At 37.8% G+C, this 55,984-nt stretch carries 64 protein-coding genes and 5 tRNA genes; 27 read left to right on the top strand and 42 right to left on the bottom strand.

The features are described 5' to 3' along the window. Positions 1–6: 6 nt before the first annotated feature. From BS85_RS0108300 to BS85_RS10580, 4 genes are all read left to right on the top strand, one after another. Positions 7–825 (top strand): CsgG/HfaB family protein, encoded by an 819-nt coding sequence (locus tag BS85_RS0108300; RefSeq protein WP_026944373.1) that lies wholly within the window; start codon positions 7–9, stop codon positions 823–825. Continuing rightward, positions 825–1,121, top strand: coding sequence for a hypothetical protein (locus tag BS85_RS11745; RefSeq protein WP_051604755.1), 297 nt, complete (start codon positions 825–827; stop codon positions 1,119–1,121). Before BS85_RS0108300 ends, BS85_RS11745 begins: the two co-directional genes overlap by 1 nt. Further along, positions 1,024–1,386: a hypothetical protein gene (locus tag BS85_RS11610; RefSeq protein WP_169734703.1), complete on the top strand. Its 363-nt coding sequence runs from the start codon at positions 1,024–1,026 to the stop codon at positions 1,384–1,386. The genes BS85_RS11745 and BS85_RS11610 overlap by 98 nt, the downstream gene beginning before the upstream one ends. Positions 1,387–1,510: 124 nt before the next feature. Further along, positions 1,511–2,278, top strand: a complete 768-nt coding sequence (locus BS85_RS10580; protein WP_084310253.1) for a 4Fe-4S cluster-binding domain-containing protein — start codon at positions 1,511–1,513, stop codon at positions 2,276–2,278. Between the two features lie 334 nt (positions 2,279–2,612). Here the strand turns inward: BS85_RS10580 and BS85_RS0108280 are convergent, their stop codons facing one another. From BS85_RS0108280 to BS85_RS0108255, 6 genes are all read right to left on the bottom strand, one after another. Further along, a complete protein-coding gene (locus BS85_RS0108280) occupies positions 2,613–3,833 on the bottom strand; it encodes an aminoacetone oxidase family FAD-binding enzyme (RefSeq protein WP_026944371.1) in 1,221 nt (406 codons plus the stop codon). A gap of 28 nt (positions 3,834–3,861) precedes the next feature. After that, complete coding sequence (accA, locus tag BS85_RS0108275) at positions 3,862–4,788, bottom strand: acetyl-CoA carboxylase carboxyl transferase subunit alpha (protein ID WP_026944370.1); 927 nt, start codon at positions 4,786–4,788, stop codon at positions 3,862–3,864. 3 nt (positions 4,789–4,791) lie between these two features. Further along, positions 4,792–6,027 carry a beta-ketoacyl-ACP synthase II gene (locus BS85_RS0108270; RefSeq protein ID WP_026944369.1) on the bottom strand — a complete coding sequence of 412 codons (1,236 nt, stop codon included), beginning with the start codon at positions 6,025–6,027 and terminating at the stop codon, positions 4,792–4,794. A gap of 76 nt (positions 6,028–6,103) precedes the next feature. Then, positions 6,104–6,337, bottom strand: coding sequence for an acyl carrier protein (gene acpP / locus BS85_RS0108265; RefSeq protein ID WP_026944368.1), 234 nt, complete (start codon positions 6,335–6,337; stop codon positions 6,104–6,106). Positions 6,338–6,407: 70 nt separating this feature from the next. Further along, a complete protein-coding gene (gene fabG, locus BS85_RS0108260; protein WP_026944367.1) occupies positions 6,408–7,151 on the bottom strand; it encodes a 3-oxoacyl-ACP reductase FabG in 744 nt (247 codons plus the stop codon). Between the two features lie 47 nt (positions 7,152–7,198). Next, positions 7,199–8,017: a YaaA family protein gene (locus tag BS85_RS0108255; protein WP_026944366.1), complete on the bottom strand. Its 819-nt coding sequence runs from the start codon at positions 8,015–8,017 to the stop codon at positions 7,199–7,201. Positions 8,018–8,111: 94 nt separating this feature from the next. On the opposite strand from BS85_RS0108255, the gene BS85_RS0108250 reads away from it, so the two are divergent. Together BS85_RS0108250 and BS85_RS0108245 are read left to right on the top strand one after the other, a co-directional pair. Further along, positions 8,112–8,558, top strand: coding sequence for a hypothetical protein (locus tag BS85_RS0108250; protein WP_245596322.1), 447 nt, complete (start codon positions 8,112–8,114; stop codon positions 8,556–8,558). Further along, positions 8,558–9,220 (top strand): 16S rRNA (uracil(1498)-N(3))-methyltransferase, encoded by a 663-nt coding sequence (locus tag BS85_RS0108245; protein WP_026944364.1) that lies wholly within the window; start codon positions 8,558–8,560, stop codon positions 9,218–9,220. Before BS85_RS0108250 ends, BS85_RS0108245 begins: the two co-directional genes overlap by 1 nt. Positions 9,221–9,250: 30 nt before the next feature. Here BS85_RS0108245 and BS85_RS0108240 read toward each other — a convergent pair whose 3' ends face one another. From BS85_RS0108240 to BS85_RS11740, 3 genes are all read right to left on the bottom strand, one after another. Beyond that, complete coding sequence (locus tag BS85_RS0108240; RefSeq protein ID WP_156938110.1) at positions 9,251–9,538, bottom strand: hypothetical protein; 288 nt, start codon at positions 9,536–9,538, stop codon at positions 9,251–9,253. 20 nt (positions 9,539–9,558) lie between these two features. Beyond that, positions 9,559–9,714 carry a hypothetical protein gene (locus BS85_RS11605; RefSeq protein WP_156938109.1) on the bottom strand — a complete coding sequence of 52 codons (156 nt, stop codon included), beginning with the start codon at positions 9,712–9,714 and terminating at the stop codon, positions 9,559–9,561. Between the two features lie 267 nt (positions 9,715–9,981). Continuing rightward, complete coding sequence (locus BS85_RS11740; RefSeq protein WP_169734702.1) at positions 9,982–10,146, bottom strand: hypothetical protein; 165 nt, start codon at positions 10,144–10,146, stop codon at positions 9,982–9,984. A 318-nt stretch (positions 10,147–10,464) separates the two neighbouring features. Between BS85_RS11740 and BS85_RS11595 the strand changes: the two genes are divergently transcribed. From BS85_RS11595 to BS85_RS0108215, 3 genes are read left to right on the top strand one after another with little or no spacing between them, the layout of a single operon-like run. Further along, entirely contained in the window at positions 10,465–10,611 is a 147-nt protein-coding gene (locus BS85_RS11595; RefSeq protein ID WP_156938108.1) for a hypothetical protein, read from the top strand. Between the two features lie 44 nt (positions 10,612–10,655). After that, positions 10,656–11,126 (top strand): type II secretion system protein, encoded by a 471-nt coding sequence (locus BS85_RS0108220; protein WP_026944362.1) that lies wholly within the window; start codon positions 10,656–10,658, stop codon positions 11,124–11,126. Position 11,127: 1 nt separating this feature from the next. Next, entirely contained in the window at positions 11,128–11,511 is a 384-nt protein-coding gene (locus BS85_RS0108215) for a prepilin-type N-terminal cleavage/methylation domain-containing protein (protein WP_026944361.1), read from the top strand. 10 nt (positions 11,512–11,521) lie between these two features. Here the strand turns inward: BS85_RS0108215 and BS85_RS0108210 are convergent, their stop codons facing one another. The 3 genes from BS85_RS0108210 to BS85_RS0108200 are packed head-to-tail and all read right to left on the bottom strand — an operon-like array spanning position 11,522 to position 15,152. Beyond that, on the bottom strand, positions 11,522–12,115 hold the full coding sequence (locus BS85_RS0108210; protein WP_026944360.1) for a UbiX family flavin prenyltransferase: 594 nt from the start codon (positions 12,113–12,115) through the stop codon (positions 11,522–11,524). Then, complete coding sequence (flgA, locus tag BS85_RS0108205; protein WP_051604753.1) at positions 12,112–13,020, bottom strand: flagellar basal body P-ring formation chaperone FlgA; 909 nt, start codon at positions 13,018–13,020, stop codon at positions 12,112–12,114. The genes BS85_RS0108210 and flgA overlap by 4 nt, the downstream gene beginning before the upstream one ends. Next, on the bottom strand, positions 13,011–15,152 hold the full coding sequence (locus tag BS85_RS0108200; protein WP_026944358.1) for a heavy metal translocating P-type ATPase: 2,142 nt from the start codon (positions 15,150–15,152) through the stop codon (positions 13,011–13,013). Before BS85_RS0108200 ends, flgA begins: the two co-directional genes overlap by 10 nt. Before the next feature lie 115 nt (positions 15,153–15,267). Here BS85_RS0108200 and BS85_RS0108195 point away from each other — a divergent pair, with 115 nt between their 5' ends. From BS85_RS0108195 to BS85_RS0108185, 3 genes are read left to right on the top strand one after another with little or no spacing between them, the layout of a single operon-like run. After that, positions 15,268–16,293 (top strand): ribonucleotide-diphosphate reductase subunit beta, encoded by a 1,026-nt coding sequence (locus BS85_RS0108195; RefSeq protein WP_026944357.1) that lies wholly within the window; start codon positions 15,268–15,270, stop codon positions 16,291–16,293. Beyond that, on the top strand, positions 16,283–17,008 hold the full coding sequence (locus BS85_RS0108190) for a carbon-nitrogen hydrolase family protein (protein WP_026944356.1): 726 nt from the start codon (positions 16,283–16,285) through the stop codon (positions 17,006–17,008). The genes BS85_RS0108195 and BS85_RS0108190 overlap by 11 nt, the downstream gene beginning before the upstream one ends. A 2-nt stretch (positions 17,009–17,010) precedes the next feature. Then, the gene (locus BS85_RS0108185; RefSeq protein ID WP_026944355.1) at positions 17,011–17,649 is read left to right on the top strand and encodes a protein-L-isoaspartate(D-aspartate) O-methyltransferase; all 639 of its coding nucleotides are present in this window, start codon (positions 17,011–17,013) and stop codon (positions 17,647–17,649) included. Between the two features lie 2 nt (positions 17,650–17,651). Here BS85_RS0108185 and BS85_RS0108180 read toward each other — a convergent pair whose 3' ends face one another. The 4 genes from BS85_RS0108180 to BS85_RS0108165 are packed head-to-tail and all read right to left on the bottom strand — an operon-like array spanning position 17,652 to position 20,962. Then, positions 17,652–18,596 (bottom strand): Ppx/GppA phosphatase family protein, encoded by a 945-nt coding sequence (locus BS85_RS0108180; protein WP_211246907.1) that lies wholly within the window; start codon positions 18,594–18,596, stop codon positions 17,652–17,654. Beyond that, positions 18,596–19,945 carry a histidine kinase dimerization/phospho-acceptor domain-containing protein gene (locus BS85_RS10575; RefSeq protein ID WP_156938107.1) on the bottom strand — a complete coding sequence of 450 codons (1,350 nt, stop codon included), beginning with the start codon at positions 19,943–19,945 and terminating at the stop codon, positions 18,596–18,598. The genes BS85_RS0108180 and BS85_RS10575 overlap by 1 nt, the downstream gene beginning before the upstream one ends. A gap of 28 nt (positions 19,946–19,973) precedes the next feature. Continuing rightward, positions 19,974–20,642: a response regulator transcription factor gene (locus BS85_RS0108170; protein WP_026944353.1), complete on the bottom strand. Its 669-nt coding sequence runs from the start codon at positions 20,640–20,642 to the stop codon at positions 19,974–19,976. Next, positions 20,642–20,962, bottom strand: coding sequence for a hypothetical protein (locus tag BS85_RS0108165; protein ID WP_026944352.1), 321 nt, complete (start codon positions 20,960–20,962; stop codon positions 20,642–20,644). Before BS85_RS0108165 ends, BS85_RS0108170 begins: the two co-directional genes overlap by 1 nt. A 198-nt stretch (positions 20,963–21,160) precedes the next feature. Between BS85_RS0108165 and BS85_RS0108160 the strand changes: the two genes are divergently transcribed. Both BS85_RS0108160 and BS85_RS0108155 read left to right on the top strand, forming a co-directional pair. Beyond that, on the top strand, positions 21,161–22,159 hold the full coding sequence (locus BS85_RS0108160) for a TerC/Alx family metal homeostasis membrane protein (protein ID WP_026944351.1): 999 nt from the start codon (positions 21,161–21,163) through the stop codon (positions 22,157–22,159). 434 nt (positions 22,160–22,593) lie between these two features. Further along, on the top strand, positions 22,594–22,842 hold the full coding sequence (locus BS85_RS0108155) for a hypothetical protein (protein WP_026944350.1): 249 nt from the start codon (positions 22,594–22,596) through the stop codon (positions 22,840–22,842). Positions 22,843–22,976: 134 nt separating this feature from the next. Here BS85_RS0108155 and BS85_RS0108150 read toward each other — a convergent pair whose 3' ends face one another. The 3 genes from BS85_RS0108150 to BS85_RS11585 form a co-directional block, all read right to left on the bottom strand. After that, entirely contained in the window at positions 22,977–24,503 is a 1,527-nt protein-coding gene (locus BS85_RS0108150; protein ID WP_026944349.1) for a major outer membrane protein, read from the bottom strand. 363 nt (positions 24,504–24,866) lie between these two features. Continuing rightward, positions 24,867–25,004, bottom strand: coding sequence for a hypothetical protein (locus BS85_RS11590; RefSeq protein WP_156938106.1), 138 nt, complete (start codon positions 25,002–25,004; stop codon positions 24,867–24,869). Between the two features lie 30 nt (positions 25,005–25,034). Beyond that, complete coding sequence (locus tag BS85_RS11585) at positions 25,035–25,202, bottom strand: hypothetical protein (RefSeq protein ID WP_156938105.1); 168 nt, start codon at positions 25,200–25,202, stop codon at positions 25,035–25,037. A 199-nt stretch (positions 25,203–25,401) separates the two neighbouring features. Between BS85_RS11585 and BS85_RS11580 the strand changes: the two genes are divergently transcribed. Then, complete coding sequence (locus tag BS85_RS11580) at positions 25,402–25,542, top strand: hypothetical protein (protein ID WP_156938104.1); 141 nt, start codon at positions 25,402–25,404, stop codon at positions 25,540–25,542. Here the strand turns inward: BS85_RS11580 and BS85_RS11575 are convergent. The 9 genes from BS85_RS11575 to rplU form a co-directional block, all read right to left on the bottom strand. Then, positions 25,534–25,716, bottom strand: a complete 183-nt coding sequence (locus BS85_RS11575) for a hypothetical protein (protein WP_156938103.1) — start codon at positions 25,714–25,716, stop codon at positions 25,534–25,536. The genes BS85_RS11580 and BS85_RS11575 overlap by 9 nt on opposite strands. A gap of 66 nt (positions 25,717–25,782) precedes the next feature. Beyond that, complete coding sequence (gene ychF / locus BS85_RS0108140) at positions 25,783–26,889, bottom strand: redox-regulated ATPase YchF (RefSeq protein WP_026944348.1); 1,107 nt, start codon at positions 26,887–26,889, stop codon at positions 25,783–25,785. A 9-nt stretch (positions 26,890–26,898) separates the two neighbouring features. Next, positions 26,899–28,323, bottom strand: a complete 1,425-nt coding sequence (locus BS85_RS0108135; protein WP_026944347.1) for a leucyl aminopeptidase — start codon at positions 28,321–28,323, stop codon at positions 26,899–26,901. Between the two features lies 1 nt (position 28,324). Further along, the gene (locus BS85_RS0108130) at positions 28,325–28,909 is read right to left on the bottom strand and encodes a DedA family protein (RefSeq protein WP_026944346.1); all 585 of its coding nucleotides are present in this window, start codon (positions 28,907–28,909) and stop codon (positions 28,325–28,327) included. Next, positions 28,833–29,084: a hypothetical protein gene (locus BS85_RS11570; RefSeq protein ID WP_156938102.1), complete on the bottom strand. Its 252-nt coding sequence runs from the start codon at positions 29,082–29,084 to the stop codon at positions 28,833–28,835. Before BS85_RS11570 ends, BS85_RS0108130 begins: the two co-directional genes overlap by 77 nt. 109 nt (positions 29,085–29,193) lie before the next feature. Continuing rightward, a complete protein-coding gene (proB, locus tag BS85_RS0108120) occupies positions 29,194–29,973 on the bottom strand; it encodes a glutamate 5-kinase (protein WP_026944345.1) in 780 nt (259 codons plus the stop codon). Then, a complete protein-coding gene (gene obgE / locus BS85_RS0108115; protein ID WP_026944344.1) occupies positions 29,966–31,081 on the bottom strand; it encodes a GTPase ObgE in 1,116 nt (371 codons plus the stop codon). Before obgE ends, proB begins: the two co-directional genes overlap by 8 nt. Positions 31,082–31,236: 155 nt before the next feature. Then, positions 31,237–31,494 carry a 50S ribosomal protein L27 gene (gene rpmA, locus BS85_RS0108110; protein WP_026944343.1) on the bottom strand — a complete coding sequence of 86 codons (258 nt, stop codon included), beginning with the start codon at positions 31,492–31,494 and terminating at the stop codon, positions 31,237–31,239. An 18-nt stretch (positions 31,495–31,512) separates the two neighbouring features. Continuing rightward, the gene (rplU, locus tag BS85_RS0108105; protein WP_026944342.1) at positions 31,513–31,827 is read right to left on the bottom strand and encodes a 50S ribosomal protein L21; all 315 of its coding nucleotides are present in this window, start codon (positions 31,825–31,827) and stop codon (positions 31,513–31,515) included. Between the two features lie 560 nt (positions 31,828–32,387). On the opposite strand from rplU, the gene BS85_RS0108100 reads away from it, so the two are divergent. The 3 genes from BS85_RS0108100 to polA are packed head-to-tail and all read left to right on the top strand — an operon-like array spanning position 32,388 to position 36,076. Continuing rightward, entirely contained in the window at positions 32,388–33,128 is a 741-nt protein-coding gene (locus BS85_RS0108100) for a TerC family protein (protein WP_026944341.1), read from the top strand. Positions 33,129–33,137: 9 nt separating this feature from the next. Next, positions 33,138–33,362, top strand: coding sequence for a 2-hydroxymuconate tautomerase family protein (locus tag BS85_RS0108095; RefSeq protein ID WP_026944340.1), 225 nt, complete (start codon positions 33,138–33,140; stop codon positions 33,360–33,362). Beyond that, on the top strand, positions 33,359–36,076 hold the full coding sequence (gene polA, locus BS85_RS0108090; RefSeq protein ID WP_026944339.1) for a DNA polymerase I: 2,718 nt from the start codon (positions 33,359–33,361) through the stop codon (positions 36,074–36,076). The genes BS85_RS0108095 and polA overlap by 4 nt, the downstream gene beginning before the upstream one ends. A 444-nt stretch (positions 36,077–36,520) precedes the next feature. Here polA and BS85_RS10570 read toward each other — a convergent pair whose 3' ends face one another. From BS85_RS10570 to BS85_RS0108065, 5 genes are all read right to left on the bottom strand, one after another. Then, complete coding sequence (locus tag BS85_RS10570; RefSeq protein ID WP_051604752.1) at positions 36,521–36,994, bottom strand: DUF1104 domain-containing protein; 474 nt, start codon at positions 36,992–36,994, stop codon at positions 36,521–36,523. A gap of 73 nt (positions 36,995–37,067) precedes the next feature. Next, entirely contained in the window at positions 37,068–38,396 is a 1,329-nt protein-coding gene (locus BS85_RS0108080) for an RNA polymerase factor sigma-54 (RefSeq protein WP_026944338.1), read from the bottom strand. Beyond that, on the bottom strand, positions 38,393–39,115 hold the full coding sequence (gene lptB, locus BS85_RS0108075; protein ID WP_026944337.1) for an LPS export ABC transporter ATP-binding protein: 723 nt from the start codon (positions 39,113–39,115) through the stop codon (positions 38,393–38,395). Before lptB ends, BS85_RS0108080 begins: the two co-directional genes overlap by 4 nt. Continuing rightward, positions 39,116–39,523 carry a tRNA (adenosine(37)-N6)-threonylcarbamoyltransferase complex ATPase subunit type 1 TsaE gene (tsaE, locus tag BS85_RS0108070; protein ID WP_026944336.1) on the bottom strand — a complete coding sequence of 136 codons (408 nt, stop codon included), beginning with the start codon at positions 39,521–39,523 and terminating at the stop codon, positions 39,116–39,118. It lies immediately after the preceding gene. Positions 39,524–39,526: 3 nt separating this feature from the next. After that, on the bottom strand, positions 39,527–41,218 hold the full coding sequence (locus BS85_RS0108065; protein WP_026944335.1) for a DNA polymerase III subunit gamma/tau: 1,692 nt from the start codon (positions 41,216–41,218) through the stop codon (positions 39,527–39,529). Positions 41,219–41,344: 126 nt separating this feature from the next. Here BS85_RS0108065 and BS85_RS0108060 point away from each other — a divergent pair, with 126 nt between their 5' ends. Together BS85_RS0108060 and BS85_RS0108055 are read left to right on the top strand one after the other, a co-directional pair. After that, on the top strand, positions 41,345–42,604 hold the full coding sequence (locus tag BS85_RS0108060; RefSeq protein WP_026944334.1) for an aromatic amino acid transport family protein: 1,260 nt from the start codon (positions 41,345–41,347) through the stop codon (positions 42,602–42,604). 8 nt (positions 42,605–42,612) lie between these two features. Next, positions 42,613–44,307 carry an N-6 DNA methylase gene (locus tag BS85_RS0108055; RefSeq protein ID WP_034551483.1) on the top strand — a complete coding sequence of 565 codons (1,695 nt, stop codon included), beginning with the start codon at positions 42,613–42,615 and terminating at the stop codon, positions 44,305–44,307. A gap of 208 nt (positions 44,308–44,515) precedes the next feature. Here BS85_RS0108055 and BS85_RS11565 read toward each other — a convergent pair whose 3' ends face one another. From BS85_RS11565 to BS85_RS0108050, 4 genes are read right to left on the bottom strand one after another with little or no spacing between them, the layout of a single operon-like run. After that, positions 44,516–44,656 carry a hypothetical protein gene (locus tag BS85_RS11565; protein ID WP_156938101.1) on the bottom strand — a complete coding sequence of 47 codons (141 nt, stop codon included), beginning with the start codon at positions 44,654–44,656 and terminating at the stop codon, positions 44,516–44,518. Positions 44,657–44,665: 9 nt separating this feature from the next. After that, positions 44,666–44,800: a hypothetical protein gene (locus tag BS85_RS12100; protein ID WP_281173580.1), complete on the bottom strand. Its 135-nt coding sequence runs from the start codon at positions 44,798–44,800 to the stop codon at positions 44,666–44,668. Positions 44,801–44,847: 47 nt separating this feature from the next. Next, on the bottom strand, positions 44,848–45,039 hold the full coding sequence (locus BS85_RS11560; RefSeq protein ID WP_156938100.1) for a hypothetical protein: 192 nt from the start codon (positions 45,037–45,039) through the stop codon (positions 44,848–44,850). After that, on the bottom strand, positions 45,036–45,881 hold the full coding sequence (locus BS85_RS0108050) for a metal ABC transporter solute-binding protein, Zn/Mn family (protein ID WP_034551481.1): 846 nt from the start codon (positions 45,879–45,881) through the stop codon (positions 45,036–45,038). The genes BS85_RS11560 and BS85_RS0108050 overlap by 4 nt, the downstream gene beginning before the upstream one ends. A gap of 68 nt (positions 45,882–45,949) precedes the next feature. Between BS85_RS0108050 and BS85_RS0108045 the strand changes: the two genes are divergently transcribed. Next, positions 45,950–46,026 (top strand) — tRNA-Arg (locus BS85_RS0108045). Positions 46,027–46,316: 290 nt separating this feature from the next. On the opposite strand, the gene gatB is transcribed toward BS85_RS0108045, so the two are convergent. The 5 genes from gatB to BS85_RS0108015 form a co-directional block, all read right to left on the bottom strand. Further along, on the bottom strand, positions 46,317–47,744 hold the full coding sequence (gatB, locus tag BS85_RS0108035) for an Asp-tRNA(Asn)/Glu-tRNA(Gln) amidotransferase subunit GatB (RefSeq protein WP_026944331.1): 1,428 nt from the start codon (positions 47,742–47,744) through the stop codon (positions 46,317–46,319). Between the two features lie 588 nt (positions 47,745–48,332). Next, positions 48,333–48,420, bottom strand: a tRNA-Ser gene (locus BS85_RS0108030). A 23-nt stretch (positions 48,421–48,443) separates the two neighbouring features. Further along, positions 48,444–48,518, bottom strand: a tRNA-Cys gene (locus BS85_RS0108025). A 6-nt stretch (positions 48,519–48,524) separates the two neighbouring features. Next, a tRNA-Leu gene (locus BS85_RS0108020) sits at positions 48,525–48,611 on the bottom strand. Between the two features lie 36 nt (positions 48,612–48,647). After that, positions 48,648–48,722: transfer RNA gene (locus BS85_RS0108015), tRNA-Gly, on the bottom strand. Positions 48,723–48,839: 117 nt separating this feature from the next. On the opposite strand from BS85_RS0108015, the gene BS85_RS10565 reads away from it, so the two are divergent. The 6 genes from BS85_RS10565 to BS85_RS0107975 form a co-directional block, all read left to right on the top strand. After that, on the top strand, positions 48,840–49,913 hold the full coding sequence (locus BS85_RS10565; protein ID WP_051604751.1) for a DUF3298 and DUF4163 domain-containing protein: 1,074 nt from the start codon (positions 48,840–48,842) through the stop codon (positions 49,911–49,913). Between the two features lie 48 nt (positions 49,914–49,961). After that, positions 49,962–50,597, top strand: a complete 636-nt coding sequence (locus BS85_RS0108005) for a TlpA family protein disulfide reductase (protein ID WP_084310251.1) — start codon at positions 49,962–49,964, stop codon at positions 50,595–50,597. Beyond that, positions 50,597–51,484 (top strand): signal recognition particle-docking protein FtsY, encoded by an 888-nt coding sequence (ftsY, locus tag BS85_RS0108000; protein ID WP_026944329.1) that lies wholly within the window; start codon positions 50,597–50,599, stop codon positions 51,482–51,484. The genes BS85_RS0108005 and ftsY overlap by 1 nt, the downstream gene beginning before the upstream one ends. 8 nt (positions 51,485–51,492) lie before the next feature. Then, complete coding sequence (radA, locus tag BS85_RS0107995) at positions 51,493–52,845, top strand: DNA repair protein RadA (RefSeq protein ID WP_026944328.1); 1,353 nt, start codon at positions 51,493–51,495, stop codon at positions 52,843–52,845. A 1,155-nt stretch (positions 52,846–54,000) separates the two neighbouring features. Continuing rightward, positions 54,001–54,393 (top strand): hypothetical protein, encoded by a 393-nt coding sequence (locus tag BS85_RS0107980; protein ID WP_026944326.1) that lies wholly within the window; start codon positions 54,001–54,003, stop codon positions 54,391–54,393. Between the two features lie 251 nt (positions 54,394–54,644). After that, on the top strand, positions 54,645–55,984 hold a 1,340-nt coding region (locus tag BS85_RS0107975; RefSeq protein WP_026944325.1), incomplete at its 3' end, for a Cache 3/Cache 2 fusion domain-containing protein.

Raw genomic sequence — 55,984 nt, 5'->3', positions numbered from 1 at the left:
AAAACGATGAGGAAAAATATCTTATCCCATTCAAAATTTACCGCATTCATTGTGGCTTTAGGACTTTTTATGCTTACAGGTTGTGTTGCTAATCAAAGCAGCAATGCAGGTGGTGTTAGTGGAAGTGCAGCCGGAAGCAACGCAAGTGGCACACAAGTAGAAAAATGCTCTAAGCCATTAGGAACTCTCGCATTTTACGAAGATCAGCACACAGATTGGTATTCTTACTTGACAAGAAACTACAAACTCACTTCTACTTTGCCTGTGTTAAGATTACTAGCGCAACAAACAAATTGTTTTGTAATCGTAGAACGGGGAAAAATGATGGATAATATGATGCAAGAAAGAGCCTTAGCTAGAAGCGGAGAAAGCAGAAGTGGCTCCGGATTCGGCAAGGGGAAAATGGTAGCGGCGGATTACACAATTTCTCCAGAGATTTTCTTTAGCGGAGAAAATGTCGCGGGTGGAGCTGGTGGAGTAGCGGCAAGCACCGGGGGTTGGCTTGGAGTTGTTGGAGCACTTGCGGGTGGGTTTAACAAGAAAGAAACCCAAACAACATTAATTTTAATTGAGAATCGCTCCGGTGTTCAACTCGCTGCTGCGGTGGGAGTCGCTTCACACACTGACTTTTTTGGGCTTGGTGGAGCAGGCGGAAGCAATGTTGGAGGTGCTTTAGGAGGATATTCCAGAACTCCAGAGGGCAAAACGCTTGTCAATGCCTTTTTGGATTCTATGAATCAGCTTGTGATAGCACTCAAAGACTATAAAGCGCAAGAAGTGAAAGGTGGATTAGGAAAAGGCGGAACTCTTAAAGTGGGTCAGTAATGCTAAAACTTTGCATTTGCTTGATAATTCCCTCTTTCCTCTTTGGCTTTAATGCCTATGAGGATAGGAATTTTAGTAGCCTTTGCAACCTTTATAGACAAAAAGAAAGGGCAATGTATTACGGAGATTATGGTGGCGCAAGAAGCATACAAGAAAGGATTGAAAGCTACAAAATGCGCTTTGGGATTGAAAAATTTGATGAGACAGAATGCAATATTCCAGAATGGAACGACTGGATTCCTTATCATCATTACCGCCACCATTACAACCATCATTACCGCTATTTGCCGCGCTAATAAGCATTTTAAGAACAATTTGGATTGCTTGGGATTCTTGATTGTTGTCATTGTGAGATTCTGCATTAGCGGAATCTTAGTGTGCGTTGCATTAAGCAACTCACCTGCTTTGAGCTGCAAATCCATAATCAAGAACCACTATCCTTACACTCCTTGCTTGAAAAATAATATATTTTTCCCTATGATTGCAAAAAATAAATTCACAAAGGCGCACCAAATGAAACAAGCCATTCAGCAATTAATCGGGGGGGGGGGGGCAAAATAAGCTAAATTTTCCTTTTATTTTGAAATTAAAACAACAATTTCAAAGATTTAGGCGTAAAAAAGATTAAATTCTAGGTTATTACATTATGTAGAAAAGCTAACGCCACCCACATACCTAACAAAAAATTGATATTCATCTAGCCGACCATTGCAATCTAAACTGCTTTGGTTGCTCTCATTTCTCACAAGTGGCACAACCAAAATTTCCAACACTACAAACTTACGAAAAAGACATAAAAGCCTCAAGCGCAATTACGCAAGGGTTTATAGGCAAAATTCAATTAATGGGAGGAGAACCGCTACTGAATCCAAATTGCAAAGATTTTTTTGCCCTTACGCGCAAATACTTCCCCAATGTGCCAATTTGGCTTGTAACCAATGGCGTTTTACTTCTTAAGCAAAATCAAGAGTTTTGGCAATCTTGTAGAGAAAATGCAATAGAAATACACCCAACAAAGTATCCTATAAATATAGATTGGGGCGCAATACAAAGAATCTGCAAAGAGCAAGGAGTGGTTTTAAAGTTTTTTATGAATTCTGATAAAAAACAAAAGGTAATGACTAAAATGATTTTGAACCCTAAGGGTAACTCTAATCCTTTTTACAGCTTCATTGGTTGCACGCTCAATCAATGCGCACAGCTTTATGATGGAAAACTTTATCCTTGCACTTTCACCGCTTATATTGAACATTTTAACAAGCACTTCTCACAAAATTTGCAAATCACGCCTTTGGATTTTATAGACATTCACAAGCCCAATCTTACTTATCAAGAGATTCTAAGCTTTATGGCAAAGCCACTGCCCTTTTGTCGTTATTGCGATACAATGAAATGGCAACACATTGGAGAATGGAAGACTTCTAAAAAAGATATTACGGAGTATTTGGAATAGTGCTTAATGTGAGGATTGATAAGACGATGGATTTGCGCTAAAGCAGGTGAGTTGCTTAATACAAATCTATAATTCAACATACAGAAGCCTTTATAATAGAATCTTTAATGGCGAGATTCTACATTATAGATTGCCACGAAAATTTTTCAAATTTTCTCACAATGACACAAAGCAAACCACTTCGTCATTGCGAACGAAGTGAAGCAATCCATAATCTAACAACAATTAACTTTCACAATGGAATCTTTAATGGCAAGATTCTGTATTATGGATTACTTTATTGCTTTGCACCTCGCAATGACAAGTGGAAACATAGACAGAGCGGTGGGATTCGTCATTTCAGACACTTCTTCCTTATTGCCCCCGCGCACACCCACGCACTCGCAAAAGCAAAGGCTAGATTATATCCTCCGCGATTCCCAACAATATCAAGCATTTCGCCGATGATATAGAGATTTTGGCATTTTTTGGATTCCATTGTTTTGGGATTGATTTCCTTTCCGCTTATGCCTCCACCGCTTACTTCCGCGTTCTCAAAGCCCCTTGTTGTTGGATTTTTAAGCTCAAAATTTTTCAGTCTATACGCTAATTGCTTCAACTGCTTCGTATTTTTGGGATTCCAAGAAAAGTTTTGCGCAAAGGCTTTGGCAATTTTAGGGTGCAAGAATCCGCTAAGAAGCGCGATAAGATTCCGATTCGGATAGGCTTTTATAAGGTTTGCAAGTTGGTTTTCTAAAACTCTCTCCTCCAAACTTGGCAAAAAATCTAAAATGATTTTGAGATTCTGCTTTGATTGCACAAAAGAGGAAATATCTAGCACCCCAAAGCCCGAGATTCCATAATCCGTAAAAAGCACATCGCCTAGCAGAGTTTTAAGGATTTGATTCTCTTGTTTTAAGGTAATGTTAGCGGTTATTTTCACGCCACTTAGGCTACTAAGCCATTGGGATTCCACATTTAAGGGGACTAAAGAAGGATAAGTTTGCAGAACTCTTAAGCCCAAACCCCTTGCTAACTGCAACCCCTTATCACTGCCACCAAGCCTCAAAGACGCCTCACTTCCACAAGCAAGAACCACATAGGGATAAATCCTCTCCTCTTGCGCATTTCTTAATCCAAATCCCCCTTGCATTTGGTGCAAATCCATAATCTCTGTCTCCAAATGTATTGTAACATGCTTAGAATTTTGCAAAAAATCAGTAAAAATCTCTAGCACGGATTTTGCCGAGTTGCTAAGGGGATAAACCCTGCCATCCTCTTGAATCGCTAATGCGATTCCAAGTTTTTGACAAAATTTATGGAATGCTTGAAAGTTAAATTTTTCTAAAATGCTTTGAATCTCTTGTGTGCTAAAACTTGAAGTTTGATATTGCTTTGCACTTGTGTATTGGTTGTGGATATTACAGCGTCCGTTCCCTGTAGCTAGGAGCTTCTTGCCTAAAGTCTTGTTTTTTTCAAACAAAACCACCGGAATCCCAAAAGACAAAAGACTAATCGCGCAAAAAATTCCACTTGCTCCCCCGCCAATGATTGCAACCTTTGGAATCTCTTGCAAAACTTATCCCCACACTTCTAGCTTAGAATTACTGGAAGCTCCCATAAGCCATTAGTTTATTGTAGCGGTTTTGGAGATAATTAGAATCGGATTGTATTTCTTTTAACGCATTTAAAAAATAATCTTTAATTGCTCCTGCTGCGGCTTCTTTATCACGATGTGCGCCGATTCCGGGTTCTTGAATGATTGCGTCAATCAAGTTAGCTTCCTTCAAACCCTCTGGCGTGATTTTTAATGCTTGTGTAGCACTTTCAATTTTCGCAGGGTCGTTCCATAAAATCGCCGCACAACCCTCTGGAGAAATCACGCTAAAGACGGAATACTGCATCATTGCGAGGCGGTCTGCCACGCCAATGGCAAGTGCGCCACCGCTTCCACCCTCTCCAATCACAATAGAAATAGTTGGAATCTTAAGCTTACTAAACTCTTGCAAATTCTTAGCAATTGCTTCACTCTGCCCACGCTCCTCTGCGCTGATTCCGGGATACGCTCCGGGAGTATCTACAAACATTAAAAGTGGAATCCTAAACTTCTCCGCCATTTTTGCTGCGCGTAATGCCTTGCGATAGCCCTCTGGATTGGGCATACCAAAATTTCTATGCAATTTGTTTTTTGTCCCGCGTCCCTTTTCCTCTCCAATCACCATTACCTTTTGCCCCTCAATCTTACCAAGAAAGCAGACAATGGCATTATCGTCCCTAAAGTGCCTATCCCCGTGAATCTCCAATGGCTCTTTTAAAAGCAGAGTAATATAATCCATAGCGTAAGGGCGGTCTGGGTGGCGCGCTAGTTGGAGTTTTTGATAATCTGAAAGATTGGAATACACTTTTTTAACTTCCTTATCCAAGTCTTTTTGTAAAATTTCAATCGCGTGTGTATCGCCTTTTAATCTCGCTGTTGCGATATTTTCTTGAATATTTTTGATTTTCACTTCAAAATCTAAATAAGTTGCCACGATTTACACTCTTTTAAAAATCACAACACCATTTGTTCCGCCAAAACCAAAGGAATTGCTCATTACCGCATTAATTTTTGCTTCTCTTGCACGATTGGGAATATAATCCAAATCACAATCGGGATCTTTTTGAATCTGATTAATGGTTGGTGGCAGGATTCCTTTTTGCATCGCCATAATAGAAACCACTGCTTCAATGCCTCCTGCTGCGCCTAAACAATGCCCAATCTGTCCTTTGGTAGAACTCACAGGTGGCACAGCACCATTGAAGACTTTTTTAAGAGCTAAAGTCTCGTAATAGTCATTGTATTTCGTGCTTGTTCCGTGCGCATTAACATAATCAATCGGAATCCCTGCCATTTGCAACGCCATTTTCATTGCGCGATACGCTCCCTCGCCCTCTGGGGCTGGTGTTGTGATATGGTTTGCGTCTCCACTCTCACCAAAACCAACCAATTCTGCATAAATTGTCGCTCCTCTAGCTTTTGCCATTTCGTATTCCTCAAGCACCAATGCCGCTGCACCCTCGCCCATTACAAAGCCGTTGCGCTCATTATCAAAGGGGCGACTTGCGTGTTGTGGGTCATCGTTTCTATCCGATAATGCTTTCATTGCTGCAAAACCGCCGATTCCAACACCACAAATTGCGGATTCCGCCGCGACAACTAACATTCTATCCGCACAATTTAGCATAATGGTTTTACCCGCTTCGCTGATTCCGTGTGTTCCCGCCGCACACGCAGTAACACTTGCTAGATTGGGTCCTTTAATAGAATAATCAATAGAGATGAATCCTCCAAGCATATTTACAAGCGCAGAGGGGATAAAAAAGGGCGAAATGCGTTTAGGTCCGCGCTCAAAGTTAATCACAGAGTTTTTCTCAATATTTCCTAATCCTCCAATTCCTGAAGCAGAGCTAATGCCAAATCTCTCGGCATTAATGGAATCTAGCAATTCACCCGCATTATTTAGCAAACCGCTATCCTCCATCGCCTCTTTTGCAGCTTTGATTCCAAGCTGGATAAAGCGATCTGCCTTTTTGACTTCTTTAGCGTCCATTACAGAGCTTGGGTCAAAGTCTGTAATTTCAGCGGCAATTTTTACAGGAAATTCCGAGACATCAAAAGAGGAGATTGTTTTAACTCCACATCTTCCATCTACAATAGCTTTAAAAGAATCTTCTCTGTTTAATCCAAGAGCATTAATCATTCCTATCCCGGTAACTACTACGCGTCTCATATTTCTCCTTATTTTTGCTAAGGCATACCCTGCCTTTGCAGGTATGCTAAAATTTGATGGTTATGTCTTATAGAAATTAAGCTTTTGCCTTTTCAATATATGCCACAACATCGCCAACAGTTTGGATTTTTTCCGCTTCCTCATCTGGAATCTCAATTTCAAACTTTTCCTCTAATGCCATTACAAGTTCTACAACATCTAAAGAATCTGCACCCAAATCATCTACAAACTTAGATTCTGGCTTTACCTCGCCCTCATTTACATTGAGTTGTTCAACAACAACTGCCTTTACATCATCAAACATTGCCATTATTTTCTCCTTAAAAATTCAATAAGTTTAGTATTGTAGCTAAGTTTTTCTTAAAAAACTTCTTAGTTTGCTACATATACAATCCGCCATTTACTTTTAATACCTCGCCGGTAATGTAATTTGCGCTATTTGAAAGCAAAAATGCCACTGCACTAGCGACTTCCTCTCCTGTGCCAAATCTTCCCAATGGAATATTTTGCGCATAAGCTTCTTTGATTTCCTCTTTCAAACTTTTTGTCATATCACTTTCTATAAATCCCGGCGTTATGCAGTTAAAGCGGATTCCTTTGCTTCCGCCCTCTTTTGCAAAGGATTTTGTCATTGCAATCATTCCGCCTTTACTTGCTGCATAATTGCATTGCCCAAGATTCCCAATTTCTCCGATGATTGAAGCAATATTTACCACCGCTCCATAGCCTTGTTTGCGCATAACCTTTAATGCTTCCCTGCAACCAATAAAGCTTGAAGTGAGGTTTGCATTCAGCACAGAGGTAAAATCCTCTACTTTCATTCGCATAGAGAGCTTATCGTTTGTGATTCCTGCATTATTGACTAAAAACGCTAATTCTCCATCGCTACTAATAATCGCATTAATCCCTGCGATAAACTCCTCTTCTTTTGTCGCGTCAAAACACACAACAGCGGCGTTTCCGCCATTATCTTGAATTTCTTTTTGTAAAGTATCGGCAAGTTCTGGCTTGGAGCGGTAATTAATCCACACTTTCAAGCCCTCTTTTGCTAAGACTTTGGCAATTTCCGCACCGATTCCCTTACTTGCCCCTGTGATTAAAACATTTTTTCCACAAAATTGCATTTTTGAATCCTTAAAATTAAAAAAGGTAACGCATATTATACACTATTTCATTTGCTTTTTATTGCATAAGTTAAAACAATGCGCTTTATCTTTTTGTCCTGAATTGTTTGCATAGATTCCAACTCCAAACCCTCCACATAAAGACTACTCAAATCTTGTAAGCATTTCAACTCTTCTTTTGCACACATTCTAAGTAGTATGCCACGATAATGCTTGGCATAATGACTGACCACTTTACCATTTTTTATAAAATTTGGTTCATATACCAATAATTCATTTATCTTTAAAGTAATTGGAATCTTACTTAAATCAAAGCATTTTTGGTAGAATCCTGCGCGTAAATCCAAAATCTCTAAAGATTCTTTTTGTTGCTTTATCAAATACTCCCAAATATTCTTTGTATTTTTGGCGTAAAATTTCCTTGTGTTAAATTCTACTAAACCCCGCTCAAACCCCTCTCCTTGTTTTAAATCATAATAAGGGATTTTATCCTCCGCCCTTAACAAACCAAAAAGATTAGAAAATATCAACAAATGTTCATTCAAATAATCCCTAGCATAACTCTCCAAATGCTCAAAATCCAATGCACTAAAAGCCACTCCAATATAGCGCAAAACTGCGGGTAGCAAAGGGGATTGCATTAAATTTTGCGCTGCTGCTAACTCTTCTAAATCTATATTCTTAACGCCAAACATTTGTTTGATTTCTGATTCTTTACCACCTTGCAATATTCCAATATATGCCTTTAAAGCCTCATCTAAACCAATATTGCAAATAAAGTCTCTATAAAAAGTTTCTTCTTTTGCTTGATATGCCTTTTTGTGTTCCAAACATTTTTTCTCACTTGGAGAAAATAAAATCCACATTTTAGCTCCTTTGACAAATTTTTAAAGCAATCTTAACATATTTTAATTTTTAAAAACTCCACAATCCTAGATACTTTACAAAGGAATCTTTTATTTGTTACAATTCGCACAAATTTTACCCAAAAGTCATACAATGGAATTTGTCGGAAACCAACTGCTTTTTATACATTTATTGTTATCTTTTCCTCTGCTTTTACCACCTCTTTGGAATCTCTTTTGCCTATTTACCAAAGAATCCCATACGCAAAAACTTCGTTTTTTAGCCATTACTGCACCCGCATATTATATGCTACTTAGTGCTTGTATCTTTAGTGGGCTTGTGATTTGGGCAATGTTAGGATTTATAATGGATTTTAAAATTCTCACAATGCTTGTGTTATGGCTTGTTTGTTTTGTGCTTGAAATTATGCGACACAAACGTCAAAAGCTCATCAAAGTAGAAGCGGACAAACTTAAACGCGAGGCATTCTTTCTTTGGGCAAAACTCAAATACAGCTTTGATTTATGCGCCTTTGCGATTCTGCTTTTTTGGGCGATTTAATGCAATTCATACTTCACGAAAATGCGGGAGATTCACAAATTATCCTTCAAGATGAAGACTATCATCATCTTTTTCATTCTCGCAGAATGCGTAAATCAGAATCCTTATATTTACGCAATGGTAAAGATTTAAATCTTTACCATTACACAATTATAGAAATCAACAAAAGAGACGCGAAGTTGCTTTTGCAAGAAACCCAAACCACACCACTTAAAAATCCTCCAAAAGGGCATTTGATTTGGGCAATGATTGAACCAAAAAATATTGAAAAAACTATACCTTTGCTAAATGAGTTAAATTTGAGAAAAATCACATTTTTTTACGCACAATATTCACAAAAACAATTCAAATTAGACCACAAGCGTTTGGACAAAATATTAAAAAACTCGTGTGAGCAATGCGGACGCATTATAAAGCTAGAGATTGAAGTCTTACCCAATTTAGATGAAGTGTTAAAAAGTTATCCAAACCTTGCAATTTTGAATTTTGGAGGAGAATCCTTAACGCAAAACCTAGAGATTCCTTTAATGGTCGGTTGTGAGGGAGGATTTAGCCCAAAAGAACGCGGAATCTTACAAGATAAACGCATTTTTAGCGCACCCAAATGCAATATTTTGCGAAGCGAAACTGCTGCACTATACGCAACAACTTATTTGATTTAATTATAATTTCATAGCTTATAATCTCTCTTTTTAAGCCTCTTTAGATTCCTTAAGCAGTGTTTGTATTATGGAATCGCTTTGAGAATCTGTTTTTGTAAAAGCATTTTGAGAGATTCCATAGACAATAGAGGCTTCTTTGTTTTTAAGCTCTTGATTTTCTTTTTCTAATCTGTCTCTTTGCACTAAGACTTCAAAGAAAGTTTGTGAGGAATCAAAGCTAGAAGCAAGAAAAGCACTTTTTGTAAAAACAATTTGAACTTCCCCTTTATAATAATCCTTAAAAGGCAAATCGTCCCCATTCCATAGAGATAGTCGCATCTCCTATCTTGAAAGATTTATTATCTAAAACCCCCGCCTTGATTGAATAAATAAGATGCAACTTTTTCTAAAGCATTTTGGATAGTCTTTTTATAGTTTTGTGGAATCTTATGAAAGGATTCCGCCTGATAGAAAAAGCCACTAATGGAGGTTGCGAGGGCATTAGAGTTTATCATTGCCTATAATTAGGCTTGAATCAAGGTTTTGAATGTTGGAATATTCCTTAATAAATTCATACAGATTCTCTTTTGCCTTTACATTATCTTGCTTTATGGATTTTTAATTCTTTTCCTGCGTGGCTAAAGTGGTGGTATTTTCTGTATTTGCGGAATTAAAGCAAAAATTATATGGAGAATGCACTTGCATTGCTTATCCTTTGAATATCACTTGAATTGTTAAGGTTTATTTTTGCAATTTCAGCAGAAGTGCTATTTGTTCTAAAGTTATAAGTTGTAGCAACTGCTGCATAATAAATATGCAGAATCTCCAGCTTCTAGTTCAACCTTGTAATACGCAGTATAATAAATATTTTGCCCTAAATTATTTACAACGCCATAGTGTTTAGGAATATAGCCACTCAAATACGCCCCACCTACAACCTTACTCATTTCCTCATCGTTTAAGACTTTTACACCTGCGCTTTATTTGTTAAACTCTCCATTGGTTGCAAGTGCGATAAAATCTACTTCTGCAAAGAGTGTGCTTGAGATTCCTAAACTTAACAAAATTCCTAAAATTAGCTTTTTTATTTTTGTTCCTTTAAAAGTTTAACATTTCATTACAAATTACAGAATCTTAAAATAAAGTGTAAAAGTTTTTTAACTTTCTTTAGCTTGTTCAAGGTTGTTACGCAAAGAAACAAGTTTGCAAATAGAATCTAAAATGCGATTCCGCATTTTAGATTGCTTCAGCCTAAAGACTTCACAATGATAGCGTGGGATTCGTCATTGCGAGAATTGCAACGCAATCCGTGGCAATCTATCATTCAAATCAAAAGCAAATTTAAGGATTCCATTAAATTTCACACGAAATCTTTACAAACCACTCAAAAACCGATACAATGCAGACTTTAACAAAAAAGTCCAAGACTAAGATTCCGCATTTAATAAGGAAAGGTATGCAAAGCAAAAAAGCTTTTACAATGCTAGAGCTTGTATTTATCTTAGTGATTTTGGGTATTTTAGCCGCAGTTGCGATTCCAAAAATCTCTGCAAGTCGCGATGATGCGAAACTTGTCGCGCTTAAAAGCGATATTAACACACTCAAAACTTCCTTCCCCGCCTACTTCCTTGCTCAAGGAGAGGGAACTTTTATCACTGCTATTACGCTTAGTAGTGCAAATTGGAATCTTAGCGACTACACTATTACAAGCAAACTACAAGACAAGAATGGAAATCCTTGTATCAACGCAACTTTGTTGAATGCGCAACAGACTACCGCCAACACTCCTAAAGATGTGCAATTCTTGCAACTCTCTACACAGACAAATCCTAATGCGCAAGGTGATACTTGTGAAAAACTGCTTGAGAGTATAAATCTTACCCAAACACTTAGGATTCCACTACTTAGTAGCTCTATTATCTTTTAAAATGCCAAAACATAAATCCGCTTTCACTTTGCTAGAATTAGTGCTTGTGCTATCTCTACTTGGTATTTTACTTACCTTTGGGATTCCACATTTTAGCCAATACACTCAAAATGCTTGTATCAAAAAATTGCAACTCCAAGTCCTAAATCTCAAACTAACCCTCAAAGCACAAAAACAGCAAAGAATCACAACAGATTGGAACGCACTCTATCAAAACCTTGATTTAAAGCCTAGCGCGTGTTATTTTGAGAAGCAAAAAAACGGATTCATCGCAAACGATAATGGACGCAAGGCTTATTTTGTGCTAAAAAATCTCATTTTAGAATGCCAACACGCAAAAAGTGCGCGTTTGCACAATGGTGAATCTTTGTGTGATATTTTTTAGGATTCTTGCTTTACCCCCAACGCACATAATCAAAGGGAATTGACAAACTATCACACCATTTGCCAATTAAGAATCTCTCTATTTCCTCTAAACTCTTTCCAGCATAATAACCAAAAATGGGCGGTGCAATTTGGACGCCCAATCTTGAAAGCTTTAACATATTTTCTAGCACAATAGGGCTTAAAGGCATTTCACGCGGCGCAAGGAGCAACTTGCGATTCTCTTTTATCATCACACTTGCGGTGCGGGTGAGCAAAGTATCACAAATCCCATAAGAAATTTTTGCCAAAGTATTTTGCGAACACGGAATCACCGCCATAGCCTCACAGATAAACGAACCACTTGCAATACTTGCGCTTAAATCTTTATCTTCAAACAATGTGAGATTAGGAATCCCTTGCAAGGCTTTTGTTAAAACACAAGAGATTTGCTCCTCCTTGCTCACAGAATCGCTCCTGCCCTTATGAATTTCTGCCAATATTGTATCCTTAGCACCCCGTGTGATGACACAATACTTTTCTATCTCTTGTGGCAAAAAATGTAAAAATTTCAAACCCAACTCTACCCCACTTGCACCACTAATTCCTACAACAATGCGCTTCATAGCAATCTCCCTCTACCCTCTCCTATTATCTCTACTTCATAAGTTTTTTTTCCTTGCAAAGCACGTGCCTTGATAATATCGCCCACTGCGCCATCTTTTTGCGCCTCTAAAATAAATTCAAGCAATACACCCTCCTCCATAACGCTTACAGAAATCTTGTCTCCTTTCTTTACAACGCGTTTAAGAATCAAACGATCCTTAGTAATTAAAACATCTTTTGGTGTATAAGAGCGCACCGCCACTTTACCCATTTCGCTTTCTTTCATCAAAGCACTGCTAATACGATCAAAAGGAATCCGGACAATACGCGCATTGCTATAATTCACACTTTGCCTTCCGCTAATAGACTCGCTAGTTTGAATCGCCTGTAAAGTCGCGTCTATTGCGTATTTAAAATAAACTTTGCGATTCCTTACCTTATCATTATTCGTCTCTTGCACGATAATATCAAAACTTCCCTCTCTCCGTTTTAGCAACTTAGAATGAAAATCAATGGATAAAATCGCCTCTTCTTTGAAATCAATGGGTGTAATTTGCTCTAAATGCACCGCATTGACTTGAATTTGATTTTGCTGATACTCACGCAAAAATTCTGCCAAAATATATTTGCGAATCCCCTCAATTTCTCCACCTACTACGCGTTTAAAAGTGATAATCGGGGCTTTTGCCCCCACAGAGATTCCCTCATTTGCAAACTTCTCAACAATTTGAGAGCTTTTCACTTGGTAGCTATTGGAGCTTTTAGGAATCTCAAAAAGCACAAAGTTATTTTGCAAATTAGGCAATAAATCCTTTGCATAAATCGTCTGATTTTTAAACCTATACTCTTCCTCTAGCACAGAATAAGGAAGCGGATAAGCATTATTTAAAAAGATAAAACATAAAAAAACAAAAATTAAGCGCAACTCTTAAGCCTTAAATTTGAGATTCTAAGCGCATTTGTAACGACGCTTAAGGAACTTGCAGCCATTGCCGCCCCAGCAAATGCAGGTTGCAAAACAATTCCAAAATAAGGATAAAGCACACCCGCCGCTAATGGAATTAAAATAATATTATAAATGTAGGCAAAAAAGAGATTTTGCCTAATGTTTTTTAAAGTCGCATTCGCTATATCAAAAACTTCCACGATTCCCCATAAATCATTTTTCAGCAACAATACATCGCCCACTTCTTGCGCTAACTCTGTCGCTTCAATAAATGAGATTCCAAAACTTGCTTCCTTGAGTGCTAACGCGTCATTAATCCCATCTCCTACAAAGCAAACTGCCCCGCTTTGCGAAAGCTGTGCAATTTTATCGGCTTTTTGTGTTGGTGTAACACCGGCAAAATACTGCGCCACACCCAAATCCTGCGCCACTTTTGCTACATTTGCTGCATTGTCTCCGCTTAAAATGACGGATTCCACTCCACGCGCTCTTAAGGCTTCAATCGTGGCTTTTGCATTGATTTGAATAGAATCTTGCAGATAAAATAACGCTAAAATCTCCTCCTGATTCCCAAGTGCTACACAATCCTCGCGTGAAACTCCTTGTAATGGCTTTTTGCATTGTGATTCTACCCACTCTAAAGAACCCAAAAAATAATCTGTGTTCTTAAATCTTGCTTGCACACCCTTGCCGATTTCATAGTTTTTAGATTCCAAATTTATAGTAGCAAAACCCTTAGCAAAGCCTAAAATTGCTTTTGCAATGGGGTGAGGATTGTTGCTTTGCATTGCATAGCTTAATCCTAAAATCAAATCCTTTGGTTGATTTGCAGATAAAACTTTAAACTCTTGGACAACAATTTCTCCCTTTGTGAGTGTGCCGGTTTTATCAAACACGATAGTTTTGATTTTCTTAGCCTTTTCATAAACATCGGGATTTTTAATTAAAATCTCCGCCTTTTTAGCACGCATACTTGCACACACAATGGCTAGAGGCACTGCAAGTCCTAGCGCACAAGGGCAAGAAACCACAAGCACACACGCCGCAATTGAAAGCGCAAAAGCTAAACCCTGCCCCACAAACAACCACACCACAAACACTACAAGACTTAGCAACACAACACTAGGCACAAAGATACTAGCGATTTTATCCGCAAGTGCGCCAATAGGTGGCTTTTGACTTTGGGATAATTCCAATAAATCTAACATTTCATAGACAAAAAACGCGTTGGAATCCTTATTTGCCTCTACAACAATTTCGCCATTGAGAACCAAACTCCCGCCAATTACTTCCGCTCCCGCCTCTAATGTCTTTGGCACTTCCTCTCCATTAATATGTGCGCTACTCACTTCAGCCTTGCCTGATAAAACAATGCCATCTAATGGTATCTTTTCTCCCCCTACAACAAGGCACTTATCTCCCTTTTGGATTTTATCTATAGCAACCCATTGTTCCTCTTTGGAATCCTGAACCAACCTTGCTTTAGCGGGTAAAAGTTTCGCTAGAATCTCTAACGCATCACTTGCCTTTTTCTTTGCGCTAGATTTGAGATATTCCCCCACAAGCACGAAGCAAATCACCGCACTACTCCCCTCAAAGTAGAATCCCTCCGCGCCACTTAAAAACAAATAAACCGAATACACATACGCCACGCTCGTGCCAAGCGCAATGAGGACATTCATATCCGCCGATTTTGTTTTAAAAAAATTCCTTGCGCCTTGATAAAAGGGCAACCCACAATAAAACTGCACAACACTTGCCAAAAGGAGCTGAACCATTCCGCTCCAAGCGGTGTGGAATCCACCCATATGCAACGCGAAAATTACGATAAACAATGGAATCGCAACCCACAATCTACGCTTCAAGCCCTTAATATAAGCAATCTCAAGGGCTTTGGAGTTATCCAAGCTTGTCGGAAAGCCATAGGAAGTAATCAACTCTGCAATTTGCGATTCCGTGATTTTTGTCTCATCGTAGGCGATTTTTGCAAGTCCGCTAATGGCATTAATTTTGACATTTGTAATGCTTGGAATCTTTTGTAAATTTTTATCAATCGCCCCAGAACACGCGCTACAATGCATTCCGCTAATATTTAATTTAACCACTTTCATTCTTTGCCTTTATGCTTACTTTAATAAATAATTGATGAGTTTTAAAGCTTTAAAATTTTATAATTTCTGCTTTTATTTTATACTTAAATATTTTATAATTTCTTAAGGTAATTTTATGATAAACCGCAAAAAAATCTACAATCCAAACTCCCAAGAAAGCGTGAATGAACGCAAAATCTTTGGAGGTAATCCCACCAGCATTTTTGAGCTAAATAAAATCAAATACCAATGGGCTTATAATCTTTGGAAAGTAATGCTTGCAAACACTTGGTTTCCTGAAGAAGTGAATATGACGCTAGATAAACGCGACTATGCAAACGATTTAACTTCAGAGGAGAAGATTGGTTATGATAGAGCCTTAGCGCAACTCATTTTTATGGATTCTTTGCAGACAAATAACCTCATTGACAATGTTAATCCTTATATCACAAGCCCAGAGATTAACCTTATCTTAGTGCGTCAAGCTTTCGAAGAAGCCCTGCATTCCCAAAGCTACGCGGTAATGGTAGAATCCATCTCGGCAAATACCGATGAAATCTATGAAATGTGGCGCACAGATATGCAGTTAAGAAACAAAAACGACTACATTGCAAATGTGTATGAGGAACTAGCAGTCAATCCCACAGAATCCACACTTCTAAAGGCAATGTTCGCCAATCAAATCCTAGAGGGAATCTACTTTTATAGTGGATTTGCCTTTTTTTATACGCTTGCAAGAAGTGGCAAAATGCTAGGAAGTGCGCAAATGATTCGCTTTATCCAGCGCGATGAAGTAACACATTTGTTGCTATTTCAAAACCTCATCAATTCCCTAAAAAAAGAAATGCCACAACTTTTCACTAAAGACTTAATTGAAGAAGTGATTGAAATGTTTAGAGAGGCTGTGAAAGTGGAATCCGCTTGGGGAGAATACATTACACAAGGACAGATTCTAGGACTTACAGACGAGATTATCCACGAATACATTTGCTATCTTGCCGACGATAGATTAAAACGCGTGGGCTTGCCCCCGCTTTATAATGCTAAACACCCCATTAAGTGGGTAGATGCTTTTAGTGCAATTAATGAAACAAAGCCAAATTTCTTTGAAACACAACCAGCTAATTATTCAAAAGGGAGTATAAATTTTGATGATTTCTAAGCAACTTTATTCATTACAGGTTAAAACAGGGCAGAATTTTGAGGAGAATCTAACGCATTTAAAGAATCTTATTTTAGACTGCGAAAGTGATTCTATTATTTTAGCACCCGAGGTTTGCTTGACAAACTTCTGTTATCAGAGAATGGACGAGGCAAGTGAATTTGCAAAAGTCGCAACAGAGACGCTACTTAGGCTCTCTAGCGACCGCACGATTGCTATCACAATGATTGAAAAATACCGCGATGGATTCTACAATAACCTAAAAGTCTTTCACAAAGGCGAATTACTGCACAAACAAAGCAAACATAAGCTATTCCCACTTGGCAATGAGCATTTACACTTCCAAAGTGGCGATATTGCAGAGATTGCACCTTTTAAAATTGACGATTTAACTTGCGGTGCGATTAACTGCTTTGAATTGCGTTTTATTGAGCTTTGGGAGAGGGTAAAGGGTTGTGATTTGATTTTTGTCCCTGCGCAATGGGGCAAGGAACGCAAAGACAACTTTGAAACTCTGTGCAAAGCCTTAGCCATTACCACACAAAGCTTTGTGTTAGCAAGTAGTGGGGCAAACGACACCTGCGCAAAGGGAAGCGGAATCATCTCACCCTTTGGACTTGCGCTTACCGATGATAGCAAAGAAGTGGTTGCGATGCGTGCGGACTTCAATGCTGTTTCACAAGTGCGCAAATACATTAATATCGGGCTAAAATAGGAATGCAAGCACTTAAAACTGCAAATATGGTGCTTGAAATCTCTAAGAGATTCCCCCTAAGCCCAAATGTTGAAAAAGCATTTTTAAGTGTGAATCGTGAAATTTTTGTCCCCAACGGCTTTAAGCATCTCGCATACGCACTAGACGCACTTCCTATGGGGGCAAGTCAATGGATTAGCTCTCCTTTAACCGTGGCAAAGATGACAGAATTTCTACAATGTGAGGGTGCGGATTCCGTGCTAGAGATTGGTTGCGGGAGTGGTTACCAAGCTGCGATTCTTAGCAAACTCATTCGCCGTGTTTTTAGCATTGAGCGCATTGAAAAACTACTCATAGAAGCGATTGCGCGGATTAAACTCTGCGGAATTTACAATATTAACACCAAGCTTGATGATGGGCAAAATGGCTGGACCACTTTCGCGCCCTATGATAGAATCTTATTTTCTGCTTCCATTGCAGAGATTCCACAAAGCCTTGTTTCACAGCTAAATGAGGGCGGAATCCTCGTTGCACCAATGGTAAAAAACAATATGCAAATTATTACGCGTTTTTTCAAACAAAATGGAATCCTAACGCAAAAAGAGGAGCTAGAGAGTTGCGTGTTTGTGCCGGTTGTTAGCGGATTGGAGAAAGAATCCTAATTTTACTCTAACAACCCAAGCGTATGCGCAATTACTGCTCCCTCACGCAAACCCTCATCAACCACTAAACATTCTTGGAATCCCAAAGCCTCCATAAAGCAAGTAAATAATGCGATTCCAAATGGCACAACATCGGCTTTATACATTCCAACAAGTCCTATTTGTGATTCCCTAGAAAGCCTAAAAAACTTCTCTAGCTCCACCGCAAAATCCTCTCTTGTTAATTCTGTACCAAAAATCGCTCTAGCATTATAAGACTGAAGCCCTAACTTAAAGGCACACACCATTGTGGGTGTTCCGCTATTTGCCATCATAAAGTGCGCTTTTTTACCTTTCTTTTTACATTCTTGCACAAATGCAGTAATGGGATTCAAAAATTCCTCTTTGTGTTTTAAAAGATTTTCTATCGTTTGATATCGGTCTTTGGCACTTACGATTCCAATCTCAAAACTCCTTGACAAATCCCTATCTCCTCCACAAAAAATAAACTCACTACTTGCCCCTCCCATATCCACAAGCAAAAAACTATCCTGTTGATATTTTGGATTTGTTTTAGCGATTTTACGCACAGCAATTTTGGGGGCAAGTGCGGTGATTTGTGCTTCTTGCTCCCCTGAAATCACTTGAAATCTAATCTGTGTAGAATCCCAAATAGATTGTAAAATCTCCTCACGATTCCGCGCCTTACGCATTGCCTGTGTCGTTAATGCCACCACCTTATCTTGTGGTGTGATTCTCAATGCGCTCTTTAACGCAAGCAAGCCTTGAATAATCCTCTCTTTTGCCTCTTTGCAAATTTCTCCACTCTTTTCTAATCCCTCTGCTGTGCGCACGGTGGTATCGTATTCCTCCAAAAACACAAACTCCCTTTGGGATTCCGCCCCTTTGATTTGCATTTTCACCCCGCGTAAAGAATTACTACCTAAATCAATCCCTATAACTTCCATTATTCTATTCCTTTTGGAAAAATAATTTTAAAATGATGCATACCCTCTTGCATTATCTCTCCATTCTCTTTTGAGTTGTTTTCTTGCTCTGTCGGGAGATATTGGTAACCAAACCCAAAATGGTGCAATTCTAAAATACCTTTTAAGATTGCCAATCCTAGCCCATAACCTTGAATCAAAGCGTGTGAATCTTCACGCGAGAAAGGCTCAAAATAATAAGAAATGGGTTGCTTTAAGGGTGTTCCAACATTGCAAACACTTAGCACAAAGGCTTCTTTAATTTCTGGCTTTAAACCCCAAGTTACGATATTTTTCAGATTTTTTTCCAATCCCACTTGGATAAGAATCTTTCCCTTGCTTCTATATTTTTGTGCATTTGCAATCAAATTCTTTAATGCAATGGATAAAAATTGCAAATCCCCATAAATTTTAAAATTCTCTTGGATTTTTACTTCTAGTTCCTCTTCCTCTAAAAATAGGTGTTGCAAAGTTTCTAAAATCAATGTTTCAATATCAAATTTACTCCAAACAAGCAAATCTCCACCCTCTTGGATTTTTTCAAAAGTTAGAATCTGACTTGTAAGAGTATCCAAATTGCGAACGCATTTTATCGCAAGAGGTTTTTGAGGATTCTCTGGCATCATTTCTAATGCAAGTTTTGCTTTGGAGATTGGAGTTTTTAACTCGTGTCCAATATTTCTCAATACAAACTCTCGCGCCATCATTAATTTGGAAATCTTTCTGCTCATTGCGTTAAAACTCAATGCTAATTGAGCTTGTTGCGGTTCTTTTGGCACTGGGATTTTGATTTTATAGTTTCCTTTTGTAAATTCCCTCAAGGCACTTTGCAAAATTTTCAATGGGTGCAAAAGAGCCAAAAGAATCGCAAAAGTTAAAAGCTGAATTAAAAAATCAAAAAGAATCCAAAGATTCAAACTATCACTCATAGACAATTCGCTTCCATAGTCTTTTAATGCAATAAAAGTCATATCCAAATATTCCAAATAAAAACCATAATAACTTTGAGATTTAAAAACTTTAATTTCTGCAAAAGAATCTTGAATCTCTGATAAAATAGCTACATTGGGTGGCATTTTACGAATAATCTTGTAATGATTGTTCCTTGCAATTTCGCGCAAACGCGCAGTATTACCGCCAATAAACTCGGACAAAGATTGTTGGGCTAATAAATTTGTCTTGGCAAGAATCGCCTCTTCGCTTTTCTTTAAATTATTAACATTAGTTAAATAAATGATAGTTCCACTCACGCAGATAGAAATAAAAAATAAAAAATAAATTTGGACAAAAAGCGGTGGGATAAAACTTCTCGTTTTAAAGTCATCTTTCATTTTAAATCCTCTGCTTTAAGGACAAGATTTAATCGCAAAATTTGTAGCCAATTCCCCAAATGGATTGAATATATTTTGGAGTTTTTGCGTCATCGCCCAATTTTGCTCTTAAATTTCTAATATGCGTATCAATGCTTCGCAAAGAGGAATCCGGAGCAATACTGGAAATCGCTTGTAATAGCGATTCACGCGAATAAGGCTTACCTTTATGTGCAATCAACAAGCTTAAGATTTCAAATTCTGCTGGTGTAAGGTCTATATCATAACCTGAAATATTCACTTTGCGTCTTTCAACATCTACTTCTAAATCTTTGTATATGACACTTTGATGTTGTGAATAACGTTTTAGTAACGCTTTAATACGCGCAACAAGCTCAATGGGTTCATAGGATTTTGCCAAATAATCATCAGCTCCTCGTTCAAAACCTAAAATTTTACTACTAATATCTGCACGAGCTGAAGACATAATAATTGGAATATCACTAATATTGCGCAATTTCTGACACAATTCCAGTCCGTCCATTTCGGGCAACATAATATCTAACACAGCTAAATGGAATCCGCCCTTGTTTTTCACACTATCCAATGCGGCATTAGGGCTATCTGTCGCAAAAACTTCCATACCGCTTTGACGCAGGTAATCTACTAGCAGTTTTTGCATTTCCAAATCGTCTTCTACAAGCAAAATCTTATACATTAATTACTCCCAAATTTCTCTAAAAGCTTCTCCATATCCTCCGCGTTTAAAACCTCTGCGATTGCGCTATAAAATGCGATTCTAGCCTTGATATACTCATCACTCACTTCTTTAAATGCTTGTTCGTATTGTCCTAAATCCACTTTTGTTTGCCCCTTTAAATCCAACAATAATCTATTGCGAATACGATAGCTATTTTGTTGATAAACAAGCTTTTCTGCATAAAACTCTGCCATTGCTTTTTTTAACATTTCCTGTTTCTCTGGAGTTAAGGTTAAAGTTTTTAAGGCATTTTCAATATTGTTACCCCACACTTGCATACAAAAAACTAGACAAAAAAACGATTAAAACGCGCATAAATATCCCAAAAAATAAAATATAAAATTATAAAAGCCTCAAAATAAAGCTACACTTAAAATCCACATTATCACTATTAACAAAATAAATCTCCCTTTCATTTACTAAGTATTTATTTTTCAATTTTAGAATATGATTAGGGTTTTTCATAAAGGAGTTTAATGGAGCATTTAGGATTCCCCCCGCTTACAATCGCGATTTTTACAATTTTTGTCATTCTCTCTCTTGGCATTGATTTTCTAGGACACAAAGACGATAAACCGATGAGTTTAAAATCCTCTAGTATTTGGTCTCTTTTTTGGGTTTTTATCTCCATTCTTTTTGGCTTATTTGTATATTATGAACACGGCAAAGAAATGGCTTCCTTATTTTTCGCGGGGTATATCCTAGAAAAATCCTTATCGGTGGATAATCTTTTTGTGATTATGGCGATTTTTTCTTGGTTTAAGATTCCGCAAGATTATCGCCATAGGGTCTTGTATTTTGGAATCCTTGGCGCAATCCTCTTTCGCCTAATCTTTGTGGCGATTGGAAGCAGTTTGTTTTTTCTTAGCCATTGGGTGCAACTCGTCTTTGGCTTGATTATTTTATGGACTGCCATTATAATGCTTAAAAAAGGCGATGAAAAGGAGGAAATAGAGGATTATTCTAGCCATTTAGCCTATAAGCTTGTGTATAAATATTTTTCAGTCTTTCCAAAAATCGTTGGGCATTATTTTTTTATCAGCAGAAAAACACTTGCACTCGCACTGCAAGAGAATCCAAATATCAATTTTTCAGATAAAGGCGCAATCATCGCAACGCCTCTCTTTTTGTGCTTGTGTATCATAGAATTTAGCGATGTAATGTTTGCCTTTGATAGCGTTCCAGCCGTGATTGCCGTCTCACAAGAACCGCTCATTATTTACTCGGCGATGATTTTTGCCATACTTGGCTTAAGGGCGTTGTATTTCGTGCTTGAAGCCTTGAAAGAATACCTCATCTATTTAGAAAAAGCAGTGATTGTGTTACTCTTTTTTATTGCAATAAAAATCTTGCTCAACGCTTCATACAATATGTTTGGAATCGGATTTGAGATTCCGCCCCTTATTAGCTTATATGTCATTGCTTTTATTTTATTTACAGGAATCTTTTTAAGTGTTGTATTGCCTAAAAAATAGGAATCCCAGTCATTGCGAGAAAATTTGCAAAATTTTCGTGGCAATCTATAATAATGCAAACAGAGCGTTTTATTTTTCGTCATTGCGAGAAAATTTGAAAAATTTTCGTGGTGTGCAAATGCGTAGCATTTTCACCCGCTTTAGCGCAAATCTATAATACAAAATGAACTAAAAAGCTAACCACTTTGTCATTGCGAGATTCCACTTGCGGAATCGTGGCAATCTATAACCTTATATGCCTTGCACTTTCCCATTGCGTCATTGCGAGATTCCACTTGTGGAATCGTGGCAATCTATAATAATGAAAAAAGGAAAATATCACAATGGAATCTTAAAAGTTTGGAATTGTAAAGTTTTGTAAAGTTTAATGTATGCTTGATTATGGATTGCCACGAATGCTACGCATTCTCGCAATGACTAAATGGTAAGATTTTATGTGTGCTAGATTATGGATTGCTTCAGGCAAAGCCCTCGCAATGACGCAGTGGTTTGCTTTGTGTCATTGCGTTTTTACCTCTCTGTCATTGCGAGGAATGAGCAAAGCGAATGACGAAGCAATCTATAATAATGAAAAAAGGAAAATATCACAATGGAATCTTAAAAGTTTGGAATTGCAAAGTTTTGTAAAGTTTAATATATGCGGGATTATGGATTGCCACGAATGCTACGCATTCTCGCAATGACTAAATGGTAAGATTTTATGTGTGCTAGATTATAGATTGCTTCGGCTGAAGCCTCGCAATGACGCAGTGGTAAAGTGTAATGACAAAAGAAAGACAATGACGAGGGAGAACCCTCATCAAAGAAAAAGGAGGAATTAGAAGCTGTATTTTACTTCTAGTCTCACTCTTTGTCTGTCTTCGTCAGTTACATTATCATAAGCACCTGCTGGAGCTGGGCTACCTAAATCTGGTCTATCAGTCATCAAGTAAGCATAGTAACCGCTGATTGTAAGGTTTGCATTGTGTTTCCAGCTGAATCTTGGAGTGATTTCTTGGAAATCAACATCTCTTTTACTTCCAAAACCATTTGCTCCTTTATAGCTAACATCATTGCTTCCCCAAACATAATCTAAGCCGATTCTTAGTCTCTCATCTACCATTCTATAACCGATTGCACCATAGAATACGCTTAAATCTTGCTCACTTCCAAATCCATGCACACCTCTATTTAACAATGCAGAAGTGCTTACACCTGTTGCATTATTTTGCCACCAGATTGCTCCAGCGTATTTGAAGATTGTGCCATCATCGTTCAATGTAACTGCTGTTCCATCTTGGAAGTTTGTAACATAACCTAGTTTAACATCTAGTGGCACACCAAAATCTTGAGCGAAATCTGCACCTACATTGAATACAAACAAGTCGTTTGCTTCAGTAATGTTGGATTTATTGTAAAGTCCTGTTCTTTTATCTATATTTGCATAACCATGCAATGCACCCAAGACTGAGCTATCACTATTATCTAATTTTGCAATCGCATATTGCAATGCAGCATTAAATGTGCTTCCGTCCCAAGTAAGCTCACCTACTCCTAGTGCATCAACTGCGTCTTGGATATAGAATCCCCAAAGTTGTCCGCCAAAGCGTCCATAAGCTGTATCTACACCATAGATACCTGCAAGAACATAGAGAGGCTTAGTTACAGAAACGCCATCGTTGCCACCTGAAGTGTATCCTTGATGAACATCATCAATACTCCAAGAATCAAATGCACCTGCTGCAAAGGTAAATCCCTCTAAGTCGCTGTTTAATGCTAGGATACCTGTTCCTCTATCGTCATCACCTGCATTTGTTACAGGAGTTGCAAGTCTTTGCTTACCAAGAATCACTGTAGTAGCTGTGCTATCTGGAGTAATCACTGCATTAAATACGCTTACACCAAAGCTTCCGTCTTTACCTGAACCAAGTCCTAGTCCTACACCGGGAATAGTAGAGGGCATTGCTGGGTTATAGCTTGGATTAGGAATCGTTGGAATACTAGTAGGATCTTTAGGGTTATAGCTTGGATTAGGGATCGTTGGAGTATTACCATTAGCTACACCATTTCCGTGATTTACATTGTTGGATTCGTTGTTATAAAGAATCCCAAAGTTTAATGCAATGTTATTTACCACAGGAGTTTTGAAGTCTGCTACTGCTTTCCAGCGGTGAGTAGCGTTACTATTAGCCACAGAATCTTTATTGAATCCATTGCCATCATATCTATCATCATTGTATCTGTATCTTAGATAACCACTGACATCAATCCCTCGGATTGCTTCTTCTAAGGGTTGCGCAAAACTTGCAGTAGAGAAAGCACCTAGAGCAACACTTGCTGCTAAACTTAATTTTAGAAATTTCATTTTAATCTCCTTTTTTGTTAGAATTTCGAAATTACAACTGCCTAAGACTAAGGAAGCTTAAAGTGAAGCAAGGCTATACTTCTCGCCCCCTTGTCCTATCAATCAAGTAAGATCTAGCTTTGGAAACTTCTAACCTAACAAAGCTAGACTGAAATTTTAGCAAATAGGGGGGGGGGGGGTGTCAAGTCTAATTTTAAGATTTTTTTAATTTAAAGTGTTTCTCTGCTTTTTTGTTTTTGTGTTTGGATTCCTTGAAACTTCATTATCTGCACCCTTTCAAGATTTTTTGATTTGGTTTTTATCTTTGTTGGAAATTTGTAAAATTTTTGTGGCAATCTATAATTTTAAACTGAAGTAGAATTATCAAAGGCGAGATTCTGTGTTATGGATTGCTTCGGGCAAAGCCCTCGCAATGACAAGAACCATTGCGTCATTGCGTTTTGCCTCTCTGTCATTGCGAGAAAATTTGTAAAATTTTCGTGGCGTGCAAATGCGTAGCATTTTCACCCGCTTTAGCGCAAATCTATAATTTTAAACTAAAGTAGAATTATCAAAGGCGAGATTCTGTATTATGGATTGCTTCACTTCGTTCGCAATGACAAGAACCATTGCGTCATTGCGTTTTGCCTCTCTGTCATTGCGAGAAAATTTGAAAAATTTTCGTGGCAATCTATAATAATGAAAAAAGAAAAATATCACAATGGAATCTTAAAAGTTTGGAATTGTAAAGTTTAATGTATGCGGGATTATGGATTGCCGCGAATGCTACGCATTCTCGCAATGACGCAGTGGTAAAGTTTTCTATTTGCTAGATTATGGATTGCTTCGGCTAATGCCTCGCAATGACGGAGGAGTAAGACGCAATGACGAGGTGGTAAAGTTTTCTATTTGCTAGATTATGGATTGCTTCGGGCAAAGCCCTCGCAATGACGCGGTGGTTTGCTTTGTGTCATTGCGTTTTACCTCTCTGTCATTGCGAGATTCCACTTGTGGAATCGTGGCAATCTATAATAATGAAAAAAGAAAAATATCACAATAGAATCTTAAAAGTTTGGAATTGTAAAGTTTTGTAAAGTTTAATGTATGCGGGATTATAGATTGCTTCGGGCAAAGCCCTCGCAATGACTAAATGGTAAGATTTTATGTGTGCAGGATTATGGATTGCTTCGGCTAACGCCTCGCAATGACGGAGAAACACAAGCTTCAATGGCAAAAGTATTCAATCCCTTAAGTTGCGATATTAAAAAATTACTTGCATATTTATTATTATCTTTAAAACCTACACATTAAACCTAAAGTGCATTACATCTCCATCTTGCACGATATAATCCTTGCCCTCTACGCGCATTGCACCCGCTTCTTTAGATTTTGTCTCACCACCATATTGGATAAAATCTTGATAAGAAATTACCTCTGCGCGGATAAAGCCTTTTTCAAAATCTTTATGAATCACTCCTGCCGCCACAGGTGCTTTATCTCCCTTATGAATCGTCCAAGCACGCACTTCTTTTACTCCGGCGGTAAAATAACTAATCAAGCCTAGCTTCTCAAATCCCAAACGAATTATCGCGTCCAATCCACTCTCACTTACACCCAATTCTTTAAGAAATTCTCCTTGCTCCTCCTCGCTTAAACTCACAAGCTCTTCCTCAATTTTGGAGCAAAGCTTAATAACTTCTGCTCCCTGCTCCTTTGCATATTTTTTTAATTGCAACACAAAGTCATTATCGGATTCCAAACCCTCTTCATCAACATTTGCGCCATAAATAATCTCCTTGTTTGTCAAGAATCGCAACTCTTTATCCAAAAGCAAAAACCACTCATTCTCTTTTTCTTGAAATGTCCGAACAGGCGCACCACTCTCAATATGTGCCAAAAGCAAACTCGCAACCTCTAACTGCGCCTTTGCTTCTTTATCTGTGCCACTTTTTGCAGCTCTCGCAAGTCTTTCTACGCGCTTTTGCAGGGTTTGCATATCAGCAATCAATAATTCTGTTTCAATAATCTCCACATCACGCAAAGGCTCAATACTTCCCTCCACATGCGTAATATTGGAATCCTCAAAACAACGCACAATATGCAAAATCACTTCTGTTTCTTTAATATTTGCCAAAAATTGATTCCCTAAACCCTCTCCCTTACTAGCACCCTTTACAAGCCCCGCAATATCCACAAATTCCACCACAGAATGTTGAATCTTTTGTGGATTAACGATTTTTGCTAACTCCAAAAGTCGTATATCAGGCACAGGAACGATTGCTTTGTTAGGCTCAATCGTGCAGAAAGGATAATTTGCAGATTGTGCATTTTGCGTTTTGGTTAGCGCGTTAAAAGTTGTAGATTTGCCGACATTTGGAAGCCCTACGATTCCAATAGATAACCCCATAGTTTCCCTTTATTTTACTTGATTCAAAATAAACTGCACAACAGAACGCACTCCTGCGCCACTTGCTCCAAAAGGATTCACTCCCCAAGCTTTTTCTACATAAGCAGGTCCTGCGATGTCCAAATGCAACCATTTTTGAATCAACGATTTTTCAACAAATTCACCTAAAAACATTCCCGCACTAATTGCACTTCCATAGCGACTAGAGGGAATATTGCACAAATCCGCCACTTCAGAATTAAACAACTTCCTTAAATAAGGATTAAAAGGCAAAATTCCACTCAACTCTCCTGCTTCAAATGCTGCTTTACTAAATTCTTCTTTAAGCTTTTGATTGTAACCCATAATTCCCGTGCTATAATCCCCCAATGCAACAACACAAGCTCCTGTAAGCGTGGCTAAATCAATCAGAAAATCGGGTTTCAAATCACTTGCAAAACTTAAACAATCTGCCAACACCAAACGCCCCTCTGCGTCAGTATTACGCACTTCAATACTTTTTTGATTCCGCGCAATCAAAATATCATCAGGCTTATACGCATTCCCACCGATCATATTTTCAGCTAATCCCAAAATGCCATGCACTTCCATTGGAATGCCAAGCTTTGCAACAGATTCTAATATTCCAATTACCGCACAAGCTCCACTTTTATCCGCTTTCATTGTCGTCATATAATCGCCCGGCTTTAAACTAAGACCACCGGAATCATAAGTCAAGCCTTTTCCAACTAGCGCGATTTTGGGCAATTTCTCGCCCTTTGCTCCTTTAGGTTTATAGCTTAAATGCACCAAATAAGGCTTATTTACACTTGCTTTTGCAACTGCTAAAAATGCACCCATTTTTTCATTTTCTAAAAATTTTTCATCATAAATTTTGCATTCAAATCCAGAATCCTTTGCGGTTTTTTGCGCAAAGTCCGCCACATATTTTGGTGTTGCAATCATTGGAGGAGTATTAATCAACTCACGCACCTTATTTACGCTATCGCTTATAATTTTGGATTCTTTGATGATTGCCTCAAGCTTCGTTTGCTCCACTTTTGTAGAATGGAGATAAATTTCTTTTAGCTCACTTTTGTTTTTCTTGCTTTTAAAAGTATCAAACCCATAAGAGCCAAGCAAAATTCCCTCGCAAACTTCTTTCGCTTCTTTTTGGGATTCTACTTGAAGAGAAAGAGACTTGATGTTTAGTTTTTGGATCATTCCAATTGCACTTGCTAACGCATCACGCAAGGCGTTAGGAAAGGGATAATCACAACTTTCAACCCCTACAAAAACCTTTCTACTCTCCTCAAGAAAACAACACCCTTCACCCTCATAATGACGAATCCTTAATATCTCTTTTTCTGTTTTACTTAAATTTTTTGGTATTTTTTTATCACGCAAAAGGATAATTTCTAATTCCCCTTGTTTAAGTTTTGATAAGATTTTCATTTCACTTTCCTATAACTTTTTGTTCAACCTTTGCAGTTGCTCTATGTAAATAATAATAGATTCCGCCACCTAAAATCAATGCAAATGGAATCGCAATATAATAATGTTCCTTACCATAATGCACAATTTGCAATAATTGTTCTCCGAAAAAATAAGCTAATAAAATAGTAATTGCCGCCCACACAAGCGCACTAATCAAATTAATAAAAGCGAAAGTCTTTGCACTATATCGCGTAACCCCTATACTCATTGGAATCACTGTGCGCATACCATACAAATATCTTTGAGCAAAAATAATAGGCCAACCATAACGTTGCAGAAGCAAATGCGCTAGAGCAAATTTGCGTCTTTGGGTTTTGAGCTTTTTATAAATAAATTGCTTATTGTATCGTCCAATATAAAAATAAACTTGATCTCCTACAAACCCGCCTAGTCCCGCTACAATAATTGCAATAGGAATCGTCATATGCCCTGTATGACACATAATTCCAGCCATAATCAATCCCAACTCACCCTCTAAAGTGCTCCAAATAAACAAAATAATGTAGCCGTATTCTTGTAGCCATTGCGTAAATAATTCTTCCATAGCAATCCGTAGCAATTTTCTTTAAAATATAAAATTTGGATTCTATCAAAAATTTGCTTAACCTTTTGCCATTGCTTTTGATTGCAAAATAAAGTCTCCACTTTGTCATTGCGTTTTGCCTCTCTGTCATTGCGAGAAAAGCTTTAGCTTTTCGTGGCGTGCAAATGCGTAGCATTTTCACCCGCTTTAGCGCAAATCTATAATGTTGCAAAAATTAGATTCAACAATGGAATCTTTGAGGAGAGATTCCGCTCCTCTTGTAATGACAAATTTGAACACAACCTTCAAGGATTAGATGTAAATAAAGTGCCTTTTTCGTGGAGATTGTGTAGCAAAAAATCCCGCAATACAGACAAATCTTTACCGCTAGATAAAAACATTTCGCGTTTATTATCTAGCAAAAATTTTGCAGCTTTTAGTTTTGTAACGATTCCGCCTGTGGCAAAGGCATTATTCGGCGTTGCCTCCGCTTCTAGCTCCTTTTCAGAAATACTTGTTACAATTTTTCGCATTTTTGCGTTGGGATTCTCCTTTGGATTCTCCTCATAATACCCATCAATATCACTTAGAATCGCCAAAAGTGAAGCGTCAAAAAAATGTGTAACATACGCGGAGAGTTGGTCATTATCGCCAAAACCTAAAAACATTAACTCTCCCGTTGTGGTTACATCGTTTTCGTTGATAATAGGCAAAACCTTGTTTTTCAGCAATACTTCCATTGCATTGCGCGCATTTTGTGTGCGTTTCCTAGAATCCAAATCATAACCCGAAAACAAAACCTGCGCACTTAGGATTCCATATTTTTCAAGTGCTTTTGCGTAAGTCTGCATCAAAAGCGGCTGTCCGATTGCCGCAAGGGCTTGTTTGTTTGCTAAAATCTTTTTATCCAATTCCAATGCGGTAAATCCAGAAGCCACCGCCCCAGAGGAGACTAAAATCACTTCATAAGTTGCATTAAGTTCGCTAATAAGCTGCACAAGGGATTCTATCCTTGCAAGGTTAATCCTCTGATTTTCTACTAAAATCGCACTACCCACCTTAATGACAATTCTATTTTTACACATTTAACCCCTTTAAACTCTCATATAAAAGGAATCGCAAGGATTCCAAATTCTCCTTGCTCACACTTGAAACCCCAAGCGCAAACAAAGGAGTATTCAAGTCATAATCCACCCCAAAATCCTCTTTATCCTTTTGTATAAACTGCAAGGATTCCGCTTTGTTTTTCAAAGAAAATCCAAAAGTGTTTAAAAACTCCACAATGCAATCTCTATGGCTTTTAAACTCCGCATTATCCGCTATTAGCAAATCTTGATTCTGTAAATCAATCTTGGAAAACATTATGCCAAAAGGGCGATGAGAAAGTTCTGTGCTAAACTTCTCTAGCTCCTCCCTTAAGATTCTAAATTGCTCCTCTAATGTGCGGTAATTTGCCAAATCTAGCACAAAGAGCAAAAATCTTGTCCGCTCAATGTGTCGCAAAAACTCTAGTCCCAAGCCCTTGCCCTCACTCGCACCTCCAATGATTCCGGGAATATCCGCAATCACAAAGGATTGATACTCCCCAACATTGACGATTCCAAGCTTTGGAATGAGTGTCGTAAATTCATAATTTGCAATTTCGGGTTTTGCATTAGAAAGCACCGATACAAGCGTGGATTTTCCAACATTTGGAAAGCCCACAAGCCCCACATCAGCAATTAGCTTCAGCTCCAAGCGGATTTGCTTTGTAACCCCTGCGATTCCTTTTTGAGCATAAGTTGGGCGTTGGTTTGTGGCACTTTTGAAATGCGCATTGCCTAAGCCCCCTTTACCACCCTCTAAAAACAAAATCTTTTGGGATTCCTCCACCAAGTCTAGCAAAAGTTCTCCGCTTTGACTATCAAAAACCTGCGTCCCGGGCGGAATCTTAATCACTAAATCCTCGCCCTTTTTGCCATATTTATTGCGCCCTTCTCCGGGTTTGCCATTTTGAGCTTTAAAAGTCTTATGCCCTCTGAAATGCGAAAGCGTATCGGTGTTTTTATCCACTTGAAAATACACGCTACCACCTTTGCCACCATCGCCGCCATCGGGTCCGCCATTTAAGACAAATTTTTCTCTGCGAAAGGATACTGCGCCCTCCCCGCCTTTACCGGAAGTTACAGAGATTTCAACACGATCTACAAACATCAAATAACCTTAAAAGTTTAACTCTAGGATTGATTGTGATTTGAATACTAATTACAATACTAAAAGGGATTAACATTAAAATCAAAACCCAAAAAACCATTCAAGGCAGAATCCCAAAGAGGAATCCCGCCCCTAAATCCTGAATAAAAGAAGCCTTAAGAAGCTGGGATAATAGAAACTTTTTTGCGGATTCTATCTTTTCGCTCGAAGGATACGATTCCATCAATTAATGCAAAAATCGTATGATCCTTACCCATTCCTACATTGTTTCCGGGATGCACTTTTGTCCCTCTTTGACGAATAATAATATTACCCGCGCGGACAAACTGCCCACCAAATTTTTTAACGCCTAAACGACGCCCCGCGGAATCGCGATTATTCTGGGTGCTACCCTGACCTTTCTTGTGTGCCATTTCAACTCCTTAACAATCTTAAGCAGAAATTTTCACAACGCGCACACGCGTGAAATCTCGTCTAAAGCCTCGTTTTGTTTTGCTATCTTTTCTACGACGCTTCTTAAAAGTGATGACTTTCTTGCCTCTGCCCTCATTGATGACTTCTAATTCCACTTTTGCACCACTTACATAAGGCACACCAAGCGTAATATCTCCGCCATCGCAGATTGCTAAAACTTCGCTCACTTCAACTTTTGACTTTGGCTCAAGGTTCAAGCAATCAAGCAAAATAACATCGCCCTCGCTCACCTTGTATTGTTTGCCTCCATTCGCGATGATTGCATACATTATACAATTCCTTAAAATTTGAAGTTCTTTTTATTAAAGCTAATAAAAGTCGGGATTCTATCTAAAATTTCATTAAGATTACTTGAAAGAGAATCTTAAAAGGCAAGAATCTATATTATGGATTGCTTCGGCTAACGCCTCGCAATGACGAGGTGGTTTTCGTCATTGCGAGAAAATTTGCAAAATTTTCGTGGCAATCTATAATAATGCACTTCTTTAAGGATTCCATTGCAAAAATTACTTTATGCTAGATTATGGATTGCTTCACTTCGTTCGCAATGACGCGGTGGCAGTATGTCATTGCGTTTTGCTTTTTGTCATTGCGAGAAAAGCTTTAGCTTTTCGTGGCAATCTATAATAATGCACTTCTTTAAGGATTCCATTGCAAAAATTAATGTGTGCTAGATTATAGATTGCTTCGGCTTTGCCTCGCAATGACAGAAGTGGGAGACGCAATGAAAGAGGAGCAATATTCCAAGATACAATAAAAAGTTTTTCATTGTGTTTAAGAGGTTTTTACTAAAAATCCCTTATAATGTCGCTTATTTTTAAAGGAATCTTAAATGTTTGATTGGATTACAAGCCCTGAAATGTGGATAGCATTAACGACTTTAATCGCCCTTGAAATTGTGCTAGGCATTGACAATATCATTTTTATTGCGATTCTTGTGGGACGATTGCCCCAAGAACAGCGACAAAAAGCAAGGATACTAGGACTCTCTTTAGCGATGATTACCCGCCTTTTGTTGCTACTTTCACTCTTTTGGATTATGAAACTCACCGCCCCACTCTTTACTATTTTTACACAAGAAATTTCAGGACGCGATATAATTCTAATCTTGGGAGGATTATTTTTAATTGGCAAATCCACACTTGAGATTCACCACGACATAGAGGACGCAGGAGATTCAAAGTCAGACAACCCATTACAAGAGGGCGCAAAAAGGGGCTTTTTTGCTGTGTTAATCCAAATCGCAATCTTGGATATTGTATTCTCACTTGATTCTGTGATTACTGCGGTTGGAATGGTGAGCAACATTGAAATTATGATGATTGCCGTCATTGTAGCAGTGGGCGTGATGATGATTGCAAGTAAAAGCATTTCCGAGTTTGTGGATAACAACCCTACCATTAAGATTCTAGCACTTGCCTTTTTAATTCTCATTGGGGTAACCCTTGTCGCAGAAGGCTTAGAATTTCACATTTCTAAGGCTTATATTTATTTTGCAATGGCATTTTCTCTTGGTGTGGAATCCATTAATATCTATATCAAGAAAAAACGACTGAATAAAAACAACCAATAAAGGAATCCTATGCCTTATGTCAATATCAAAATCACACGCGAAAATGGCACACCAACAACAGAGCAAAAGCAACGCATTATACAAGGAGTTACAGAGCTTCTAGGCGAGGTTTTAGGTAGGAATCCCGCTTCACTTGTCGTTGTCATTGATGAAATAGACTGCGACAACTATGGAGTGGGCGGAATCACAATCACGCAAAAGCGCAAACTGCAAAACCCTAAAGGCATACAATGAAAACACTCACCATCATTGATACCTTTGGATTCCTCTTTCGTAGTTATTTTGCTTTGCCACCACTGAAAAACCACGATGGCTTCCCCACAGGATTGCTCACAGGCTTTGCAAAACTCATTATGCAATTACACAAGGATTATCCGCAAGATTATCTAGTGTTTGCGCTAGATTCCAAAGAGGAAAATTTCCGCAAAAACATTGACCCACTTTATAAGGCAAACCGCCCAGAAGTCCCGCAAGACCTTAAATTACAGCTAAAAGTTGCCATAGAATGGGTGGAACAAATGGGATTTAAGAATATTTCCATTGCGGGTTACGAGGCAGATGATGTGATTGCGTCTATCAACAAATGCGCGAACGCATTAAATGTCTATGTGCGCATTATTAGCCACGATAAAGATTTATATCAGCTCATTGACGGGGATACTTTTTTGTTTGATCCTAAAAAAAAGAAAGAAATTCACGAAGTGGATTGCATAGAAAAATATGGGGTTACACCTGCGCAATTTGTGGATTTTCAAAGCCTTGTGGGTGATAATTCCGATAATGTCCCGGGCGTGAAAGGAATCGGCGCAAAGGGAGCGGCGGGATTGTTGCATAACTTTAAAACCCTAGATGGAATCTATGAAAATATTGACAAAATTGCCTCCAAACGCACACAAGAGTTGCTAAAAACCTACAAAGAGGACGCTTATCGTAGCCAACAACTCGTGCGTTTGCGTGAGGATTTGTTAGAAAATTTTAATCTGCAAGATTGCCAAATGCCACACCAAAACCCCTTGCTAAAAATCACAGAATCTCTCAAAGCCTACGAAATCAATAGCGTTCTTAAAAAGATTCTGCCCAAAGATTCGCCCAAAAATTCCCTACATTTCTTTGAAAATGCAACAAAAATCAGAGAATCGCAGGGCTTCACGCCACAAACTCCAGAACCAACGCCCTTTGCTTTTAATTCTCATCTCCTCAATACCGATGAGAAATTACAGGCTTTCTTTCCCAACATTTCAAGCGATTCCATCGTGTCCTTTGACACCGAAACAACAAATTTAGATGTATTAAATGCTAAGATTGTGGGATTCTCCTTTTGCCTTGATGGTATCAATGCGTATTATGTCCCTCTAGCGCACAATTATCTAGGCGTAGAGGAACAGGTGAGCAGACAAGTTGCGTTTGATTTTATCCGCGCACTCTTTAATGCTAAAGCCATCATTGGGCATAATCTCAAATACGACTTAGAAATCTTGCGCACCAACTTTGATTTTACCCCCCCAAGCTTCCAGAATATTAAAGATAGTATGCTTCTTGCTTGGCTCTACCAAAGCGACTTGCCTTGCAATTTGGATTCCCTAATGTTGCGCTATTTCAAACACGAGATGATTCATTATAAAGATGTGGTGAAAAAGGGAGAAAACTTTTCACAAATCCCCATAGAATACGCTTGTAAATACGCTAGTGAGGACGCCGCAGCTTGTTATCAACTCTACCAAAAGCTAACCAACCTACTCCCACAAAACTTGCTTCAAGTTGCGCAATCCACAGAATTTCCCTTTATCCAATGCCTTGTCAATATGGAGTTAAGCGGGACAAAAATTGACATTGAATACTTTAAAGAATTAAAACTAGAAATGTCCGCTAAACTCTCTAGTCTTTCAGAGGAGATTTATTCCCTTGCGCAAAAGAAATTCAACCTCAATTCGCCCCAGCAACTCTCCATTGTATTATTTGAGGATTTAAAATTACAAAGTGGCAAAAAGACAAAATCCGGCTTAAGCACCTCTCAAATGGTTCTAAACTCCCTTGTTGATGCACACCCTATCGTCCCAAAAATCCTTGAATATCGTGAGCTTTTCAAGCTTTTTAGCACCTATATTGAACCCCTTATTGAACACGCCAAACTAAACAAATCGCATAAAATCTATACTTCTTTTATGCAAACAGGCACAAGCACGGGACGCCTAAGTTCCAAAAACCCAAACCTCCAAAATATCCCGGTTAAAACCACACAGGGCAGACGCATAAGGCAAGGCTTCATTGCGCAAGAAAACCACTTGCTTGTGAGTTTAGATTATTCCCAAATTGAATTGCGACTTTTGGCGCATTTCTCGCAGGATAAGGCGATGATTGAAGCCTTTTGTCATAATGCAGACATTCATCTTGAAACAGCTAAAAAAATCTTTGGCGAGGCAAAAGCGCAAGAAAAACGCGCAGTGGCAAAGAGTATTAATTTTGGATTGATTTATGGTATGGGACCCAAAAAACTCTCCGAAACATTGAAAATCAGCTACCAAGAGGCAAAAACCTATATCCAAAACTATTTTGAATCGTTCCCCACCGTGAAAGATTTTTTAAAGGCGCAAGAGGATTTTATCCTAGAAAACGGCTATTCTCTCACTCTGCTAGGGCGTATGCGCAAATTTGACTTTCACGGAATCCAAGAATACCAAAAGGCGGCATTTTTGCGTGAGGGGATTAATGCGATTTTTCAAGGCAGTGCGGCGGATATTATCAAAATGGCGATGAACGCTATCACACAAGCGGATTTGAAGTCTAAACTGCTTCTGCAAGTGCATGATGAATTAATTTTTGAATCCCCAAAGGATGATGCACAATCCGAAGCGCAAAAAATCGCTTCCATTATGGAAAACATTACAACACTCAAGATTCCTTTACAATGCTCCATTAGTATGGCAAAACATTGGGGCGACTTAAAATAGCTCCCATTGCCATTGTAAGCAGTAGGCAAAACAAACCAAACCCCCCGCTTCATCATTGTGATACTTCTTGAGACACCCTCTCTGTCATTGCGTTTTGCCTCTCTGTCATTGCGAGAAAAGCTTTAGCTTTTCGTGGCAATCTATAATGTTGCAAAAATTAGATTCAACAATGGAATCTTAAAAGTTTAAAGTTGTAGAGTAATAGGCGAGATTCTGTATTATAGATTGCTTCGGCTACGCCTCGCAATGACGCGGTGGCAGTATGTCATTGCGAGAAAAGCTTTAGCTTTTCGTGGCAATCTATAATGTTGCACTTCTTTAAAGATTCCATTGCAAAAATTACTTTATGCTAGATTATGGATTGCTTCGGCTAATGCCTCGCAATGACAGAAGTGGGAGACGCAAGAGGAAATTTAACCTTTCGTTCTTGCGTAAGTCAATAGGTTACCAAGAATGACGGTATCCCTTTGGATTATAACAATCACGATGTCCGCCCCTTCCTGCTCCTCTACCATATTCGCCACCTCTGTGATGACCATAACCATAATATCCATAACCATAATATCCATAGCCTATCAATCCGCTTTCTCTTGCTTTCGCTTCACTCATAGAGTTTAAACGCTTCTGCATTTCTTGATGGATTGCATCGTGATATTCTTGATGTTCCTTTTGTGTCATATTACCGCATACGCTCCAATGAGCCTCTCTTAACTTGTCTCCAAATTCTCCTGCGTCTTTGACTTTCATATTTTGCATACGCTTATGAATCTCCATTCTATAATCTGGATAATCTTTGGGTGCAACTTTTCCTGACATTTTAATTAATTCCTCATTGCTTGTTTTGGAATAATCTGCCGCAAACACACTTGAAGCCAAAGCACCAACTAAGGCAAGAGATAAGATAGCTTTTGTTTTCATAATTTACTCCTTAAATTTTGGATAGCGGAATTATAGTTTTCAAGCGTGAAAGAAATGTGAAACAAAAGTAAAATCAATGTGAAGCGGGAGCAATTTTATAAAGTTTTTTACGCTCACTTGAACTTGCAATATTGAGTTGAGCCCTATATTTCGTAATTGTGCGACGCACAATTTTAATATTAAACTTTTCTTCAATAAGTTTTAGGATTCTATTATCGCTTAGCGGTTTTTGTTTGTTTTCGTTTTTGACTAAATCTGCTACAAAATCTTTTATCGTTGTGTTTGCAGTTTCTTCATCAATCGCTGTGGCAAAAAAGTTTTTAAGAGGAAAGATTCCACGAGAACACTCTAAAAATTTATTAGAAATAGCGCGAGAAATTGTGCTTGGGGCGTGTCCAAACTCTTCTGCTAAATCTTTCAACTTCATCGGTTTGATTTCACCCCCTTTAAAAAACTCGTATTGATACTCTACAAGCATAAGTCCAATTTTATAAAGTGTAGCCTTACGCATTTCAAGCGCATCTACGAGGTCGCGCGCTTCTTTAATTTTGGTTTTAATAAATTCCTCTTTGAGCTGAGCTTTATCCTCTTTGCTTTGGGTTTGAATCTCAATGCTTGGATAATATTTTTCATTAATTTGCACTTGGATATTGTTTTTTTCCTCAAGCACTAAAATATCAGGAATAATTGCGGCTTCTTTTTGAAAAAAATCAAGTGCTGGTGGGTTTTTGAAGCTTTGAATTACTTTCATTGCTTTATCGTAAAGTTTGGCGTCTTTATGCTTTGTATGATGTTCTAAATCTTGTAAAATCTCACAAACCAAAGAATAAACCTCACTTGGCACATCTAAATTTTCTAGCTGAAAACAAAAGGATTCTATTAAATCAAGCGCAGCGATTCCGGGCGGGTCAAGATAAGCAAAGCGTTTGCGCACTCTCTCCACTTCTGTGGCACTAATAGTCGCATTAAGAAGCTCACTACAAGTTTGTGCAATTTTCTCACAATCTCCTTCAAAATAACCCTCTTCATTGAGATTTTCAATGATTTTTTTTGCAATTTCTTGAGAATTAGTCGTGGGAAACAAGGGTGGCACAATTTGCTCACTTAACACAACCTCCAATGAATCCTCTTGAACGCAAAATTGCTCTATTGCGTCCCCCTCTACGCTAGAACCTTTCGCTCCTCTTAAAAGTTCTTTTTGACGCTTATTTTGACTAGATTTTTGTGAGCTAAAATCTTGTGCGATATTAGATTTAATATCAAAATATGGATTCTCTTTGCTAAATTCATTCAAAGTCTCCTCCAAATCGCTCATTCCACTTTGAAGAATGGGAAGCCAACTTTTTAATGTGGAGGACAACTTTGCTTTAAGGGTTGTTTGTGTCTGTGTGCGTAGCTTCATACTTTGAAATTTTCACCTAAATAATGTTTTCTCACAAGCTCATTTTGATAAATCGTATTGGAATCCCCACTAGCAAGTAAAGTGCCTTTGTTGATAACATAAGCACGATGACACACTCTAAGAGTTTCACGCACATTATGATCGGTAATTAGCACCCCAATCTTTAATTGAAGCAATTTTTTGATGATATTTTGAATGTCTAGCACCGCAATGGGATCTACACCTGCAAAAGGCTCATCTAGTAAAATGAATTTTGGCTTTTTAACTAAAGCGCGTGCAATTTCTACACGTCGCCTTTCGCCCCCACTTAGATTAATCCCCTTGCGACTCCGAATCGGCTCAATTCCAAAATCCTCCAACAACTCCTCAATGCGGCGCATTCTCTCATATTCGTCTTTTAAGCACACTTCTGCGGCAATCAAGAGATTTTCCTCTACGCTTAAATCCTTAAAAACACTAGATTCTTGCGGTAAATAACCAATTCCGAGTTGTGCGCGTTGGTGCAAACTTAAATGTGTAATGTCCTCCTTGTCAAAACAAACCTTGCCACCACTTGCCTTTAAAAGTCCGCAAATGATATAAAAGGTTGTCGTTTTACCCGCACCATTTGGACCCAAAAGCCCCACAACCTCGCCACTTTGCACACGAATAGAAATTTCTTGAATGATTTTTGCTTTTTTGATTGTTTTACTTAAGTGTATTGCTTCTAATGTGTGCATTCATTGTCCTTGAAAGGTGTATTTTCTCTTATTGGATTCTAAACTAATCAAAATACGTCGAAATGGCAAACCAATTTGTCGTAGAATTTTAGCTAAATTTTCATCGCCCCACTCAATAAAATGCCAACCCTCTTTTTCAATTTCCTCCAAAAACCCAAGTGCAAAGAGTTCCTCTAAATTTTTATTATAAAGATCATAATGATAGATTTGATTCCCATAATCCATTGCAGTTAAAAATGTAGGAGAAGTAACCTGCACCTTGCTCCCTAGAGATTCCACCATTGCTTGAACCAATGTCGTTTTCCCACTTGCCAAATCACCACTTAGCAGATAAATACCGCGATGATTCTTTAAATCCAAACTTTCACAAAGCCTCCATAATTCCTTTTTAGCTAAAATAAACTCCATACTTCACTCACTAGTTTGGATTGGACGCACTTTGATTTGTTTAACTTCCAAAATCTCTCTAGCACTCTGCAATAAAGGCAACTCCAAAGCCGCATTTACTTCTAATTGGATAGTGTTTTGAGGCTGTGAAGTTTGCGGTGGAGGTGTAAAGGAATCTTGTATCTTAGAGTTATCCTTTTGGGATTCTATGTTAGAATCTTTTGGATTCAATAAAGCATTAGATTCTTGGGCGTTTGTGGGTTGTGCAGTTTGATTTACGCCATTGATAGACTTAATTTGTGTATTCAAACCAAAAACCTCTAAAACAAGGTTTTTAATAATAGAATAGCTATTTTTCAATCTCTCGCGATTGCTACCACTTGCGAAACTCTCCCAAGTGAGCGTATCCTCCACAAAAGAAACGAAGCGAATCTCTTTTGCAAAAATTTCTCCCAACTCATAATTGCGTTCATAAATTTTTTGACTTAGAATAGAAAAGAGAGTAGAAGCTTTAGAGGTCTCCTCTTGTTTTGCGCTAGGTAAAGATTGTGTTGTGGAATCCATAGCCACTGATTGACTTTGGGTAGTTTGTATTTTAGGAGATTCCACGCTAGAGGGGCTTAGGATTTGTTTGGGTAAATTTTCAAACAAACCTTTTTCTAAATTTTTAATCGCAACATCAATTTTCTCTATTTGCAAAGCTTCCAACATTTTAAATACGCAAAGCGTCAAGACAAACTCATCTTCAGAACCTAAAAATAACAACTCTTTTGCTTGGGTTAGAATCCGGAAAAATCTATCTATTACTAATGTGTTGTAGCGAGAATCCTCTCCTTTTAAAAGCTTTTCTTTTAGAAAAATACTCATTTCATCTAAAAGCATTTCGCATTCATATTCAAAAAAAGCTTCAATTTCTTGCAACAAAACCCCTCTATCTTGTTTGAAAATACATTCAAAAAGCGCATTAAGGCTTTGAGGATTAATCAACCCTAGCATATTTGCACAAGCTTCAGAAGTAATATTGTAGTTAGAATAGATAATCACTTGGTCAAGCAAGGTTAAAGTATCACGCAAAGAACCTGAACCACTACGAATAAGCATATTAAGTGCCTCTTCTTGATAAGTGATTTGTTCTTTTTGTAAAATATTTTTTAAATGCTCCAAAATACTTTTATCAGAAATGCGCTTAAAACGGAAGTGTTGTGTTCTGCTTAGAATTGTTGCAGGAAGCTTTAGTGGATCTGTTGTGGCTAGGATAAATTTCACATATTCTGGTGGTTCTTCAAGGGTTTTTAAGAGCGCATTAAAAGCCTCTTTTGTAAGCATATGCACTTCATCTATGATAAAAATCTTGAAGCGTCCCATATTGGGGTGGTATTTTGTTTGCTCAATCAAATCCCGAATATCATCAATCTTGCGTGAGGAAGCACCATCTAACTCTATAATATCAATATGTCTCATTTTGTGAGGATTTGCAGCAACGCAGTTAGCACAAACCCCGCAAGGCTTGGCGCAAGGACCATTTTCGCACTGCAATGCTCTAGCAAAGATTCTAGCACTAGAGGTTTTACCGCTTCCGCGCAAACCTGAAAACAAATAAGCGTGTGAAAGTCGTTTGCTACTTAATGCTAAGGACAAAGTGCGACTTACCGCTTCTTGACCAATGAGTTCATCAAAATCCATTGGACGATATTTGAGTGCTAAAGCTTGTTCCATTGATAATCCTAATTCAAAAACTGAAATTTTACATAAAGTAAGCCTAAAAATCAAATTTTGAATCCCTCAAGTGAAAGTAGGCTGAAACTTGGATATAATATTAAAATTTAACACAAAAGGGATTTTATGTTTAATTTAAACCGCAAACCAAGTGTATTTGGTGGAACAATGATTATTGCTGGGACTGCGATTGGAGCGGGAATGTTGGCACTACCAACCATTAGTGCTGGAATGTGGATTTGGTATTCTTTGGGCTTGTTGGTGCTAACTTGGTCTATGATGTTGCTTTCCTCTCAAGCGTTGCTAGAAGTCAATTTGCATTATAATCCCGGCTCAAGTTTTCACACACTTGTTTTGGATAATTTAGGAAAATTCTGGAATCTCATTAATGGCTTAAGTGTTGCCTTTGTGCTTTATATTTTAATCTATGCTTATGTGAGCGGGGGCGGTTCTATGGTTGTGCATATTTCAATGGTTGCACTAGATTATGAGCCACCCAAATTAATTGCTGGTTTATTCTTTGCCTTGCTACTTAGTGGTTGTGTATGGTGGAGTACTTATGTGGTGGATAGATTTTCTATTGTGATGATTGGCGGAATGGTTTTGACTTTTATTTTTGCTATGAGCGGAATGTTAAGCGAAATAAAAATGTCTCGTTTGTTGGATTTAAATTTTGATGGAAATCCTTATGGAATCTTTGTTTTTGTGGCACTTTCTACTTATCTCACTTCCTTTTGCTTCCACGCAAGTGTGCCAAGTCTTGTAAAGTATTTCGGCAAAGAACCTAAAAAAATTAACCAATGTTTAATTTATGGCACATTGATTGCGCTTTTTGCTTACACAATATGGAATCTAGCTTGCGATGGCAATATTGAGCGCACTGCTTTTAAAGATGTAATTGCTGCAGGGGGCAATGTAAGCCACCTCATTGAAGCGGCAAGCCTAAACCTCAATGGGGCATTTTTGCTAAGAATGCTAGAGGGATTCGCCTTTTTAGCTGTTGCAACTTCTTTTTTGGGCGCAGGACTTGGATTGTTTGATTATATGGCAGATTTATGCGGATTTGATGATAGCCGATTAGGACGCACAAAAACTTTAATTGTGGCTTTCGCCCCTCCTATTATTGCAGGTATGATTTACCCTGATGGTTTTTTGTTGGCGATTGGCTGGGCAGGACTTGCAGCAACGATTTGGTCTGTTATCATTCCTGCATTATTACTTAGAGCAAACAGAATTGCACGAGCAGCGCAAAAAGCAGAATCCCAAACAAATGATTTTCGCGTTAAGGGCGGAAATTGGACTATTTATACTTTATTGGTTTTTGGCTGTGTTGTGGGCGTATGTCATATTCTTTTTGTTTTTGATTTACTGCCGATGTATAAATAGGAACTAAGATGAAAGAATTATTGCAGATTTTTCAATACATTCAAAAACACAATGAAGACAATTTAGACACATTATGTTTAACATTGGAATTTCTGCTGGTAGGACAAAACAAAGCCTTGATTTTAGAATTATTGAACACTAAAGGGCGGGAAATTCCACAAAATTTTTATCTTTATTTAAAACAATACGACATACAAAGAGAGGAAATCAATCCCCAACTAAACCATAAAAAGATTTTAAAAAAAGTGCAAGATCTTGCAATCAAAGAAAAAGAATTAGAAGACTTTATCCAAACCATTGCATTACAAAAGACGATTCTAAAATTTTATGACTATGCAACACCCGCAGAAATCAACGCATTAGTATGCAAACTGCTCCATTTGCAAAAAAACGAGAGTATTTATAACCCTTGTTGTGGGCTTGGTTCTTGGCTTTTAAGCTTAAGTAAATACCGCAAGGAATGCCAATTTTTCGGCGTAGATATTCACCCGCAACTCATCAGAATCGCAAAAGTATTAGCCGCTCTTTTAGGCTTTGAAAATTGCCATTTGGAAGTCGCGGATATTTTTAAAAAATTTATTCATTTTGGAGAAAAATCCAAAGAAAAGGAGGGGGGGAGAAAATTTGACAAAGTTTTTTGCCACCCTCCACTGCTCCAACATTTGAATCTTAAAGCCCCCAAAGGCTCTCCTCTAGCCCCTTATGCTAAAAATACTCCTGAAATTCCATTTTTGGATTTTGTGTTATCAAGTTTTACACAAAAGGCAATCATTATCGTGCGTTCTGCATTATTAAACAAGCCCATAGGAGAACGATTGCGCCACTTTCTTATGGATTCACATTTAATAGAAACAATCATTGAATTACCCACTAATCTATTCCCTCATCAAATGGGAGAATTTTGCCTTCTTGTCTTATCACATAACAACAAACGCATATTTTTCATTAATGCACAGAACTTTTATTTAAAAGAGGGAAAATACAATAAACTGATTAATTTAGAGGAAATATTAGACTTATATACCTTTAAACAAAATACACAAATATCGTGTCTTTTGGATTATCAAAACCTAAATGCAGAAAATCTCAAATCCTCTTATTATATGAAAGCCGAATCAAAGAACCAAACAATTCTTTTAGATGAAATCTTGGAGAAATGTTATCGCGGAACGCGCATTGAAAACAAGCAAGATAAGGATTTGATTGGCTGTTATGATTTGGGAATTAAAGATTTTGAATCCTATGGCATTAGCAATTCCTTTAACGACTATGTATTAAAACCAAATCTTGAGAGCTTATACAAACTCCGAGTGCAACCTTATGATATTTTGCTCTCCATACGCGGTGTAACTCCAAAAGTAGCTATTATAGGCAAAAGTGCGGCACAAAAGATTCTCTTGCCAAATGCTGGAATCCTCGTGCTTAGAGTGCGAAACCCTCTTTTAGCCAAAGCACTCTATTTTTATTTTTTATCCTCTGTTGGTTTTGCACAATTAAGCAAAATTTATCAAAGCAATAACGAGCGCATTGGTGAAAAAGAAATCAAAGCAATGCCCTTACCTAAAGAATTTTTGGATTCCCAAGTTTTAGAAGATTATAATGAAAACTTTTATGAGCTTATTGCGCGTGGCGAACAGATGAAAGCCCAAAAACAAGGAATCGCTAAGCTATTGGGTTATACAGATTGTCATTGCGAGGAATGATCAAAACAAATTAATCCCCACCTTGCCATTGCATTTTGCCTCTCTGTCATTGCGAGAATGCGTAAATGCACCTTCTCTGTCATTGCGAGACTTCGCAAGAAGTCGTGGCAATCTACAATGTTACAAACAGAGCGTTTTATTTTCTGTCATTGCGAGAAAAGCTTTAGCTTTTCGTGGCAATCTATAACTTTAAACTGAAGTAGAATTATCAAAGGCGAGATTCTGTATTATGGATTGCTTCGGCTAACGCCTCGCAATGACGCGGTGGTTTGCTTTTCGTTATTGCGTTTTGCCTCTCTGTCATTGCGAGATTCCACTTGTGGAATCGTGGCAATCTATAATAATGCAAAAATTAGATTCAACAATGGAATCTTAAAAGTTTAAAGTTGTAGAGTAACAGGTGAGATTCTGTATTATGGATTGCTTCACTTCGTTCGCAATGACGCGGTGGCAGTATGTCATTGCGAGAAAATTTGAAAAATTTTCGTGGCAATCTATAACTTTAAACTGAAGTAGAATTATCAAAGGCGAGATTCTGTATTATGGATTGCTTCGGCTAACGCCTCGCAATGACAGAAGCGGGAACGCAATGACGAGGTGGGAGAATCTTGAGTGTGCGGGATTATGGATAGCTTTGGCTAAAGCTTCACAATAGCAGAGAAACACAAGATTCAATGACAAAATGGTGGAACTTTCTATATACAAGACTCCCTTTTGCTTCTCACAATTCATTTGAGTGCATTTTCTTTTAAGGTTTTAGCAAACTCCAAAAGATTTTCGCTCCAAGGGGTTTGAAGCGGGGAAAAGAATCCAAGTTGCGCACCACTTTCTTTTGCAATAAATTCTGCTGCCTTTGTAGAAAACTCTGGTTGGGCAAAAATAATTTTCAAATTATTTTTTTTAATGGCTTCTATCACATTAGCCATTTCTTGTATTTTTGGACTTTTGCCCTCAATTTCTATTGCGATTTCCTCTAGGTGGTAATCTCTGGCAAAATATCCAAGCATTGGGTGAAAAACGACAAATTTTTGATGTTCTGGCAAAGCACTCAAGATTAGTTTGAGTTGCGAATCGGTTTGGTTAATTTCGGCTATGAGGGATTGATAAGCTTCTGTGTAGTTTTGGTTGGAATCTAGCTCTTTTAGAGCTTCATAGATATTGTTTGCAATTTGTTTAGCATTATGGGTAGAGAGCCAAATATGTGTATCTCCCTCTTCGTGGCGATGTTCTTCGTATTCTTTATGTGAATGCGCAAAATTAATTTTTGCGATTCCTAAACTATTATCATAGATTTTCATCTTTTTGTTTTGCGCTTTAAATCGCTCTAACCAAACTCCCTCAAACTCAATGCCTATACCAAAATAAGCCAAAGCAGAATTTATTTTTTTAACATCTGAAAACTTTGGCTCAAAATCGTGTGGATTTACACCCGGCTTTACAAGCGAAATTACTTCGTATTTATCCCCTATGATTTTTTGCACAAATTCTTGTTGCATAGGAATACTTACAACAATAATTTCACGCGAGAACGCAATTTGACTTAAAAATAGCAAAATTAAAAATGCTTTTTTCATTTTTATCCTTTTTTAAAGTAGTTATTAAAATTTTTGAGATATTATTCTACCCTAAATTTTCTAAAAGTGCGTTCATAGCTCAATTGGATAGAGCATCAGACTTCGGATCTGAGGGTTGGGGGTTCGACTCCCTCTGAGCGTACCATTTTCTTAAGTGCAAAGTTAATCCCTTAAAATATAAAGCCTAGCAATCTTTTGTAGTAATATTACACAAAATCCTGAACATTACCATTTAGGTTATATTTCGTAGCAAAATCAAACACAAATTTCATTGCAAAGATTATTTTTTGCAAGATTATAGATTTGCAAGTATGGGCAAATTACTATGCGATGTGTGGCTTTGGCTAACGCCTTGCAGTGATGGAGAAAGAAACTTAAAAGCAATCCATAATTATACAAAAAAGAAATCAAACAATCTCCCACACCACAAAAATTTTATTTCAACTTTTCTTTTAACAACTCATTCACTTTTGCGGGATTCACGCCCTTTGCGCTTTTCATCACTTGCCCAACAAAGAATCCCAAAAGCTTATCCTTGCCACTTTTATACTCGGCGACTTTATCGGCATTTGCCTTTAAAACTTCCTCAATCACTGCTAAAATCGCTCCATCATCGCTCACTTGCTCCAAGCCCATTTCCACAATGAGTTTATCCACATCGCCCCCGCGGCTCTGCACTAGCACATCAAGGATTTCTTTTGCGCTTTTTCCGCTAATTTTTCCCTCATCAATGCGCTTCACTAAAGTTGCTAGTGTAGCAGAATCCACACCACAATTTTGCAGAGTATTCTCTCCCTTTAATCGCCCTAGAAGCTCGGTAGTTAGCCAAGTAACCGCGCCTTTAGCACTCGCACCTAAACGTAACATATCCTCAAAATACAATGCCATTTCAAGCTCACCGGTTAGCACACCCGCATCACTTGCTTTAATGCCAAACTCCCGCACATATCTTGCGCGTTTTTCATCGGGCATTTCGGGAATCTCTCGCCCCTCTGCCATTAACGCCTCATCAATAAATACAGGAAGCAAATCTGGGTCCGGAAAATAACGATAGTCCGCAGCTTCCTCCTTGCCGCGCATAGAACGCGTTACGCCCTTTGCAGTATCAAAAAGCCTTGTTTCTTGCACCACTTCATCGGCATATTTTCCGTCCTCCCACGCTTCAATTTGCCTCTCTACCTCGTATTCAATCGCTTTTTGGATAAATTTAAAGGAATTGAGATTCTTAATTTCTACGCGCGTGTAAAGGTTGGAATCCCCTTTAGGGCGAATGGAGACATTCGCATCACAGCGAAAACTTCCCTCTTGCATATTCGCATCAGAGATTCCAAGAAAGCGCACAATGGCGTGAAGCTTTTTTAGATATGCAATGGCTTCATCACTACTGCGCATATCCGGCTCACTCACGATTTCTAAAAGCGGGGTGCAAGCGCGGTTTAAATCCACTTTAGAATAACTGCTTTCGTGGATATTTTTCCCCGCGTCCTCCTCCATATGTGCGCGTGTAACGCCGATAGTTTTTTTCTCACCACCCACTTCAATCTCAATGCTCCCGCGCCCCACGATTGGAATCTCAAATTGACTGATTTGATACGCCTTTGGTAAATCGGGATAAAAATAATTTTTACGCGCAAAAACAGAGTTTTGGTTAATCTCCGCATTGATTGCACTTCCAAAGGAGATTGCCTTTTTCACAACTTCACGATTCAAAACCGGCAACGCGCCCGGAAGTCCTAAGCAAGTGGGGCAGACATTTTTGTTTGGCTCTTCCCCAAAGCTTGTCGCACAAGCACAAAAAATCTTCGTTTTCGTATTTAGCTGGACATGCACTTCAAGTCCGATAATGGTTTCATAAGCACTCATTGCTTTGCCTTTTTAAAAAAATCGCGCAATTCTAGCGTGTTTTGGCTTTAGCCTTGCATAAAAACATTTATTTCTTTCACAATTAAGAAAGCTAGCCATTGCGTTATTGCGCTTTATTTGTTTGCCATTGCAAGAATGCGTAAATACACCTTCTCTGTCATTGCGAGAAAAGCTTTAGCTTTTCGTGGCGTGCAAATGCGTAGCATTTTCACCCGCTTTAGCGCAAATCTATAATCTTAAACTGAAGTAGAATTATCAAAGGCGAGATTCTGTATTATGGATTGCTTCGGCTAAAGCCTCGCAATGACGCAGTGGCAGTATGTCATTGCGTTTTGCCTCTCTGTCATTGCGAGAAAAGCTTTAGCTTTTCGTGGCAATCTATAATCTTAAACTAAAGTAAAATTATCAAAGGCGAGATTCTGTATTATAGATTGCTTCAGACAAGCCCCCATAATGAAGAAGTGAGAAACTTAAAAGAAGTCTAAACTTGACATACATCAATCTTGGAAAAGAAATCTTTTTGGTGTAGATTCAATGAGGTATAAAAACCTAAAAATGATAAGATTTGGATTAGGTAAAACTAAGCAGTGGCCGGGAGAGAGGGATTCGAACCCCCGGAGGTATGACCCTCAACGGTTTTCAAGACCGCCGCTATCGACCACTCAGCCATCTCCCGAAACAATATTGAAGTTATAAAATTGGAGGCGACACCCAGATTTGAACTGGGGAATCAGAGCTTTGCAGGCTCCTGCCTTACCACTTGGCTATGTCGCCGCTATGTGGTGCCCGGGGCCGGACTTGAACCGGCACGGACGCAATGTCCGAGGGATTTTAAGTCCCTTGTGTCTACCATTTCACCACCCGGGCGTTGAATTACAGCTAAACTACTTTTATGATTTTAAATGGAGCGGGAGACGGGGATCGAACCCGCGGCCCCAACCTTGGCAAGGTTATGCTCTACCACTGAGCTACTCCCGCATAAAAGTGAGAGCAAAATTATAGCGATGCTTTTAAAAAAAATCAAGAGATTTTAGGAAAAAAATGATAAAATTCTAATCTTGTATTTATTCTATAATTTTGCAAAAAGGACTAACAATGGGATTATTTACTAGGCTATTTTTAGGTTTTTGCTTGTGTGTTGGCATACATTCTATGACTATGGCTTCAGAATTTACTTATCAAACCTTTGCTCTCTCGCCTACTGATGCAAAGTCTTTGAATCAAACAGATGGCAAAACAGATTCAATGCTTTTTGTCGCAAATTCCAAAAATGGAATCTTATATGCTGGTAATCGCAATTTAGGACGTTGTGTGCCTTTGTTTGAAAATAACTCATCAGAAACAACTGCTCTTAAAAATGGCACCCTCCAATGCAAACACATAGCCTTGAAGGTAATAGATGGCGTTATTATGGGCGCAATCACGGCTACAAAAAATCTAAAATTGAATTTGAAATTGATAGATTCTATGGTTTTGCAACAACAAGAAGTAATTTACCAATACCCAGCAAAATCCAAACAAAGCAAAAATGCGTCCATTACCACACAATTTTATTGCTCTAAGGATTCAAAAACCCAAAAAATATTGCAGTCTATGTATAAGGAATCCTTTGATTGTAAGAATGCCAAAGAAATATTTTTGAAAAACGCACAAGATTCTATGCGAAACTACTTTCAGGAAATGCTACAAGCAAACAATCAAGAAAATGCAATAGAGGAATATTTGCAAACTTCTCCATTTGAACAATACGATAGGGATTCTTTGTATTATTTTAACAACGATTTGCTTGTGTTTCTTAAAAGCAATTATCTCTACACAGGTGGCGCACACGGAATCTCTAGCGAATGGGGCATAATAGTATCCAAAGAAAACGGAATCGTTCCTCTAAACGCAAGGATAGATTTTGATAATGCGGAGTTAAAAGGTTTATTATGGCAAGAATATCAAAATTATCTTAAAAGTGTGGAAACAGAAGCTTTTGTGGATTTTCAATCCTTTAAAGTTTCAGAAGCAATCTTAATAGATTACGATTCCTTTGTGTTTATCTATCAACCCTATGAAATAATGCCTTATGCTTATGGAATTATTGAATTAAGGATTCCATTGGAGCAAATGGAAAAAATCGGAAATTTTGATAAAACACCCTTTAAATCTTTATTTATTCCATAATATTTGCAATTTTGCTATAATCCGCAACTTTAAATTTAAGGAAAAAGAATGAGGTACATCGGGATTGGTTTAGCCTTAGTGTTTTGTTTGGGATTTTTTGGTTGCCAAAAGCAAGAAAATGAACAAGCAAGTCAAATAATAACAGAAAAAAAACGAGAGATTTTAGAGAATCTTGTTTTAAAAAGTAACGATGGAACAGAGTTAATTATTAATCAGAAACCACCCAAAGAACACAATAATTTTAAAAATATTGAACCCAAAAAGGAAAACATCTTTAAAGATCTTATCGTTACTTCCAATCAAGACAATATTAAAGTTTTGCTCTTTTTCACGACTTGGTGCGACCCTTGTAAAGGAGTTGTGCCTCACTTAGAAAATCTCCAAAAACAATTTGAGGGACAAATTGCGCTCTATGGAATCCCAATAGATGACTTGGTGGGGGAAGTAGAAAACTTTAAAGGGCTTATGCAAGTTTTTAACGAAGAAAACAATGTCCATTTGCCAATGGTTTTAGATGAAAATCGTGCAAGACTTTTTAATGCTCTTGGCGGAATTGAAGGAGTGCCACTCATTGCATTGTATGACAAAGAGGGAAAATATATTATCCATTATCTAGGTGCGATTCCAGAGGAAATGATTGAGTTTGACCTCTCGCAAAATCTAGCAAAAATAAAGGCGCGATAATGCTTGAGATTTTTAAAAAAACTTTACAAAAAACCACGCAAAATATCCGTGATTTGCTCCCAAAAACCCATAAAAAACTTAATAAAGAGACATTAGAAGAAGTCTTGATTGCAACAGATATGGATTACACATTAATAGAGATGATTCTAAGTCCTCTTGGAAATGAAATTAGCCGCAATGAGCTTGAAGTCGCATTGCTTAGGCTTTTTCGCGGAGAAAGCTATTATGACAAAGTTCAAGCAAAAACCATAGAAGAAAAACCCTGCATACATCTTATTGTAGGCGTGAATGGCGCGGGCAAAACAACAACAATCGCTAAACTAGCTAAACTCTATCAAAAACAAGGTAAAAGTGTAATTTTAGGTGCTGGGGATACTTTTAGGGCAGCCGCGATTGAGCAACTTAAACTATGGGGACAGAAATTAAATATTCCTGTTATTGCATCAAAAATTGGACACGACCCCTCTGCAGTTGCCTTTGATACTATTACTTCTGCAGTTGCTAAAAATATGGATATTGCAATCCTTGATACAGCGGGTAGATTACACAATCAAAACAATCTTCAACAAGAGTTGCAAAAAATTATGCGCATTTGCGATAAGGCAAAATCGGGTGCTCCACACCAAAAAATCCTCATTTTAGATGGCACTCAAGGCACTTCTAGTTTAGAACAAGCAAAAATATTTAGCCAAACGCTAGGTGGAATAGATGGTGTGATTGTTACAAAATTAGATGGCACAAGCAAAGGAGGGGCAATTTTTAGTATTCTTCATACTTTGCGTGTGCCTATTTTATACATTGGGGTAGGTGAGAATGCGGACGATATGATTGCATTTAACGAGGAAGAATATATCACTACTCTTTTGGATTCCATTTTTGAAAATTAAAACGCAAAATGACAAAGAAAAAAATACAAATTTTTGAATGTCAGCATTGTGGATTCCAAAGTTCAAAATGGCTTGGGAAATGCTCTAATTGCGGAGCTTGGGAAAGCTTTTTAGAGCTTAAAGAAGAGCAAATTGAAGCATTCAAAGCAACTTCATCAACTCTAAACACACTTAAAGTTATGCCCATTACAGAAGTGCAAGAGGAAGAATTTGTGCGCTTTGGTAGTGGAGAGCAGGAATTGGACATTGTGCTTGGAGGAGGAATCGTTCTTGGGGGAATGTATTTGGTTGGAGGAAGTCCGGGCGTTGGGAAATCTACGCTTTTGTTAAAAATCTCAAGCAATTTAGCTAAAATAGGCAAAAAAGTCCTTTATGTCAGCGGGGAAGAAAGTGCCTCGCAAATCAAATTGCGTGCGGAGCGGTTAAATGCGGTTTGTGAAAACCTCTTTTTGCTCAACGCAATAAAATTAGAGGAAATTTTAAGCACAATCTACGCAAAAGAACACAATTATTCTATGGTTGTGATTGATAGTATCCAAACGCTTTATAGTGAAAAGATTAGTTCTAGTCCCGGCAGTGTTTCACAAGTGCGTGAAGTAACCTTTGAATTAATGCGTTTAGCCAAAGAATATGGAATCTGCGTCTTTATCATCGGACACATTACAAAAGACGGCGCGATTGCTGGACCTAGAATTTTGGAACATATGGTAGATTGCGTCCTTTATTTTGAGGGAGATTCTAGCCGAGAACTGCGCTTTTTAAGAGGATTCAAGAATCGTTTTGGAAATACAAGCGAAATTGGAATCTTTGAGATGAAAAGCAATGGTTTAGTGGGCGCAAAAGAGGCTTCTAAGATTTTTTTCAACCAAAAGACTTCTGCGCCCGGAAGTGCGTTAAGTGTCGTAATGGAAGGTTCTCGCTCACTTGTTTTAGAGGTGCAAGCATTAGTAAGCGACTGCGCTTATGGTATGCCAAAACGATCCTCTACGGGATTTGATTCCAATCGTCTTAATATGATTTTAGCCCTATTGGAGCGAAAATTGGAGATTCCATTGAATCGTTACGATGTTTTTATTAATATCACAGGTGGAATCAAAATTTTAGAGACTGCAGCGGATTTAGCTGTTGTAGCGGCGATTCTCTCTAGCTTTCGTAACCGCCCACTTTCTAATGGAAGCATATTCTTAGGTGAAGTAAGCCTTGTAGGAGATATTAGAGATGTTCCCAATGTGGAGGCAAGGCTCAAAGAGGCATTATCTCTTGGAATCTCCAATGCAATTTTGCCCAAAAAACCCACACAAAAAATCAATATCAAATGCTTTGAGGTGCAAGAAGTTACAAAAATCATTGATTGGATGTAAAAAACTTTACAAGTGAGATTCTACTTCGTCATTACTAGAGTACGTAGCATTCATAGTGTGCATTTGCATTAACATTTCCCCACTTCAGCAAAAATCTATAAATATTACATATAGTAAAATCTCATTTTCTTTTCTCTTTAAAGTTTTCTCTCACAACCATTCAGTTAGTCTATCAGAACAAATAAAGTCCCTCTCCCCAAATCATTACAAACAAATAAAACGCTACAAAAGCGCAGTAACCACCCCAAAACAAAGGAGTAATTGCCAAAAATTTAAACCGCGCTTTTTTCAAATTCCCCACGCTACTTTCAGTAAAACAACTGCTATCCCAGACGCCCCAAATATCGTAAGAAATAACAAAAAATAAACCAGCCCCACGATTCCTGCCTTCTTCCTTTTATTGAATTGATTATTGGATTTATCGTCGTTTTTCCAATGCAACCGAAATTGCTTTGCTCCCTCATGCTCCATCGGCAACAAATAGTGTTACTATATTCCCTTGCCAAACAAGAGAATACTTCCTACACAAGATAGGTCTGTATCCATCATCGGCGATAATGCGTTCTTTTGGTTTCTTAAATAATGCAAAAAACGCAAGTGTTACTCCACAAACCGCCGCAATGCAGTTTAATATAACTTGTATGAAAAATGTTGTCCCGTAAGTTCCAATCAACAGATTGCAGTCTTTTATATCATAAATTTTTTATGACACCCTTGTGCCATTGTTTGATTTGCTTTTTACAAAATTATAGATTTGCGCTAAAGCGGGTGAGTTACTTACGCAACGCACACCACGAGATTCTAATGAATCTATCGCAATGATGCAAAGCTAACACCTTGTCATAATGGAATCAATTTGAAACCAATAAACTTTCAGTGATGTTTTTTAGGCATTTAAGTTAAAGGATATTGCATTTCGTGGGCAATTAGGGGCAAGACGCATTGGCTTATGTATTAAATGGCTACGAAAAGAGGAGGTAATCTTGATTTAGAATGGTTGATTATCTTGTTTAGAGATGGAAAGATTTGGTTCAATTATTAATCTAGCGCATATTGTTATGGCAAGAAAGTGGTGCGATCTTGTTTTGAGTTTGGTTTTGGAATTTGAGAGAAAGTGTATTATAATTATGTAAAGAATCTCAAAGGTTAAATAAAATGCAAAATTGGATTTTGATTGTCATTGTTTTGGTTGTTGTTATTTTAGCAATTGCGCTTTTTGTAGCATTTTTGCGCGATAAATCTATTAAAAATAGGTTAAAAGAAAAAGAAGTTAAGATTCCTAATGCACAAGAAGTCTTGGAATTATTAAAAGACAAAAAGAATGATTTAAACAAACTAGAACAATATTCCAATCTTGCGTATATTCATTATAAGCAGTATATGGAGGAAATGCCCAATTTTGATTTAGATTTCGTTGCGATCCTTACTTCACACAAAGGTGTAAATGCTAAGCTGATTTTAGAAGTGGAAAGAAACTTTAAACAAGCAAATCCCAAGCGTAAAGAATTGCTAGAAAAAGCATTAAATATGGGATTGGAACACCGCTAGTATTTGCGAACTATTTTTTGATATAATCCTAGCTTTTTCAATATTGAAATCAGTAGTTATACAAAGTCTAAAATGGTTTCAAAATAAATTTTTAGATGCGTTTGTGTTTATTGCAGGAATCTTAACGATTGTCAAGATGATTTATACGTTTTAGTGTGACTTTGGTTCCCTTTTGCAGCATTGTTGGATAGATTTTAAGTTTTGTTATGTAGAATACTACCTTCTACTTAAATTTAAGATGGGGAGGTTCTATGCAAGAGTTAAAACATAGTGTATCGTTTGGTTGGAAAAATTTTTCTCTAGGGCAAAAGTTAGCAAGTCTTCAGATTTTACTTTCTATTGTTTTGTTAGGCATTTTTTTAGCCGTTTTTCATTTTTTGATGAGTGATTTTACAGATACGCAGTTGAATAATAGAATTACACAAAACAATAAGATTGTAGATAATTTTTTGTTGGAAAAAGTTGCCGACGATACAGGTAGTCTATCTAGCAGTTTAAAAACAAATTTATTAATTCATTTTGGAGATATTAAGCCGCAAAGTTTTGCGATTCAAGGACAAACAACGCTTTTTAAGGATTCCATTGCAATGTCTGTTCCAAACCTTACACTGAATGGCACAGAAATGGCAAATAATTTTCTCGCTATTGATGAGTTTGCTGCACTGACAAATGCAGAGGCAACAGTATTTGTGAGGGAGGATAATGGAGATTTCATAAGGGTTTCTACTTCTTTAAAAAATGATAAAGGGGAGCGATTAATTGGAACAAAAATTGATGCAACACACCCCGCTCACGCTAAAGTATTAAAGAATCAAAGCTTCTATGGTAGAGTAACTTTATTTGGTAAGGATTATGTTTCTGTATATGAACCCATTACTAATTCTAGCAATACAGTGATTGGAATCTTATTTGTTGCTTACAAATTAGATCGCATCTATAATCTGATTCGCTCTAGTATGGACGATATTAAAGTAGGGAAAAATGGTTCCATTGTGATTTTGGATAAGAAATACAATAAGTTTATTTTGGGTTATAACGAGCAAGATAATCATTTTGGCTTTTATTCTAATTTAAAGGAATCTGGAATCGTAGAGTTTGAATATAATGGCAATGTCTATCGTTCCTATTACAATTATAATCAACCTTTAGATATTTATGTGATTACACAAGCCTTGAAAGAGGATTTTACGGAGGCAAATAGCCATTTAGAAAAAGTGTCTATTGCTGCAATTATTGTGCTTTTAGTGAGTATGATTATTTTGACTTTGGTCGCTATTAGAGGGATTGTGATTAAGCGGCTTAATGGTATTTCAGAAATGATTTTTGAATTTTTGGCATATATTGATCATACAAGAAAAGATGCTCCCAAAACAAAAGCAATCGTTGGAAACGATGAGATTGCTAAACTTTCTAGCGCAATCAATAAAGCGATTGTTGGAATCCAAAAAGGCTTAGAACAAGATTCCAATGCCATTGCCCAATCTGCAGAGACTGCTAAAGCAGTAGAAAATGGAGACTTAACAGCAAGAATCATAGAGAATCCTCACAATCCACAGCTGATAGAATTAAAGAATGTGTTGAACAATATGTT

The sequence above is a fragment of the Helicobacter rodentium ATCC 700285 genome (genome assembly GCF_000687535.1).
In the GTDB taxonomy this organism is placed as follows: Bacteria; Campylobacterota; Campylobacteria; order Campylobacterales; family Helicobacteraceae; genus Helicobacter_D; species Helicobacter_D rodentium.
The sequence above is the reverse complement of the archived record's forward strand: the minus strand, read 5'-3'. Positions and strand labels throughout refer to the sequence as shown.

Coding starts and splice junctions, on each gene's coding strand:
- BS85_RS0108300 (WP_026944373.1), top strand. CDS start 7: ATGAGGAAAAATATCTTATCCCATTCAAAATTTACCGCATTCATTGTG.
- BS85_RS11745 (WP_051604755.1), top strand. CDS start 825: ATGCTAAAACTTTGCATTTGCTTGATAATTCCCTCTTTCCTCTTTGGC.
- BS85_RS11610 (WP_169734703.1), top strand. CDS start 1,024: ATGAGACAGAATGCAATATTCCAGAATGGAACGACTGGATTCCTTATC.
- BS85_RS0108270 (WP_026944369.1), bottom strand. CDS start 6,027: ATGAGACGCGTAGTAGTTACCGGGATAGGAATGATTAATGCTCTTGGA.
- acpP (WP_026944368.1), bottom strand. CDS start 6,337: ATGGCAATGTTTGATGATGTAAAGGCAGTTGTTGTTGAACAACTCAAT.
- fabG (WP_026944367.1), bottom strand. CDS start 7,151: ATGCAATTTTGTGGAAAAAATGTTTTAATCACAGGGGCAAGTAAGGGA.
- BS85_RS0108255 (WP_026944366.1), bottom strand. CDS start 8,017: ATGTGGATTTTATTTTCTCCAAGTGAGAAAAAATGTTTGGAACACAAA.
- BS85_RS0108245 (WP_026944364.1), top strand. CDS start 8,558: ATGCAATTCATACTTCACGAAAATGCGGGAGATTCACAAATTATCCTT.
- BS85_RS0108240 (WP_156938110.1), bottom strand. CDS start 9,538: ATGCGACTATCTCTATGGAATGGGGACGATTTGCCTTTTAAGGATTAT.
- BS85_RS11605 (WP_156938109.1), bottom strand. CDS start 9,714: ATGATAAACTCTAATGCCCTCGCAACCTCCATTAGTGGCTTTTTCTAT.
- BS85_RS11740 (WP_169734702.1), bottom strand. CDS start 10,146: ATGAGTAAGGTTGTAGGTGGGGCGTATTTGAGTGGCTATATTCCTAAA.
- BS85_RS11595 (WP_156938108.1), top strand. CDS start 10,465: ATGATAGCGTGGGATTCGTCATTGCGAGAATTGCAACGCAATCCGTGG.
- BS85_RS0108220 (WP_026944362.1), top strand. CDS start 10,656: ATGCAAAGCAAAAAAGCTTTTACAATGCTAGAGCTTGTATTTATCTTA.
- BS85_RS0108215 (WP_026944361.1), top strand. CDS start 11,128: ATGCCAAAACATAAATCCGCTTTCACTTTGCTAGAATTAGTGCTTGTG.
- BS85_RS0108210 (WP_026944360.1), bottom strand. CDS start 12,115: ATGAAGCGCATTGTTGTAGGAATTAGTGGTGCAAGTGGGGTAGAGTTG.
- BS85_RS0108200 (WP_026944358.1), bottom strand. CDS start 15,152: ATGAAAGTGGTTAAATTAAATATTAGCGGAATGCATTGTAGCGCGTGT.
- BS85_RS0108195 (WP_026944357.1), top strand. CDS start 15,268: ATGATAAACCGCAAAAAAATCTACAATCCAAACTCCCAAGAAAGCGTG.
- BS85_RS0108190 (WP_026944356.1), top strand. CDS start 16,283: ATGATTTCTAAGCAACTTTATTCATTACAGGTTAAAACAGGGCAGAAT.
- BS85_RS0108185 (WP_026944355.1), top strand. CDS start 17,011: ATGCAAGCACTTAAAACTGCAAATATGGTGCTTGAAATCTCTAAGAGA.
- BS85_RS0108180 (WP_211246907.1), bottom strand. CDS start 18,596: ATGGAAGTTATAGGGATTGATTTAGGTAGTAATTCTTTACGCGGGGTG.
- BS85_RS10575 (WP_156938107.1), bottom strand. CDS start 19,945: ATGAAAGATGACTTTAAAACGAGAAGTTTTATCCCACCGCTTTTTGTC.
- BS85_RS0108170 (WP_026944353.1), bottom strand. CDS start 20,642: ATGTATAAGATTTTGCTTGTAGAAGACGATTTGGAAATGCAAAAACTG.
- BS85_RS0108165 (WP_026944352.1), bottom strand. CDS start 20,962: ATGCAAGTGTGGGGTAACAATATTGAAAATGCCTTAAAAACTTTAACC.
- BS85_RS0108160 (WP_026944351.1), top strand. CDS start 21,161: ATGGAGCATTTAGGATTCCCCCCGCTTACAATCGCGATTTTTACAATT.
- BS85_RS0108155 (WP_026944350.1), top strand. CDS start 22,594: ATGTGTGCTAGATTATGGATTGCTTCAGGCAAAGCCCTCGCAATGACG.
- BS85_RS0108150 (WP_026944349.1), bottom strand. CDS start 24,503: ATGAAATTTCTAAAATTAAGTTTAGCAGCAAGTGTTGCTCTAGGTGCT.
- BS85_RS11590 (WP_156938106.1), bottom strand. CDS start 25,004: ATGCTACGCATTTGCACGCCACGAAAATTTTACAAATTTTCTCGCAAT.
- BS85_RS11580 (WP_156938104.1), top strand. CDS start 25,402: ATGGATTGCTTCGGGCAAAGCCCTCGCAATGACGCGGTGGTTTGCTTT.
- ychF (WP_026944348.1), bottom strand. CDS start 26,889: ATGGGGTTATCTATTGGAATCGTAGGGCTTCCAAATGTCGGCAAATCT.
- BS85_RS0108135 (WP_026944347.1), bottom strand. CDS start 28,323: ATGAAAATCTTATCAAAACTTAAACAAGGGGAATTAGAAATTATCCTT.
- BS85_RS0108130 (WP_026944346.1), bottom strand. CDS start 28,909: ATGGAAGAATTATTTACGCAATGGCTACAAGAATACGGCTACATTATT.
- BS85_RS11570 (WP_156938102.1), bottom strand. CDS start 29,084: ATGCTACGCATTTGCACGCCACGAAAAGCTAAAGCTTTTCTCGCAATG.
- proB (WP_026944345.1), bottom strand. CDS start 29,973: ATGTGTAAAAATAGAATTGTCATTAAGGTGGGTAGTGCGATTTTAGTA.
- obgE (WP_026944344.1), bottom strand. CDS start 31,081: ATGTTTGTAGATCGTGTTGAAATCTCTGTAACTTCCGGTAAAGGCGGG.
- rpmA (WP_026944343.1), bottom strand. CDS start 31,494: ATGGCACACAAGAAAGGTCAGGGTAGCACCCAGAATAATCGCGATTCC.
- BS85_RS0108100 (WP_026944341.1), top strand. CDS start 32,388: ATGTTTGATTGGATTACAAGCCCTGAAATGTGGATAGCATTAACGACT.
- BS85_RS0108095 (WP_026944340.1), top strand. CDS start 33,138: ATGCCTTATGTCAATATCAAAATCACACGCGAAAATGGCACACCAACA.
- polA (WP_026944339.1), top strand. CDS start 33,359: ATGAAAACACTCACCATCATTGATACCTTTGGATTCCTCTTTCGTAGT.
- BS85_RS10570 (WP_051604752.1), bottom strand. CDS start 36,994: ATGAAAACAAAAGCTATCTTATCTCTTGCCTTAGTTGGTGCTTTGGCT.
- BS85_RS0108080 (WP_026944338.1), bottom strand. CDS start 38,396: ATGAAGCTACGCACACAGACACAAACAACCCTTAAAGCAAAGTTGTCC.
- lptB (WP_026944337.1), bottom strand. CDS start 39,115: ATGCACACATTAGAAGCAATACACTTAAGTAAAACAATCAAAAAAGCA.
- tsaE (WP_026944336.1), bottom strand. CDS start 39,523: ATGGAGTTTATTTTAGCTAAAAAGGAATTATGGAGGCTTTGTGAAAGT.
- BS85_RS0108065 (WP_026944335.1), bottom strand. CDS start 41,218: ATGGAACAAGCTTTAGCACTCAAATATCGTCCAATGGATTTTGATGAA.
- BS85_RS0108060 (WP_026944334.1), top strand. CDS start 41,345: ATGTTTAATTTAAACCGCAAACCAAGTGTATTTGGTGGAACAATGATT.
- BS85_RS0108055 (WP_034551483.1), top strand. CDS start 42,613: ATGAAAGAATTATTGCAGATTTTTCAATACATTCAAAAACACAATGAA.
- BS85_RS11560 (WP_156938100.1), bottom strand. CDS start 45,039: ATGAATTGTGAGAAGCAAAAGGGAGTCTTGTATATAGAAAGTTCCACC.
- BS85_RS0108050 (WP_034551481.1), bottom strand. CDS start 45,881: ATGAAAAAAGCATTTTTAATTTTGCTATTTTTAAGTCAAATTGCGTTC.
- gatB (WP_026944331.1), bottom strand. CDS start 47,744: ATGAGTGCTTATGAAACCATTATCGGACTTGAAGTGCATGTCCAGCTA.
- BS85_RS10565 (WP_051604751.1), top strand. CDS start 48,840: ATGGGATTATTTACTAGGCTATTTTTAGGTTTTTGCTTGTGTGTTGGC.
- BS85_RS0108005 (WP_084310251.1), top strand. CDS start 49,962: ATGAGGTACATCGGGATTGGTTTAGCCTTAGTGTTTTGTTTGGGATTT.
- ftsY (WP_026944329.1), top strand. CDS start 50,597: ATGCTTGAGATTTTTAAAAAAACTTTACAAAAAACCACGCAAAATATC.
- radA (WP_026944328.1), top strand. CDS start 51,493: ATGACAAAGAAAAAAATACAAATTTTTGAATGTCAGCATTGTGGATTC.
- BS85_RS0107980 (WP_026944326.1), top strand. CDS start 54,001: ATGCAAAATTGGATTTTGATTGTCATTGTTTTGGTTGTTGTTATTTTA.